Genomic DNA, 56,249 nt, shown 5'->3' on the forward strand with positions numbered 1-56,249 from the left:
GCCCCTGATCTGCGTTTCCGCAGATCAGGGGCTGTTTTCTATCCTGTGGCTGGTGCAGGGTTCGAACCTGCGTAGCTTGCGCGACAGATTTACAGTCTGCTCCCTTTGGCCGCTCGGGCAACCAGCCAGGACGTTCGTCGTCCGGGGTGTTCGCCCCGTTCGACTTGGTAAACCATACCCGATGCCGGGGGGTGCTTCGCCACTCGGTGGATCACCCGACGATCAAGGAACACCGGGCAGTCGTCGCGGGCGAGGGCGGGGTGGCGCTGGATAGGCTGGGGCGGCGGGCGCCCGGTGGGGCGGGCCGTGTCAGTGAAGCCAGAGCATCAAGGAGACCAACACCCATGGCCGACTCCAGTTTCGACATCGTCTCGAAGGTCGAGTGGCAGGAGGTCGACAACGCGATCAACCAGACCTCCCGTGAGATCGCGACGCGCTTCGACTTCAAGGGCGTGGGCGGCGAGATCAGCCGCTCCGGCGAAAAGATCGAGATGAAGGCCAACGGCGAGGAGCGCGTGCGCGCCATCCTCGACGTGCTGCAGACGAAGTTCGTCAAGCGCGGCCTGTCGCTGAAGGCTCTGGACGCCGCCGAGCCGCAGCTCTCCGGCAAGGAGTACAAGATCTTCGCCAACGTCAAGGAGGGCATCACCACGGAGGACGCGAAGAAGGTCGCGAAGATCATCCGTGACGAGGGCCCGAAGGGCGTCAAGGCTCAGGTCCAGGGCGACGAGCTGCGCGTCAGCTCGAAGAGCCGCGACGACCTCCAGGCCGTGCAGGCCCTGCTCAAGGGCAAGGACCTGGACTTCGCGATCCAGTACGTGAACTACCGCTGATCGCGGACCACGCCTGACCACGGACCACGCCCGGTCGTGGTCCGCCGTCGGCCTCCGGCCGGCGGGACGAACGGTACGGCCCCGCTCCCGGGTTCGGGAGCGGGGCCGTTCGCGTCGCCGGGGTCAGCCGGCGGCGGGGTGGCTGCGGGCCGCCGCGGTCAGTGCCTGGGCCCGGGCCCGGAGGGCGTCGAGCTGCTGCTGCACGGTGGCTGCGGAGGGCGGGGTGGCGGTGTCGGGGAGCCTGGACGGCGCCGGGGCGGGCAGCGACGGGAGCGACGGGAGGGCCGGGAGCTGCGGGAGGGCCGGGAGCTGCCCGATCAGGCCCTGCAGGGCGGCCTGGAGAGCAGCGATGAGCTGCTGGAGGGCTCCGAGGTCGGGAACGGCGGAGGTCACCGTCGAGAGCAGGTCGGTGACCAGCTTGACGATGTCGTCCACCGCCCCGAGCGCCGCGCTCGGGTCCGGTGTCGCGGGGAGGGCCGGGAGGCTCGACGTGTCGGGGAGCGCGGACTTGGCGGGGAGGGCCGACGTGGCCGGGGCCGCCGGTTCGGAGGCCGGGAGGGTGCTCGGCAGGGCCGGGACCGTCACGGGGGCGACGGACAGCGCGGACAGGCCGAACAGGCCCGGCACGGCGGACAGACCGGGCACGGCGGGCACGGCCGCGCCGGGAACGGTGGTACGGGTGGCCGCGGCTCCGTTGCCGGCGGCGGCGGCGGTGGCGGACGACGTGGCGACAGTGGTCAGCGCGAACGCTGCGGTCAGCACGACGGCCATCCGGGTGGCACGCATGGGTACTGCTTCCTCTCGCTGTGGATCAGGCGAGATCGCCTGATCACACGGTCGGGCAGTCCTCGGGACGCGGCCACCGCGCCTACGCCGAACGGTGCGTGACGGCTCAGTCGATCCCGGCCCACTCTCCGGTACTGCGGTACGCCCCCAGGCCGACCGAGTCGAACTCGTCCACCCGGCCCTCCTCGGTGCGCACGCCGAGCCGCCGAAGGGCTTGGGAGATCGGTGTGTCGGCCGGTGCGGGCTCGAACTCGCCGATGGCGAGCGGGCCGAGGACGATCCGGCCGTTCTCCCAGACCACGGCGCGCTGGGTGCCGCTGCCGCCGTAGTACTCGGCCTCGACGCAGGCGATCGGGCCGGCCTTCGACCAGGCGGCCAGCCGGAGTTCGAAGCCGTCGGAGTGCCAGCCGAATCCGGATCCGCCGACGGGCTTCAGCACGCTGCCGTCGCCCTGGAGCGCGGCGAGGACCCCGGAGGTGACCGGTATCAGCGCCATCCCCTGCGCCAACGCCACCACCCGGGCCGCCGGAACCTCCGCCGCTGCCACCCTGAGCAGCTCCAATGTTCCTATCAGCGCCTGGAGTTCGTAGGACATGCCGGTCATGGTGTCCCACCGCACCGACAGTCGGCCCGGAATTTATGATTCCGTGCCCGGTCGGAGACCGTAGAGCAGACTGAGCACCGTCAAGCACCGGGCCGCGGCGCCGAACGCGCCGACGCCCGCGGCCGGTCACCCGCTCGGGCGCGTGCCGCATGCGGCGGCCCCAGCATCCGGATGGACTGGCCGGGTACGGCCCGCCACGGGGCCCTTCCCCCGGCTCCCGCGCCATCGGCCGACGCCGACCGCCACCGGCTGACGACCGACGACCGACGACGGCCGCAGTCTGCCGCGGCCCCGGCGTGGGCGGCCGCTTCCACCCGCAGTCGAGCGCAGTCGACCGGGGCCGTACCGGAGGAGGATCGGATGAGTTCCACGGACGCGACGTCCTGGGTGCTGCTCGCGCTCGCGGCGACCGCTTCGGTGGCCGCTTCGGTGGCCGGTCTGCGCTCCGCCCCCGCCGCGGCGGTCCACGGCCTGGCCCGCGCCCTCCTCCGCCCCGGCCGGCCGGTCGGGTTCGACGACCGCGGGGATCGCGGGCGGCGGCCCGCCGGTGCCCGGCCCGCTCGCGCACCTCTTCCGCCCGCCGCGCAAGCCGGGTCGGCGCTCTCCGGACACGACCGGGGACACGGCAACGGACACCGACAGGACCACGGGCACGGCCCCGGTCGCCGGACCGGCGGTGCAGCGGGCGTACGGACCGCGCGGCCCCGCGGCGACCCGGTGCGGGACCGGACCCGACAGGCGACACCGCCCGCAGCCCGACCCCAGGGAGCCTCCGCATGAGCGACACCGCGCACACCGGCCCGAGCAGCGACGACAGCGACGAACTCGCGCGCCGGATCGCCGGGTTGATGCCCCGCGCGCGGGATGACCTGGCCGAGCTGGTGGCCATCCCGTCGGTCGCCGACCCCCGGCAGTACCCGCCGGAGAAGTGCCGCCAGGCCGCCGAGTGGGTCGCCGCCGCCTTCACCGAGGCCGGCCTGCGCGACGTCCACCTGGAGGAGACCCCGGACGGCAGTCACGCCGTGATCGGCCACAGCCCGCCGCCGCCCGGCGCCCCGACCGTGCTGCTCTACAGCCACTACGACGTCCAGCCCCCGCTGGACGAAGCCGCCTGGGACTCACCGCCGTTCGAGCTGACCGAGCGCGACGGCCGCTGGTACGGGCGCGGCGCCGCCGACTGCAAGGGCAACATCGTCATGCAGCTCACCGCGCTGCGCGCGCTCGACGGGGACGTGCCGGTCGGCCTCAAGCTGGTGGTCGAGGGCTCCGAGGAGCAGGGCACCGGCGGTCTGGAGCGGTACCTGCCGCCGCACGCCGGGGAGTTGCACGCGGACGCCCTGCTGATCTGCGACACCGGCAACGCGGCCGTCGGCGTCCCGACCGCCACGACCTCGCTGCGCGGGGTCACCGATGTGGTGGTCACCGTCCGGGCGCTCGCGGGCGACCTGCACTCCGGCATGTTCGGCGGCCCGGCCCCGGACGCCCTCGCCGCGCTGATCCGGATGCTCGACTCGCTGCGCGACGCCGACGGCGGCACCCGGATCGACGGGCTGGACCACGGCGGGACGTGGAGCGGCGTCGGCTACGACGAGAGCGCCTTCCGCACCGACGCCGGTGTCCTGGACGGCGTCCGGCTGACCGGCTCCGGCACGGTCGCCGACCGGCTCTGGGCCCGTCCCTCCGTCACCGTGCTCGGCATCGACTGCCCGCCCGTGATCGGCTCGGCCGCCGCCGTCCCGGCCACCGCCCGGGCCCGGGTGAGCCTGCGGGTGCCGCCCGGCACCGGGGCCCGCGCCGCCCAGGACGCGCTGGTCGCACACCTGGAGGCCGCCGCGCCCTGGGGCGTGCTGGTGGACGTCGAACGGGAGGGCGCCGGCTCGCCGTTCCGGGCCGCCACCGGCGGGCCCGCGTACGCCGCGCTCGACCGGGCGATGCGGGAGGTCTACGGCGCACCGGTCTCCTTCCTGGGCCAGGGCGGCTCGATCCCGCTCTGCGACGTCCTCGCCACCACCTACCCCGACGCGGAGATCATCCTGATGGGCGTCGAGGAGCCGCGTTGCCTGATCCACGCGCCGAACGAGAGCGTCGACCCGGACGAGATCGCGCACATGGCCCACGTCGGGGCGCTGTTCCTCCGGCACTTCGCCGACTCCGGGAGGCGCTGAGGGAATTCGAGGACGATGGAGTCCCAGCAGCGCCCGTCCGCCCCCGAGGAGGAACCGCCGTGCCCCGACCCTTCACCGTCGAGGACCACACCGCCCGGATGACCCGGGCCGCCGCCGAGGCGGCGGCCGCCGGGCTGGCCGGCCTGGTCGTCGCCCCCGGACCCGACCTCTCCTACCTGTGCGGCTACACGCCCACCGCGATCACCGAGCGGCTGACCGCCCTCGTCCTCACCGCCGGGCGCGAACCCGTCCTGGTCGTCCCGAGGTTGGAGCGCCCGGACGCCGAGAAGGCGGTCGGCGCCCGGGCCGTCCGGCTGCTCGACTGGTCCGACGGCGAGGACCCGTTCGCCACCGCCGGTCCGCTGCTCGATCCGGCCGGGCGCTACGGCGTCTCCGACGACGCCTGGGCGATGCACCTGCTCGGTTTCCAGGCGGCGCTGCCCGGCGCCTCGTTCACCTCGCTCACCGAGACCCTGCCGATGCTGCGCGCGGTCAAGGACGACGAGGAGCTGGACCGCCTGGCCGCGGCCGGCGGCGCCGCGGACGCCGCCTACCGCGGGATCCTGGAAGTCGACTTCGCCGGCCGCCGGGAGACCGACGTGGCCGCCGACCTCGGCGCGCTGCTCTTCCAGTACGGCCACAGCCAGGTGGACTTCACCGTGGTCGGTTCCGGCCCCAACGGCGCCGATCCGCACCACGAGGCCGGTGACCGGGTCATCCGAACGGGTGACACCGTGGTGCTGGACTTCGGCGGCCTCAAGGACGGCTACGGCTCCGACACCACACGGACGGTGCACGTCGGTACGGACGTCCCGGCCGAGGTGCGGAAGGTGCACGAGCTGGTCCGGCTCGCCCAGCAGACCGCCTTCGAGGCGGTCCGTCCCGGTGTCGGCTGCCAGGAGATCGACCGGATCGCCCGGCGGGTGATCACCGAGGGCGGCTACGGTGAGCACTTCATCCACCGCACCGGCCACGGCATCGGCACCACCACGCACGAACCGCCGTACCTGGTCGAGGGTGAGGAACGGCCGCTGGTGCCCGGGATGTGCTTCTCGATCGAGCCCGGGATCTACCTGCCCGGCCGGTTCGGGGTGCGGATCGAGGACATCGTCGCCGTCACCGCGGCCGGCGGCCGCCGTTTCAACAACACCCCGCACGAGCTGGGCATCGTGGCGTGAACGCGATGCCCAGGACGACGCCGACAACGGCGCCGACCGGATCTGACGTTCTTACGATCTGGTCATATTTCATCCAGAGTCCTCCAAGTTTCGATTGCTAGTTTCGGTGCGCATGACCAAGACCCTCCCCCCGGCCCCGCCCCGCGCGCGGGCCGGGCGACCGCGCCCGGTGCCTCGACCCCGCCCCCGCGTGACGGGCTGGTCGAGACTCCGCTTCCTGGCCTGGCCGCTCTACCTCACCGGCCTCCTCTGGTTCCTGAGCGACGAGGGCATCCCGGCCGCCAACGACGTGCTGTTCCTCTGGCTGATCGGCGCCCTGCTCACCGGCGCCGTGCACAGCGGGCACGGCCCCCGCGGCTTCGTCCTGGTCCTGCGCGACTGGGTGCCGGTGATGGCCGTGGTCTGGACGTACTCCCTGCTGCGCGGCTACGGCGCGCACACCCCGTGGGCCCCGCACTGGCTGCCGCAGCTGCGCTTCGACGAGGTGCTCGGCTTCGGCGAGACCTGGACGGTCCGGCTCCAGCACGCCCTCTACACCCCCGGCTCACCGCACTGGTACGACTACGCGGCGGTGGGCGTCTACCTGTCGCACTTCTTCGTCGTCTTCCTGCTGCTCGCGGTGCTCTGGCGACGCGCACACCACCGGTTCCGACAGCTGCTCGCCTGCTACCTGACGCTCACCTTCGCGGGCTTCGCCACCTACCTGCTCTACCCGGCCGACCCGCCGTGGCTGGTCGCCCAGCAGGGCAACCTGCCGCAGGTGTCCCGGGTGGTCTGGGAGGTGATCTCGGTGAGCGGGCTGCCGCAGGCCGACTCGCTGCTGGAGAACGGCAGCCAGTTCGCCAACGACGTCGCCGCGATGCCCTCGCTGCACTCCGCCTACCCGGCGATGCTGCTGTTCTTCCTCTGGCCCACCGCCCGTCCCTGGCTGCGGGCGGTCCTGGTCGCCTACCCGCTCGCGATGACGTTCACCCTGGTCTACGGCGCGGAGCACTTCATCATCGACGTCTTCGTCGGCTGGGCGTACGCGGCCGTGGTGGTGTTCGGCCTGCGGTGGCTGCGCAACCGCCGCACGGCACCGGCGGAGAGCACGGCAGACTTGGCCGGGTGAAGCCGCACCCGCCGACGAAACCCACCGCCGAACAGCTGCTGGCCGCCGAGGACACCACCATCCCGGACGTCTCCGGGCCGGGGCTGCGGGTGCTGTTCTGCGGCATCAACCCGGGCCTGTGGTCCGGCGCCACCGGGCACCACTTCGCCCGGCCCGGCAACCGCTTCTGGCCCGCGCTGCACCGCTCCGGCTTCACCGGGCGCCAGTACCGGCCGGACGAGCAGGAGCAGCTGCTCGCACTCGGCCTGGGCATCACCAACGTCGCCCCGCGCACCACGGCCAAGGCGGACGAGCTGAGCGCCGAGGAACTGCGCGAGGGCGGGGCCGCGCTGCGCGAGCGGGTGCTGCGGCTGCGCCCGCGGGTGCTGGCCGTCCTCGGCATCGGCGCCTACCGGACGGCCTTCGGGCACCGGCGGGCCGCCATCGGGCGCCAGCCGGAGGGCATCGGGGACACCGAGGTGTGGGTGCTGCCCAACCCCAGCGGCCTCAACGCGCACTACACGCTGGACGCGCTGGCCGGGGAGTTCCGCAAGCTCCGGGAGGCCGTCGAGGGCGAGCCGGCGACCGGGGGCTGAGCCGGCGTCGAGGGCGAGCCGGCGACCGGGGGCCGAGCCGACGTCGAGGACGGGCCCGCGACCGGGGGCTGAGCCGGCGTCGAGGGCGGGCCCGCGACCGGGGGCCGAGCCGGCGTCGAGGGCGAGCCGGCGACCGGGGGCCGAGCCGACGCCGCAGGCCGGGCAGGTGCCAGTCCCGCCGGCAACCGCACCTCGCGCAGCTCGCGGATCACCGCCCGGACGGCGGCCGTCCCGGCCAGCTCGGGCGTGGTGACGTACCCGACCGAGCGGCTCGGCGGGAACGGCCCGAGGTCCGCGACGGCGAGGCCGGACGGGGCGCCGAGCAGCGCCGTCCGGGGCATGATCGCCATGCCGAGGCCCTGGGCGACCAGCGAGAGGGCCACCGTGTCGTCCTCCACGTCCACGGTGGCGGGCGGGATCCAGTCCTGCCGCTGCCACCAGTCCCGGGTGTACGAGCCGCAGTTCTCGTCCCAGTCGACCAGCGGGAGCTCACGCGGCGCCGGGTGGCCCTGCGGGTGCGCGAGCGCGTACGACTCCTCGTACAGGCGTACCGCGACCAGGCCCGGGACGGGCGGCGGACCGCCGGCGTCCAGGGTGGCCAGCCCGAGGTCGGCACGGCCGTCGGCGACCTCACCGGCGCTGCCGCGACCGATCTCCCGGACGATCCGGACGTGCGTGGCGAGCCCCGGGTGCCGCTCGGCGAGCCGGGCCAGGACGGGCGGCAGCAGATGGGCGGCGGCGCTGCGGAAGGCGGCGATCCGCAGCGTGCCGGTCAGCGGGCCGTCGGCGCCCGCGCCGCGCACCTCGGGACCCATCGCGTCCAGCAGCCGCAGGATCCTACGGGCGTACGCCACGGCCCGGGCGCCGGCATCGGTGGGGCGTGCGCCGTGGCGCCCGCGGTCGAAGAGCACCGCACCGAGCTTCCGCTCGCAGGCGCGCACGGCGTGCGAGACGGCGGACTGGGTGGTCTCCAGGCGCGTGGCAGCCGCCGTGAAGCTCCGCTCCTCGTCGACGGCGACCAGGATCCGCAGCTCGTGCGGGGCGAGATCGGTCATGCGCCCGAATCTAGTCCCGGACGTGTCGATCCATCGATCCGGCTCATGGAAGCCGCCGTTCCATCGACCACGGCCCCTGCCCGGCCGCTCCCCCGCTTTCTACGGTGATCACGTCCCGCCCGTCCTCACCCGTCCGGAGCACCCGATGTCCCGCCCCACCGCGCACGCCGTCCACCTGGTCTCCCGCCCCGACGGCGCGCCGACCGCCGCGAACTTCGCCTTCGTCGAGGAGACCGTCCCGGCGCTCGCGGCGGGCGAGGCCCTCGTCGAGAACCTCTACCAGTCCGTCGACCCGTACATGCGCGAGGAGATGGACGAGGGCGGCTGGGCGCTGCACGCGCCGCTGGAGGGCCGCACCCTCGGCCGGGTGGTGGAGTCCCGGGCCGACGCCCTGCCCGTCGGGGCGCTCATCCACCACCGCCAGGCCTGGCGGACCCACTCGGTGGTCACCGCCGAACGGGCGAGCCTGCTGCCCGACTTCGCCGGGGTCCCGCTCAGCGCCCACCTGTCGGTGCTCGGCGGCACCGGCCTGTCCGCCTGGGTCGGCCTGACCCGGATCGCCCGCCTCCAGCCCGGCGAGACCCTGTTCGTCTCGGCGGCCGCCGGCGGCGTGGGCACCGCCGCCGGACAGCTCGCCCGACTGCTCGGTGCCGGACGGATCGTCGGCAGCACCGGCTCCGCCGCCAAGGCCGCCCACCTCACCGAACACCTCGGCTTCGACGCCGCCTTCGACTACCACGACGCCCCGATCGCGGAGCGCCTGCGCGAGGCCGCCCCCGAGGGGCTGCACGTGTACCTCGACAACGTCGGCGGCGACCACCTGGCGGCCGCCATCGGCGCACTGCGCGACCACGGCCGGATCGCCTGGTGCGGCGCCGTCGCCCAGTACGACCACCCGCAGGCCCCGCCGGCGGCGCCGCGCAACCTCTACGACGTGGTCGGCAAGAGCCTGCGGCTGGAGGGCTTCCTGGTCCGCAACCACCTCGACGCCCGGCCCGAGCTGTACGACTTCCTCGTCCCGCACCTGCGGTCGGGCGCCGTCGTCCCGGACGAGACGGTGGTGGACGGCTTCGAGCACGTGGTGGATGCCTTCCTCGGCATGCTGCGCGGCGCCAACACCGGGAAGATGCTGGTCCGGATCGCCGACTGACCCGTTCGCCGTCCGACGCGTTCGCCGTCCGACGCGTACGACGAGCGGCCCGTCCGACGGCCGACCCGTCGACGACCGGACGCGTTCGAAGGCGGGCGGGCGTCCGACGACCGGACCGCGCCCGGTCGCCGGAGGTCACCCCGGCAGCACGGCCAGGTCGAGGGCGGCGAGCCGGGCCGGGTCGGCGACCACCTCGTAGCCGGCCACCCGGCCGTCCGCCACCGCCACCCGCAGCACCAGCCACAGCCGCCCGCCCGGCGCGATCAGGATGCCGGGCACCCCGTCCACCAGGGCCACCACACCGTGCCGGGCCCGGCGGCCGAGAACGGTGGTCTCCCGGGCGACCGTCGCCGCGCCCCGGGCCACCGGGGAACGCCCGGGCGGCAGCGCCGCCGGATCGGCCCGGCGCACCACGTCCGGGGCCAGGACGGCCAGCAGCCCGGCCAGGTCCCCGTCGCGGGCCGCGGCCAGGAAGGCCTCCACCACCCGCCGGTGCCCGGCCAGCGGCTCCGGGGGCAGCGCGGCCGTGCCGCGGACCCGCTGCCGGGCGCGGCTGGCCAGCTTCTTGGCGGCGACCGGGGTCCGTCCGACGATCGGCGCGATCCGGTCGAAGGGCACCGCGAAGCCGTCGTGCAGCACGAAGGCGACCCGCTCGGCCGGGCCCAGCCGGTCCAGCACCACGAGCAGCGCCCGGCCCACCGACTCGACCAGCAAGGCCTCCCGTTCCGGATCCGCGCCGCCGCCCGCCGCGTCCGGCAGTGCCTCACCGGTCGGCTCCTCGCGGCGCGCGGCGCGGGCCCGCAGCAGGTCCAGGCAGATCCGGGAGACCACGGTGGTCAGCCAGCCGGGCAGGTTGTCGATCTCCGCCGGGTCGGTCCGGACCAGCCGCAACCAGGCCTCCTGCACGGCGTCCTCGGCCTCACCGGTCGATCCGAGCATCCGCCGGGCGATCGCCAGCAGCCGCCCGCGCTCGGCCTCGAACCGCGCCGCCGTCCCCTCGGGCGTCGCCCCGCCGGCGCCCGTCCCCTCCGCGGTCGGCCCCTCCGCGCCCGGCCCCTTCGCGGCTGCGCTCTCGGGGGTCGCTCCCGTCGTCCCGTCCCGGTCCATCGGTCACCTTTCCTCGGCCCGGCCCGTCACCGCTATGACGATCCGTCCGCCCCCGAGGTGACAAGGAGACCGCCATGACCTCCGCCACGCTGCTCCACCTGGACTCCGGCATCAGCCCGACCGGCTCGGTCAGCCGCGCCCTGACCGACCGCTTCGCCACCGCCTGGCGCGCCCGGCACGGCGACACCGCCCGGCTCCGGTACCGCGACCTCGCCGCCGACCCGGTGCCCGCGGTGGGCGCCGCCTACGAGACCCTCGGCCGCCGGACCGAGCGCAAGGGCCCGCTCCCGCCGGAGGACGTCGCCGCGCTGGCCGAGAACCCGGACGAGGCGCGCGAGTGGGCGCTCAGCCGCCCGCTGATCGAGGAGCTGCGGGCCGCCGACACCCTGCTGCTCGGCAGCCCGATGTACAACCTCACCGTCTCGTCCGGCCTCAAGGCGTGGATCGACCGGGTCTCCTTCCCCGGCGCCTACGTCGATCCGGGCACCGGCGAGCGGCTGCTGCGCGACACCCGCGTGGTGGTCGTCGCCGTCCGCGGCGGCGGCTACGGGCCCGGCACCCCGCGCGAGCACGTCGACTTCCAGGTCCCGTACCTGCGGGCGTACTTCGGCAACCTCGGGGTCACCGCGCAGCACCTGCACGTCGTCACCGCCGAACTCACCCGGGCCGCGGACGTCCCCGCGCTGAACGGCCTGGAGCCGCTCGCCGTCGAGTCCCTGGCGGCAGCCGAGGCCGCCGTCGACGAACTGGCCGCGGCGCTCTGAGCCGCACCGGCCCGCACCGGCCCGCACCGGCCCTACAGCGGGGTGACCGCCTTCAGCACCAGCAGCAGGGCCACGGCGGCGTTGAGCGCGCACAGCGCCGACGCCGCCGTGCCGACGGCGGCGACCATCGCCGCCAGGCCCGCCGGGGTCTTGGCCGGCGGCCAGTTGCGGGAGGTCGGCACCGGGCCGAGCAGCGCGGCGACCCTGCGCGGCACCGGGCCGGCCGCCGCCGCAGCCGCGGCCGGGGAGGCCGGGGAGGCGAAGGCCGCGAAGCCGGGCGCCGGGGCCGCGTGCGAGACCAGCGCCGCCCGGGCCACCGCCCGCGCGGTGATCCGGCGGTCCCCCACGGCCTGCGCCGAGTCCTCGTCCGCCCACCGCTCCGCGCTGTACGCGACCGCCGACTGCAGCGGCCGCAGGAAGGGGTTGACGCAGGCGGCGAGCTGGGTGGTCAGCAGGTACCGGTGGTGACGGTGGCGCAGGTGCGCCCGCTCGTGCGCGAGCAGCGCCTCCCGTTCGTCCGCCGCCAGACCGTCCAGCATCCCGGTGGAGACCACCACCCGCCCGGGCGAGCCCGGCAGCGCGTAGGCGTACGGGCTGCGGTCCGGCAGCACCGCGAGGTCACCGACCGTCCCCGGTCCTTCGGGCAGCCCGGACAGCGCCCGCCGGGCCCGGGCGCGCACCCGCAGGTGCCGGACGACCGTCCGGGCGCAGGCGAGGCCCACCAGCGCCAGCAGCCACATCGCGGCCGTCCCGACGCTCTCGTGGTAGGGCAGCGCGGCCCGCACCTCCGGGTCGGACCAGCTGTCCGGCAGCGGGTTGCCGGGGATCTGCGCGGTGCCCACCACGCCGATCAGCCCGAGGCAGAGCACGCTGCACACCGCCATCACCGCGCTGATCGCGGTCATCAGCCGGGCCGCGCCGCGCGGGTGCAGGTGCTGCTCGGTCAGGCGCGCGATCGGAACCGCGGTGAGCGGCAGGACGAGCGGGAGGAAGACGAAGAAGCCCACGGGTCAGCTCTCGCGGTCGGTCGCCGTCGGATCGGCGGAGGCCGCGTCGAGCAGCGCCCGCAGCAGGTCCTCGTCGTGCGGCAGCAGCGCGCTGACGAAGCTGGCCAGGACGGCGTCCCGGTCCGCCTCCCCGTCGAGCATCCGCCGCATCCGCAGCGCCGCCAGCCCGGCGGCGTCGGAGGAGGCCTGCCACAGGTAGGACCGGCCGGAGCGGGAGCGCGAGACGGCGTTCTTGGCGTGCAGCCGGGACAGGATGGTCATCACGGTGGTGTACGCCAGGTCGCCCTCCAGGCGCTCCTGGACCCACCCCGCGGTGGCCGGGCCGGGCGCCTGCTGGAGCACCGCCAGCACCTGCGCCTCCAGTTCGCCCTGGCCGCGTCGTCGGGCCGGCGCGTCCCCGGCCGCCGGGGCGTGCCTCTCGTCTGCCATGACGGCCCACTCCCTCCGGATGCCGCGCCCGGACCGACGGGCGCGGCTTCATCCTAACGAGCGCAGGACTGCTCCGAAGCGGTCGGCGCGGGGGTTCGGGGGCGTACGGTCGGCCGCGTCCGGGCCTCCCGTCCGCCCTCCCGTCCACCGTCCCGTCCGCCCTCCGGATCAGGCCCGGGCCCGCTGGGTCACGGCGATGCAGACCAGCACCACCGCCGCCGTGACCGGTGCGGCGGCCGGCAGGTCCTCGCCGAGCAGCAGCACCGACCAGACCAGCGTCAGCAGCGGCTGACCGAGCTGCAGCTGACTGGCCCTCGGTACGCCGATCGCGGCCATCCCCCGGTACCAGAGCACGAACGCGCCGAACTGCGACACCGCCGCGACGTACGCCAGCCCGACCAGCGCCTTCGCGCCGAACCGCACCGGCTCGGTGGCCAGCCCGAACGCCGAGGTCAGCAGCATCACGGGCAGCGCGGCCAGCACCGCCCAGGCGATCACCTGGGCGCCCGGGAGGTCCCGGGAGAGCCGCCCGCCCTCCGCGTACCCGGCCGCGCAGACCACCAGGCCGACGAACAGGTAGAGGTCGGCGAGGGTCGGCCGGCCGTGGCTCTGCAGCAGGGTGAACACCAGGACGGCCGCCGCCCCCGCCAGCGCCGCCGCCCAGAACGCCCGGGACGGCCGCCGGCCGGTCCGCAGGGCCGAGACCACCGCCGTGGCCAGCGGCAGCACCCCGATCACCACCGCCGAGTGGGCGGTCGAGGAGGTGCGCAGGGCGAGCGTGGTCAGCAACGGGAAGCCGAGGACGCAGCCGCCGGAGACGACCAGCAGGGCGGGCCAGTGCCGCCGCTTCGGCAGCGGGGCCGCGGCGGCCAGCAGGTAGAGCGCCGCCAGCGCCCCGGCCAGGACACCGCGCAGGCCGGTCACGGACCACGGGCCGAAGCCGGTCAGGGACCACGCGGTGGCCGGGAAGCTGAGCGAGAAGGAGGCCACCCCGAGGGCGGCGAGGGCGGTGCCGGAGGCCGCGGCCTGCTTCGGTGCTATCGCCCGAGGAAGAGTAGCGCTATCTTGTACCGTCATGAATGAGCGTAGCAGTGTGGCCGAACTCGCCGATATCCTCCGGCGAGAGGTCGAGCGCTACCCGGAGGGACGGAAGCTGCCCGCCAGTCGGGCACTGACGGAACGCCACCAGGTCAGCCCGGTGACGGTCTCCCGGGCCATCGCGGTGCTCGTCGCCGAAGGACTGGTGGTCTCCCGGCCCGGCGCCGGGGTCTTCCGGGCGGCGGCCTTCGCCGCGGCCCCGACCGCCCCCGCCGCACCGCCCGGGCGCACCGGCGACCTCTCCTGGCAGGAGATCGCGCTCAGCGCCGAGTCCGGCCCGCGCGACCTGCTCGCCGCCCCGGTGTTCGCCACCCTCCGGGTGCCGCCGCCCGACGTCATCGACCTCAACAGCGGCTACCCGCACGCCTCACTGCTGCCCGAACGCCTGCTCGCCACCGCCCTCGCCCGGGCCGGCCGGCGCCCCGGCGCCTGGGACCGCCCGCCCGTCGACGGCCTCACCGAACTGCGCGGCTGGTTCGCCCGCGACATCGGCGGCCACGGCGGACCGATCGGCGCCGGGGACGTCCTGATCACCGCCGGCGGCCAGAGCGGGCTCACCGTCGCCATGCGCTCGCTGGCCGCACCCGGCTCGGCGGTCCTGGTGGAGTCACCGACGTACCCGGGCATCCTGGCGGTCGTCCGGGCCGCCGGGCTGCGGCCCGTACCCGTCCCGATCGACGCCGACGGCGTCCGCACCGACCTGCTGGCGGACGCCTTCGCCGCCACCCGGGCCCGGGTCTTCGTCTGCCAGCCGCTGTTCCAGAACCCCACCGGCGCGGTGCTCTCCCCCCGGCGGCGGGAGGAGGTCCTGCGGATCGCCCGCGCGGCCGGGGCGTTCGTGATCGAGGACGACTTCGCCCGGCTGCTGGCCCACACGGACGCCCCGGCACTGCCGCGCCCGCTCGCCGCCGACGACCGGGACGGCGTCGTGGTGCACCTACGCTCGCTGACCAAGGCCGCCTCGCCCAACCTGCGGATCGGCGCCCTCACCGCCCGGGGCCCGGCCCTGGCCCGGCTGCGGGCCACCCAGGTGGTGGACAGCTTCTTCGTGCCCCGCCCGCTCCAGGAGGCGACGCTGGAACTGGTCGCCGACCCCGCCTGGGCCCGCCACCTGCGCACCCTCGGCGCCGAGCTGCGCGACCGCCGCACCGCCGCCGTCGCCGCCCTGCACCGCGAGCTGCCCGGACTCCTCACCATCCACCGCCCGGGCGGCTACCACCTGTGGCTGCGCCTGCCGGACGGCACCGACGACAGCGCCCTCGTCACGGCCGCCCTGCGCACCGGCGTCCAGATCACCCCCGGCCGGCCGTACCACGCCGCCGAACCCCCGGCCCCCCACCTGCGCCTCAGCTACGCCGCCGCCGAGAGCCCCGCCCAGGTGGCCGAGGGCATCCACCGGCTGCGCCTGGCCTACGAGGAGACGACGAGCTGACAGCCGGGGCGACGGACCACGGACGGCTGACGGCTGACGGCTGACGGCTGACGGCTGACGGCCCGAGCGGCGCGCCCCGGGCAGCGGACCGTCTACCGCCCGTGACCCGCCATCCGCTCCAGGCGGGCGATGCGCTCCGCCATCGGGGGGTGGGTGGAGAACAGCCTGGCGCCGGCCTCGCCCGGGCGGAACGGGCTGGCGATCATCATGTGGCTCGCCGTCTGGAGCTGCGGCTCGGGCGGGAGGGGGAGCCGACGGGTGCCGGCGTCGAGCTTGCGCAGGGCGCCGGCGAGGGCGAGCGGGTCACCGGTGATCCGGGCGCCGTCGGCGTCGGCCTGGTACTCGCGGGAACGGCTGACCGCCATCTGGATCAGTCCGGCCGCGAGCGGCCCGAGGATCATGATGGCGAGCATCCCGAACAGCCCCGGCCCGTCGTCGTCGTCGGAGCGGCCGAAGGGGATCAGCCAGGCGAAGTTCACCAGGAACATCACGACCGAGGCGAGTGCCCCGGCGACCGAGGAGATCAGGATGTCCCGGTTGTAGACGTGGCTCAGCTCGTGGCCGAGCACGCCCCGCAGCTCCCGTTCGTCCAGGATCTGCAGGATGCCCTCCGTGCAGCAGACCGCCGCGTTGCGCGGGTTGCGGCCGGTGGCGAAAGCGTTGGGCGCCGGGGTCGGGGAGATGTAGAGGCGGGGCATCGGCTGACGGGCGGCCGTGGAGAGCTCGCGCACGATCCGGTACAGCTGCGGAGCCTCGAACTCGCTGACCGGCCGGGCCCGCATGGCCCGCAGCGCGAGCTTGTCGCTGTTCCAGTACGCGTAGGCGTTGGTCCCGAGGGCGATCAGCAGGGCGATGATGAAGCCGGTGCGGCCGAAGAAGCTTCCGATCACCAGGATCAGCGCCGAGAGGCCGCCGAGCAGGACGGCGGTCCTCAGTCCGTTGTGCCGGCGGTGCACGTCAGGCCCTCCAGTGGTGCGGTGGGGAAGCCCTTTCTGCCTCGTCCCTCTTGCCCCGTCAACGGGCGGGGCCGGGGACCTTGTTCCCTTGTGACCGACGCGACACCGACGCGACACCGACGCGGCACAGCGGCCGCACCGCAGCACAGCCCCGCCCCACGGCCCCGCCCCACGGCCCCGGCGCACCGCACCGCACCGCCGGTGCCGGCACCGCACCACGCCGCGGGCACCGGCCGGCCCACCCGGGTGCGGGCTCAGAACAGCGAACCGCCCGCGACCTGCAGCACGAGCTGCGGTGCCACCGACAGGACCACCGCCGCCGAGGCGGTGAGCCCCAGGGTCGCGGACAGGCTGACCGGCAGCCGGCGCTCGGTCTCGACGGCGACGCCCGCCGGCGCCTCGGCCGCCGGGGCGAACAGCCGCGCCGTCCACAGCAGGTAGTAGTACAGGGCGACGACCACGTTGACGGCCATCACCACGGCCAGCCAGCCCAGCCCGGCGTCGACGGCCGAGCGGAACACCACGACCTTGCCGAACAGGCCGATCACGCCCGGCGGCAGCCCGGCCAGGCAGAGCAGGAAGAAGGCGAGCGCGAGCGCCGTCCAGCGACGGCGGGCGAAGAGGCCGCGGAAGTCGTCCACGCTGGTCCCGGCCCGGCGGCCGACCGCCGCGACCACCCCGAAGGCACCGAGGTTCACCACGCCGTAGATCAGCGCGTACGCGGCGGTGGCGCCGAGCTGGTCGGCCCCGGTCGGCGCGTAGCCGGCCGCGGCGAGCGGCACCAGCAGGTACCCGGCCTGGCCGACCGAGGACCAGGCGAGCAGCCGGACCGCGCTGTACCGGGTGTCGAAGCGCTGGCGCAGCGCGCCGACGTTGCCGACGGTCATGGTGACGGCGGCCAGCACCGCGAGCACCAGGCCCCAGGTGTGCGCGTAGGGCCGGAAGGCGACGGTGGTGGCGAGGGCGAGCCCGGAGAGGCCGGCCGCCTTTCCGACCACCGAGAGGTAACCGGCCACCGGCAGCGGGGCGCCGGTGTAGGTGTCGGGGACCCAGAAGTGGAACGGGACGGCGGCGACCTTGAACGCGAAGCCGACCAGGGTCAGCACCGCGCCCGCCTCGGCCAGCGGCTTGAGCTGTCCGGGGGCGTGCTCCAGGCCCTGGGCGACGGCGCCGAGGTGCAGGCTGCCGCTCGCCGCGTAGACGAAGCCGATGCCGAGCAGCATCACGGCGGTCGCGGTCACGGAGGAGACGAAGAACTTGAGCGCGGCCTCCGCGCCCCGGCCGTCCCGGCGCAGCGCGACCAGGGCGAAGGCGGGCAGCGAGGCGACCTCCAGGGCGATCACCATGGTGGCGAGGTCGCGGGAGGCGGGCAGCAGGGCGGCGCCGGTGGCGCTGGAGAGCAGCAGGAACCAGTACTCGCCCCGGGGGAGCTTCTCGTCGTCCACCGTGTGGATCGACAGCAGCGCCGCGATCAGCGCGCCGCCGAGGGCGAGCAGCTGGAACACCAGCGCGAAGTGGTCGGCGACGTAGGAGCAGCCGGCCGCGGCGGCGCCGATCGGCGGAGTGTCAGTGCCTCCTGTTACGTTCTGCACGCAGAAGGTCGCTCGGGGTGACCCACCGGTGAGGGGAAGGAGCGCGATGAGGGCGAGGGCGAGTCCGGCCGCGGTGAGGCGGCCGAGCCACTTCTTGTGCCGCTCGGGCAGGAACAGGTCCGTGACCAGCACGGCGAGGGCGGCCACGGCGGCGATCAGCGGGGGCGCGATCGCCACCCAGTCCACGGACTGGATCAGGCTGCCCGGGTTGGCTACGGCGAGGGAGGTCACAGTGTGCTGCCCCGTGGAGTGAGGTCCGAGTGCGGCGGTCTGGGCTGCGAGCACGGTCAGCCACCCCCGAGGAGGTGCTTGACGGCGGGGTTCGAGAGGCCGAGCAGCAGCGCGGGCCAGAGGCCGGCGAGCAGGGTGAGCGCGGCCAGCGGCGTCCAGCTGACGGCCTCGTACGGGCGCACGTCGGCCACCTCGGCGACCGGCGCGGGCTGCTCGGGGTCGCCCATGCAGACGCGCTTGACCATGATCAGCAGATAGGCGGCGGTGAGGAGGGTGCCGAGACCGGCCAGGACCATGTAGGTGACGAAGGCGGGGCGCGACAGGCCCTCGGCCGGGTCGAACGCGCCGAACATGGCGAGCACCTCACCCCAGAAGCCGGCCAGGCCGGGCAGGCCGAGGCTGGCCACGGCGGCGAAGGCGAGCAGTGCGCCGAGCCGTGGCGCTCTGCCGTACAGCGCGCCGCCGGTGGCGCCGGCGAGGGTGTCGAGGTCGGCCGTGCCGTAGCGGTCCTTGAGCGCGCCGACGACGAAGAACAGCAGGCCGGTGATCAGGCCGTGGGCGATGTTGGCGAACAGCGCGCCGTTGACGCCCACCGGGGTGAGGGAGGCGATGCCGAGCAGTACGAAGCCCATGTGGCCGACGGAGGAGTAGGCGATCAGGCGCTTGAGGTCGCCCTTGGCGCCGGGGCGGGCCAGCGCCAGACAGGCCAGTGAGCCGTAGACGATGCCGACGGCCGCGAACGCGCCCAGGTAGGGGGCGAGCGTCGTGGTGCCGTCCGGCACGATCGGGAGGAGGACGCGGACCAGACCGTACGTGCCCATCTTCAGCAGCACGCCGGCGAGCAGCACCGAGCCCACCGTCGGGGCGGCGGTGTGCGCGTCGGGGAGCCAGCTGTGCAGCGGCCAGGCGGGGGCCTTGACCGCGAGGCCGAGCAGGATCGCGAGCCCGGCGATCACCTGGGTGGTGTGGCTCATCCCGCTGCCGTGCGCGGCGGCCAGCGCCTGCATGTCGAAGGTGCCGGTCCTGGTACCGATCAGCAGGAAGCCGAGCAGCATCACCGCCGAGCCGAGCAGCGTGTAGAGGATGAACCGGTTGGCGGCCGGGGCCTTCGCGCCGCTCCCCCAGCGGGCGATCAGGAAGTACATCGGGATCAGCACGATCTCGAAGGCCAGGAAGAAGAGCAGGAGGTCCAGCACCGCGAAGGTGGCGAGCATGCCGACTTCGAGGAGGAGGAACAGCCCGACGAAGGCCTGCGCGGACGGACGGGGCTCGTCAGGGGCTCCGCCCCGGGCGTCCCCGTTCGGCAGCCGCTTCTCCGAGTACAGCGCGCAGAGGAAGGTGAGGAGGGCGGTCAGCACGATCAGCGGCAGCGAGACGCCGTCCACGCCGAGGTGGAGACGCACGTGCAGGGCCGGGATCCAGGACACGTCGGTGGTGGCCTGCATCCGGGCGGGCTCGTCCTGGTCGAAGCCGGCCGCGAGGGCGATGGCGAGCAGGAGCGCCACGCCGGTGACGACGGTGTTCAGCCGCAGCGCCCGGCGGTCGGCGACGGCTCGCTCCGGGCCGAACACCGGCGCCAGGGTGAGCGCGGCGCCGAGCAGCGGCAGCACCAGGAGGGCGATGAGGACTGCGTTCATCGGGGGCTCCTACGTGCGGCGGTCGAGGGGACGGGGGTGAAGGACAGCACCGGCTACACCGCCACCAGGACGGTCAGCAGGACGACGGCGGCCAGCAGGGCGCTGAGGTAGGTCTGCGCGTTGCCGGTCTGCGCGAGCCGGACGGCCCGGCCGAGCAGGTTGGCGCCCACGCCGCTGCCGCGCACGTAGGTCTCGATGACCTCGCGGTCGAGGAAGCGGACCAGTCGGGCGGCGGCGACCACCGGTCGGACGAACAGCACGTGGTACAGCCGGTCGACGCCGAAGCCGTGCCTGGCCGGTCCGAACAGCGGGCCGAGCAGGGTGCGCCCGGGGTCGGCGACGATCACCTCGACGGCCGGGGCTCCGGCCTGCTCCGGCACCCGGCCGGCTGCGGCCGGGGCGGGCCGGCCGGCGCCCAGCCGGGCGGTCGCCGAGCGCCAGGCGCCGTACGCGGCGAGCATGCCGACCACAGCGAGCGTGGTGCCGGTGACGGCGGTGACCCCGGAGGGCCGCAGCGAGCCGCCGTCCAGCAGCGCGGGCAGCCAGTCCGTGCGCAGGCTGGTGACGCCGAAGGCCATGGTCGGGACGGCCAGCACCCAGAGCGGCCAGCGCATCGCGGGCGGCTCGGCGGTGGCCGGGTCGGCCTCGTCCAGCTCGGGCGAGTACGGCGCGCCCGCCTCGTGGTCGGCCACGACGGTGGCCCCGTCCACGGCGGGCAGCACCTGCGGTGCGGCAGCGGCGGCACCGGCCGGGCTGTGGAAGGCGACCAGGAAGAGCCGGGTCGCGTACGCGGCGGTGAGCAGTGCGGTGAGCGCGGCGGAGATCAGCACGACCCACCCGGCCGCCTCCGGCACCGCCGAGGCCGGGCCGAGCCCGTTGGTGAGCGCCTCGCCGTTGGCGGCGTGCTCGGCGGCGGTCAGCACCGCCTCCTTGCTGAAGAAGCCGGAGAACGGCGGCAGCCCGATCAGGGCGACCAGCGCGATGCCCATCGTCCAGTAGGCGTCCGGGACGCGCTTGCGCAGCCCGGGCATCCGGGACATCGCGGAGATCGAGTTGGTGTGGGCAGCGTGGATCACCACACCGGCGGCCAGGAACAGCAGCGCCTTGAACGCGCCGTGGCTGACCAGGTGGAAGACGGAGGCCTCGCGGTCGCCGCTGGCCAGCGCGCCGGCCATGTAGCCGAGCTGGCCGACGGTGGAGTAGGCGAGCACCCGCTTGAGGTCGTCCTGCGCGAGCGCGCACAGCGCCGAGCCGATCATCGTCACGGCGGCCATCACCGCGAGCACGATCAGCGCCGCGCCGGACAGCAGGAAGACCGGCAGCAGCCGGGAGACCAGATAGATGCCGGCCGCGACCATGGTGGCGGCGTGGATCAGCGCGGAGACCGGCGTCGGGCCGGCCATCGCGTCCGGGAGCCAGGTGTGCAGCGGGAACTGCGCGCTCTTGCCGGCGACCCCGCCGAGCAGCAGCAGTGCGATCAGCGTCGGGTGGCCGAGCCGGCCCTCGGTCGCGGCGGCCAGCACGTCGGTGATCCGGAAGCTGCCGGCGTCCGCGCCCAGCAGGAAGATCCCGAACAGGAAGGGCACGTCGCCGAGCTTGGTGACCAGGAAGGCCTTGAGCGAGGCCGAGCGGGCGTCCTCGGTCTCCCAGTGGTGACCGATCAGGAAGTACGAGCAGACGCCCATGACCTCCCAGCCGACCAGCAGCACGATCAGGTCGCCCGAGTAGACCACCAGCAGCATGGCCGCGGTGAACAGCGAGACCAGTGCGGCGTACGAGGGGTAGCGCGGGTCCTGCTTGAGGTACGCGGTCGAGTAGACCTGGACGCAGGTGGCGACCAGGCCGACCAGCACCGAGATCAGCGAGCTGTAGCCGTCCAGGTAGAAGCCGAGGGAGATGTCCGGGCCGCCGGTCGGGGTGAGCCGGGTGGCCACGTCGAGGGTCTGGCCGGTGCCGAGCTGGAGGGCGACCACCAGCGCGAGCACGGCCGAGACGGCGACCGGGACGATCGCCAGCGGCCGGGCCAGCCCGGGCGCCTTCTTGCCGGTGGCCAGGGTCGCGGCCGCGCCGAGCGCGGGCAGCGCGGGGACGAGTGCGGGCAGGGCGAGGTTCATGCGGCGGCCTGGCCCTTCAGCTCCTCGGCTCCGTTCGGCGCCTCCTCGACGGCGAGCGACTCGGCCGGATCGCCGAGCGCGGTGGCCCGGTCGATGTCCGCGGTGCCCCGGGCCCGGAACAGCAGCAGGACGATGGCGAGCCCCAGGCCGATCTCGGCGGCGGCGACGGTGATGGTGAACAGGGTGAGCGCCTGCCCGGCGTGCAGCGAGTCGCGCAGCCAGGCGTCGAAGGCGACCAGGTTGAGGTTGACGGCGTTGAGCATCAGCTCGACCGACATCAGCACCAGGACGGCGTTGCGCCGGGCGAGCACGCCGTACACGCCGACGCTGAACAGCAGCGCGGCGAGGACGACGGGGTAGGCAAGGTGCATCAGCTCTCCTCCGGCGCGGACGGCGCGGACGGCGCGGGCGCAGCGGCTCCCGGAGCGGCGGCCCCGGGAACGGCGGCCTCCGGCGCGGTACGGGGCGCGGTCGCGGCGACCGTCCCGTTCGACCCGACCGGCCGCCCGGCGCGCAGCCTGCCCGCCCGGGGCGCCGGCACCCGCCGCTTGTCCCCGCGCGACAGCACGATCGCGCCGACCAGCGCCGCCAGCAGCAGCACGGACAGCGCCTCGAAGGGCAGCACCCAGTGCCGGAACAGACTGGCCCCGGTGACGGCGGCCGAGCCACCGCCCGTACCGAGGTCGATCCAGGAGGTCCGGAAGGCGTCGACCACCAGGGTGACCAGCGTCCCGGCCGAGGCCAGCGCCACGACCAGGGCGACCCAGCGGTTCTTGGAGTCGGCGTCCGGCGAGCGCCCGATCGGCGCCTTGGTGAGCATCAGCCCGAACAGCACCAGGACGACCACCGAGCCGAGGTAGATCAGCACCTGCACCCAGGCGATGAACTCGGCCGTGAGCAGCAGGAACTCCACCGCCAGCCCGCCGAGCGCGACGACCAGCCAGAGCGCGGCGTGCACCAGCTGCTTGGTGGTGACGGCGACCACGGCCGAGCCGAGCACGGCGATGCCGACCAGCAGGAAGACGATCTCCTGGCCGGTCGGGGACAGGAAGGAACGGGCGGCCGGCTCCAACGAGCCGGTCGCCGCGAGAAGCGTGGCGGCGGTGCTCATGCGTCGTCACCCTTCCCTTCCGATTCCGGTGCCTGCGGTTCCTCGGCCGCCGCGGCGGCGGCCGCGGCCAGCTTGTCCGCGGCCTTGCGCGCGGTGGTGATCTCCTTGGGTTCCTCGGCCGCCGGGTCCAGCGCCGGCGGCGCCGGGACGGTCCACATCCACTCGCGGAGCTTCTCCCGCTCGTGGGTCAGCTCGTGGATGTCCGTCTCGGCGTACTCGAACTCCGGCGACCAGAACAGCGCGTCGAAGGGGCAGACCTCGATGCAGATCCCGCAGTACATGCAGAGCGAGAAGTCGATGGCGAACCGGTCCAGCACGTTGCGGGTGCGGGCCCGGGCGTTCGGCTCGGCCGCCGGCAGCGTCTCCTTGTGGGAGTCGATGTAGATGCACCAGTCGGGGCACTCGCGCGCGCAGAGCATGCACACCGTGCAGTTCTCCTCCAGCAGCGCGATGACGCCGCGCGAACGCGGCGGCAGCACCGGCTGCACGTCGGGGTACTGCGCGGTGACGCTCTTCTTCGTCATCGTCCGCAGCGTCACGGCCAGGCCCTTCGCCAGGCCGACACCGGGAAAGCTCATGAGATCGCCACCTTGATGATGCCGGTGAGGGCCAGCTGGACCAGGGCGAGCGGGATCAGCCCGATCCACGCGAAGCGCATCAGCTGGTCCTCGCGCAGACGCGGGTAGGTGACCCGCAGCCAGATGACCACGAAGGCCAGCGCGAAGGTCTTGAGGAGCATCCAGAGCCAGCCGAGCTGGTCCGACATCGGCCCGTGCCAGCCGCCCAGGAAGAGCACCGCGGTCAGCGCGGAGATCACCAGGATGCCCACGTACTCGGACAGCAGGAACAGCGCGAACCGCAGACCGGTGTACTCGGTGTACGCGCCGAAGATGATCTCCGAGTCGGCGATCGGCATGTCGAACGGCGGGCGCTGCAGCTCGGCCAGGCCGGCCGTGAAGAACACGAACGCGCCGATGATCTGCCACGGCAGCCAGTACCACTGCCAGGAGTCCACGATCCCGGGCAGCGACAGCGTGCCGGCGGCCATCGCCACCGAGGCCGCCGCCAGCACCATCGGCAGTTCGTACGACATCAGCTGCGCGGCCGTGCGCAGACCGCCGAGCAGCGAGAACTTGTTCGCCGAGGCCCAGCCGGCCATCAGCTTGCCGATCACACCGACGCCCATCACGGCCAGCACGAAGAACAGCCCGGCGTCGATCGCCTGACCGACGAAGCCGTTCGGGCCGACCGGGATCGCCAGCAGCACGAAGAGGTACGGCAGCAGCGAGACGGCGGGGGCCAGCTGGAAGATCCGGCGGTCCGCCCCGGCGGGGACGATGTCCTCCTTCTGCGCGAACTTCACGCCGTCCGCGACGAGCTGCGCCCAGCCGTGGAAGCCGCCGGCGTACATCGGGCCGAGCCGGCCCTGCATGTGCGCCATGACCTTGTGCTCGGTCTGGCCGATGACCAGCGGGAACACCAGGAAGACGACGAGGGTGGCGACGCAGCGCAGCACCGTGTCGAGCAGGTTCACGCGCCGTCTCCGTCCCGGTCGGCCGGGGCGGCCGCCGTCTCGTCCTTCTGCTCCGGTTCGGCCGGCTGCTCCGCGGGCCGGTCACCCGACGGGGCCGCGGGCTCGCGGCCCGGCGTCTCCTCGTCGTGGGCCGGCACCGGGTTGTGCCAGGGCGCGTCGGAGGACGAGGGCCGCGCCGGAGCCGGACGCTCCGGCTTCGGCTCGTCGGCGGTCTGGCTGACCGACCCGTCGGAGACCGACCTGGTCCTCCGCGGCCGGTCCGCCCGCACCGCCGGCGCACCCTCGGCGGGAGCACCCGCACCCGCAGCAGAGGCACCGGCACCGGAGGCACCGGCAGCGGAGGCAGCGGCAGCGGAGGCACCGGCAGCGGAGGCAGCGGAGGCAGCGGCAGCGGGCGCCTCGGCGGGAGCCGCCTGGCTCGCCGAGCCCTCCGCCACGGAACGCGTCCGCCGCGGCCGGTCCGCCCGCACCGCGGGCGCGCCCTCGGCGGGGGCACCGGCAGCAGCGGCACCGGCAGCGGGGGCCCCGGCGGCTGCACCGGCGGCCGCGGCCGCCCGGGGCGTGCGCGCCGCCGCGCCCGCCGCCCGTGCACCGCGCGCGGGCCGCTCGGCGACCGGCGGCAGGGTGCCCTTGAGCGGCCCCCACTCGTTCGGGTCCGGCACACCGGCCGGCTGCATCTTGCGCCGGGCCGGCCCGCCCCCGTGGTCGGACTCGCCCGGCTCCTTGGCGCCCGGCCAGTCCTTGGCGACCCGGGCCGCGAGCACGAACTCCTTGCGCAGCGGGTGCCCCTCGAAGCCGTCCGGCAGCAGCAGGGTGGCCAGGTAGGGGTGCCCGGGGAAGTCGATGCCGAACATCTCGTGCGTCTCGCGCTCGTGCCAGGCGGCACCGGCGTAGACGGGGACGGCGGTCGGCAGCGCCGCCTTGTCGCGGGGCACCCTGGTGCGCAGCGCGAGGTGCCGGACGCCCGGCGCCTCGACGGCGGCCAGGTGCGCGACCACGGCGAAGCCCTCGCCGAGCTCGTCGACGGCGCTCAGCCAGTCGAAGAAGCCCAGGCCCAGGACGTCCCTGGCGTTGGTGAGCGCCTCGATCCAGTTCTCGGCCGGGACGTCGACGGTGATCAGCCCGTACGCCTCGGCGCCGGTCGCCCACTCCCCGACCGACGCCGCGTACTGCTCCGCCGTGGTCACGAGACCCCTCCCTCACTCGAAGACCCCGCCGCGGACCCGGCCGCGGACCCGGCCGCGGGCCCGGCTGCGGAATCCGCCGACGGCCCCGCCACCAGCGGACGGCGCAGCGCCGCCGCGGGCGCGGCGTAGCGGCCGGGCAGGGACTCCTCGGCGATCTTCTCCTGCAGCTTGAGGATGCCCTGGAGCAGCGCCTCGGGCCGGGGCGGGCAGCCGGGCACGTAGACGTCGACCGGGATGATCTGGTCCACGCCCTTGGTGACCGAGTACGAGTCCCAGTAGGGCCCGCCGGAGTTGGAGCAGGCGCCGAAGGAGATGACGTACTTCGGCTCGGGCATCTGCTCGTAGAGCCGCTTGACGGCCGGCGCCATCTTGTCGGTGACCGTCCCCGAGACGATCATCAGGTCCGCCTGACGGGGGCCGGGCGCGAACGGGATGACGCCCATCCGGATGAAGTCGTGCTTGGCCATGGACGCGGCGATGAACTCGATCGCGCAGCAGGCCAGGCCGAAGTTGAAGCACCAGAGGCTGTAGCGGCGGCCCCAGTTGAGCACCACCTTGACCGGGTCCGGCGCGAGCCGGGCCAGCGGTCCGAGGCCGCGGCGCTCGACGGCGCCGGGGCGTGCGGGGTCCGGCAGCCCGAGCGGGACGGGACCGCCCTGGGCGCCGTGCGAGTGCGAGTGCGTCACGTCCATTCCAGAACGCCCTTCTTCCAGGCGTAGAGCAGCCCGACCGCGAGGAAGCCGATGAAGAGGAACATCTCGATCAGCGTTCCGGTGCCGTACCCGGCGGCGGCGAAGACGGTCGCCCACGGGAACAGGTAGATTGCGTCGACCGCGAAGATCACGTACAGGAAGGCGTACACGTAGTAGCGGATCTGGGTGTGCGCCCAGTCCTCGCCCACCGGGTCCACGCCGCACTCGTACGCGAGGAGCTTCTCGGGTGAGTGGACCACCGGCCGCAGCAGGCGGTTGGCGGTGAACGCCACGGTCACGAAGAGCACCCCGACGACGGCCAGCAGGCCCATCGCGGCGTACGCGTCGAAGTAGCCGCTGCCGACCGCCGGGTCGGCCACGACGGCAGCCGCCTGCTGCCCCTCCATGCCCTTCGCCTCCACCTCGGCCGTGAACCAGCCCCTCAAGGCAGTTCTACGACGTTTCCTCGCGCGGTCATAACCACGGTCACAACCACGGCCACAACCATGGCCAATGCGTGAGTCTAAGGGGACGGCTCCGCTCCGCCCGAACCCTGCCCGCTCCGCAAGACGTCCCGTGGACACCCCGGTGAACACCCGGCGCCCGGGACGGGGGGTGGGGATAACCCCCGACCGGGAAGATGTATCACCCCCATGGCATCCACCGCCCCCGGTTCGGGAAGCTTGCTCCCGTCACACGAACCGAGAGGGACGGTAGATCCGGATGAAGCCGCTGCACCGCCGCGCCGTGGGCGCCGTCAAGGAGCAGGACGCTCGGATGGAGCGCCCGCCGCTGTACGGCGCGCGGATGTGGCACCGGGCCGGGCACCTGCTGCTCAACCTGCCGCTCGGCATCGCCGGGTTCGTCCTCGCCGTCACCACGCTCTCGGTCGGCCTGGGGCTGTCCGTCACCGTGGTCGGCCTGCCGCTGCTGGCGGTGGGGCTGGCCGCCCAGCGTTCCCTGGGCGCGCTGGGCCGCCGCCGGGCGCGGGCGGCGTACGGCTCCGGGATCGACGAGCCGGGGCCGGTGCGCCCGCGCCGCCCGGGTGTGGTCGGCTACACCATCGCGCACCTGACCGACCTGCTGAACTGGCGCACCGCCCTCTACAACGTGCTGATGCTGCCGTGGGGCATCCTCAGCTTCACCCTGACCCTGGTCTCGGTCGTGGTGCTGTGGCCGGTGCTGCCCTGGGTGATCCGCGGCATGGCCGCGACCGACCGGATCCTGATCGAGTCGCTGCTCTTCCCCGGGGCGCTGTCCGAGCGGGTGCGCGAGCTGGAGGACGACCGCGGCACGGTGGTCGACACCGCCGCCGCCGACCTGCGCCGGATCGAGCGCGACCTGCACGACGGCGCCCAGGCCAGGCTGGTCGCGCTGGCGATGGACCTCGGCATGGCCAAGGAGCGGCTGCGCGAGGTGGAGACCGAGCAGGACGTGGCGGCCGCCGCGAAGATGGTCGACAACGCCCACGGCGAGGTGAAGCTGGCCCTGCAGGAGCTGCGCGACCTGGCCCGCGGCATCCACCCGGCCGTGCTCACCGACCGCGGCCTGGACGCCGCGCTGTCTGCGGTCGCGGCCCGCTGCACCGTCCCCGGCGGGGTCAAGGTGAACGTCGACCTGACCGGCCGGGACGGCGAGCCCGAGCGTCCGGACTCGGCGGTCGAGGGCATCGCCTACTTCACCGTCAGCGAGTTGCTGACCAATGTCTCCAAGCACGCCGGCGCCCGTACCGCCTCGGTCGACGTCTGGCGCTCCGACCACCAGCTGATGGTGCTGGTCCAGGACGACGGCAAGGGCGGCGCGGCCCCCTACCCGGGCAGCGGCCTGGCCGGGCTGGCCGAGCGGGTCCGCGCGGTGGACGGGGTCTTCCTGGTGGACAGCCCGGACGGCGGCCCGACCACCGTCACCATCGAGCTGCCCTGGCACACCCGCACCGCCCGCCGCTGACCTCGCACCCTGCCGCCGATCTGCCCGGCCCGCCGCCGACCCGCGGACACGGCAAGGCGCCGGGCCCCCGTCGAGGCAGTGACGGGGGCCCGGCGCCGGTCCGGTACGGAGGCGGCCCGCGGAACCCTTGCGCGGCGTGCGGCCCGGCGCGCCGTACCGGGGCTACGGGGACTGCAGCGTGCCGAGGGTGACGTCGGCGGTCTGGGTGTTGCCGTCCCGGGTGTAGGTGACGGTGGTCTTGGTGCCCGGGGTGAGCGAGGCCAGCGCGGTGGTCAGCGCGTTCAGCGAGTCGACCGGGGTGTCGCCGATCTTGGTGATGACGTCGCCGGGCTGCAGTCCCGCCGAGGCGGCCGCGCCGCCCGGGCTGACCGCCACGATCACCGCGCCGGCCGGCTGGAACTGCTGGTTGAAGGTGGTCCGGGCGGTGATGCCGAGCGCGGCCCGGCCGGAGTTGGTGACCTTGCCCTGCTTGATCAGCTGGTCGGCGATGTTGGTGATGGTGGACGCCGGGATGGCGAAGCCGATGCCGGGGGCGGCCGCGCCGTTGGTCTCGGGTTCGGTGGCGGCGAGCGTGTTGATGCCGATCACCTGGCTGTCCAGGTTGACCAGTGCGCCGCCGCTGTTGCCCGGGTTGATCGCGGCCGAGGTCTGCACCATGTTGCCGATGGTGGCGCCCGGCGAGCCGCCGCCCTGGGGTTCGGCGACGGTCCGCCCGGTGGCCGAGACGATGCCCTGGGTGACGCTGCCGGCGAGCCCGAGCGGGCTGCCCATGGCGAGGGTGATCTGGCCGAGTTCGACCTTGCTCGAATCGCCGAAGACCGCGGGCTTGACGGCGCTCGGCGGGCTGTTCAGCCGGATCACCGCGAGGTCGGAGTCGGGGTAGCTGCCGACCAGGCCGGCGTCCAGCGCCTTGGTGCTGTTGGCGAGGGTGACGGTGAAGGTGGTCGCGGAGCCGACCACGTGCGCGTTGGTGACGATGTCGCCCTTGTCGTCGTAGACGATCCCGGAGCCGAGGCTGTCGCCGGTGACGATCTGCACCACCGAGGGCAGCACGTCGGCGATCACCTTCTGGTACGCGTCCTGCAGCTGGTTCCCGCTCTGCGCGGGGGCCGGGGAGGCCTGCTTGGAGGCGGAGGAGGCGCCGGCCGCGGGCGAGGACGGGGCGGAGGAGGACGAGCCGCTGCTGCACCCGGTCAGGGCCAGCGCGGCGGCCACCGCGACCGCGCCCGTCGCCGGCAGCCGGGTGTGCGCGGCCTTGGGGCCGGTGGGCCGCGGCCCGGCGGGGAGGGGTCGGGTGTGTTCCTTCTTGCGGCTCACCTGGCTGCCTCCGATTCGTCACCACGCCGGGAGCGCGGGTGTGGGAGCACGGAAATCTTTGTCAGCATTTCACCGGTTTGTCCGGTTCGCTGGCCGGACTCGCCCGGAAGGCCCACCCGAACCGGGCGCCTAGGATTCGCCGCATGACTTGGTTGATCACCGGCGGTGCCGGATACATCGGCGGGCACGTCGTCCGCCAGCTGCTCGATGCCGGTGAGCGCGTCGTCGTCCTGGACGACCTGAGCACCGGCGACGCGTCCCGCCTCCCGGCCGGTGTTCCCCTGGTCCAGGGCTCCACCCTGGACCGCGCCGTCCTGGACGCCGCGATCCGCGAGCACGGCGTCCGGGGCGTTCTGCACTTCGCCGCCAAGAAGCAGGTCGGCGAGTCGGTCGAGCAGCCGTTCCTGTACTACCGCGAGAACATGATCGGCCTGCAGACCGTCCTGGAGGCCGCCGCCGGGGGCGGGGTCGAGCGCTTCCTGTTCTCCTCCTCCGCCGCGGTCTACGGCATGCCCGACGTCGACCTGGTCACCGAGTCCACCCCCTGCGCCCCGATGAGCCCGTACGGCGAGACAAAGCTCGCCGGCGAGTGGCTGGTCGCCGCGGCCGGGAAGGCCCACGGCATGTCCACCGTGGCCCTGCGCTACTTCAACGTGGCCGGCGCCGCCTCCCCCGAGCTCTCCGACGCCGGGGTGTTCAACCTGATCCCGATGGTCTTCGAGCGGCTCACCGCCGGCGAGGCCCCGCGGGTCTTCGGCGCCGACTACCCGACGCCGGACGGCACCTGCGTGCGCGACTTCATCCACGTCGCCGACATCGCCTCGGCCCACGTGGCGGCCGCGAAGCGGCTGGCCGCGGACCCGGCCGGGGCCACCGCGCTGGTGCTCAACATCGGCCGCGGCGAGGGCGTCAGCGTCCAGGAGATGCTGGCGGTGATCGGCAAGGTCACCGGCTACGACACCACCCCCGAGGTGACCCCGCGCCGCCCCGGCGACCCCGCCCGGGTGGTGGCTTCCGCCGACCTGATCCACCGCGAGCTGGGCTGGAGCGCGCGCCACGGCGTGGAGGAGATGGTCGCCTCCGCGTGGGACGGCTGGTGCAGCCGCCACCCGGAGGCCCGCAGGGCCTGACGGGCCCGGGGCCGAGCTGCCCCGAACAGGCGTGCCGGTGGCGGCGGGGCAGGCGCTCCGCCGCCACCAGCACGTGTGCGCCGCCTCAGCGGGCGGGCACCGCCGTGCCGTAGAAGGCGTCCAGCGCGTACACGCAGCGGTCCTTGGAGCCGACGAAGACCCGCCCGCCGACGGCCACCGGCGAACCGGTGAGCTCGCCCTTGGTGCCGAGCTCCCAGCGCAGCTGACCGCTCGCCAGGTCCAGGGTGTGCAGCGAGTGGTCCCGGCTGCCCAGGTGCACCAGGCCGTCGGCCACCGCCGGGGAGCCGACGATCTCGCCGCGCGCGGTGTAGCGCCAGCGCTCCCGCCCGGTCGCCGCCTCGAAGGCGTACAGCACCTCGCCGCTGCCGACCAGCACCATGCCGTCGCTGACCACCACGGGCTCGCCGCCCTGACGGCTGCCGGTGACCCCGCGCCAGCGGTCCAGGCCGGTGGCCGCGTCCAGCGCGTAGACCGTGCCCAGGTAGTCGGCGACGTAGACGGCGTCGGCGTCCAGCGCGGGCGGGGTGAACAGCACCACCGGCGCCTCGAAGCGCCAGCGCTCGGCCCCGCTCGCCGCGTCCAGCGCGTACACCCGGGTGCCGGCGGTGACGTACAGCACGCCCCCGCGCTCGACCGGGTGCGAGGGCACGTCCTCGCCGACCGGGAAGGACCAGCGCAGGCCGGCGCCGCGCGGGTCGATGCAGCGCAGCCGCCCGGCGCCGTAGTAGTAGGCGGCGCCGCCCACCAGGACCGGGCCGGACTGCGGGTTCTCGTAGTCCTGCTGGGCGTCGTCGGCGCGCCACAGCTCGGCGCCGTTGGCCGCCGAGCGCAGCTGAACGCCGCCGCCCCTGATGCCGCAGCAGAGCACGCCGTCGGCGGCCGAGAGCGAGTAGACCCAGCCGTCCAGCGAGGTGCGCCAGCGCTCGGTGCCGTCCGCGGCGTCCACGGTGTACAGGTGCGGGCCGTCCGCGGCGTGCACCCGGCCGGCGTCCACCGCGAGCGCCCAGGCGACGTCCCGGGTCTTGTAGCGGCGCTCGCCGGAGCCGATGTCCAGCGCGTGCACCTCGAAGCTGGAGACGAAGAGCGTGCCGTCGGCGACCACCGGGGTGCCCCAGACGTCGTTGGACATCCGGAACCGCCAGGGGCGCCAGCGGGCGGCCGGAGCCGGCGGGGGCGGCGGGGTGGGGACCGCCCGGCGGACCCAGTCGGTCGCGGCCGGGGCGGTGTTCGGGCCGGGCTGCTCGTGCTCGGCCCGCGGCCCCGGGCCTATCCGCACCGAGGCGCCGGAGAGCTGCACCTCGACGGCGCCGGCCGGCGCGCGGTGCCGGTTCGGGGAGGCGATCTTCGCGGTCGGGATCTCGGCGTCGGAGGCCTGGCCCGGCCGCGGCGAGGCGTGCACCGGCCCGGCCGGCGGCTGGGCGTGCCGGCCCGGGTTGGTGCGCGGGTCGGCCGGCCCGTGGGGCTGCGGCGGGACCTGGGGGTGCGGCGGCGGGGGCGGCTGCGGCGGCTCCGCCGGGCCCTGGGGCGCGCGGGCCGGCGGGGCCGGGCGTCGGCCGCGCTTGCGCTCGATCAGCTCCAGCGCGTTGGCCGGCAGCCAGTCCCCGGCCTCTCCGGAGGCGTCGTCCCGGGAGAAGAGGTGCGGGGCCAGCTCGGCCTGGATCTGTGCCGGGGTGGGCCGGTGCTCGGCGGCCTGCTGCATGCAGGCGCGCACCAGGTCCATCAGCTCGGGCGGCATGCCGGTCAGGTCCGGCTCCTCGCGCAGCAGCTGGAACACCGTCTCGACCGGGTTGGAGCCGCGGTACGGCGGGTGCCCGGTGGCGCAGAAGACCATCAGCGAGCCGAGCGAGAAGACGTCGCTGGCACCCCGGACGGTCCGGCTGTCCCGGGCCTGCTCGGGGGACATGTAGGCGGGGGTGCCGACGGCGACGTTGGTCATGGTGAGCCGGGTGCTGGAGACCCCGGCCGCGATGCCGAAGTCGATCACCTTCGGGCCGTCCTCGACCACCAGGACGTTGGAGGGCTTGAGGTCGCGGTGGATCAGCCCGGCCGCGTGGATGGACTGCAGGGCCTCCGCGATCCCGGCGACCAGCCATCGGGTGGCCTCCACCGGCAGCGGGCCGCACTCCTCGACCAGGTCCTCCAGCGAGGGCGCCGGGATGTACGCGGTGGCCAGCCAGGGCACCCGCGCGTCCGCGTCGGCGTCCACCACGGCCGCCGTGTAGAAGCCGCCGACCGTCTTGGCGGCCGCGATCTCCCGCGCGAAGCGGACCCGGAACAGCTCGTCCTCGGCCAGCTCCCCCCGGACGGTCTTGATGGCCACCCGTCGCCCGGACGCGGACCGCGCCAGGTAGACCAGCCCCATCCCACCCGCGCCGAGCCGCCCCAGCACCTCGAAGGGCCCGATCCGCCTCGGATCGTGCGCCGTCAGCTGGTCCACTCCGCTGCCACCTCCCCGTTTCCGCACCCGCCGCGTGGTGCCGGACCCGATTCTCCAACGCCGCCCGGCGCATCTCCAACCTCCCCCGCCCGGAGAGCACCGTCGAGCGCCCCCGGGCCGACGGGAACGGAACGGCCGGATTCTGACGCCCGCTCCGGCTGCGGCTTGCGCTCGGCGCCCCGGACCGTCCACTTCGGAACGATTCAGGACCCACCCCGAGTCGTCACGCTCCGTCACCCGACCACCCCTCAGCGGACTCGCCGTCACGCTGTGAGATCAAAGGCACACGGGGGGGCTTCAACAGGGGCTTCGGAGCCCGGTGAATATCCGTCCGAAGTGGTTCATGCCGCTATAGCGCCCCCCGTGCGGAGTAATAGTCGCATCACCGAATCGCGCCAAGATCGTGCCACGGTAAGCTGACGGCATGACAGGACAAGTTCGCACCGTCGACGGTCGCGTCGCCGGGCGACGCGGACAGGAGACGCGGCAGAAGCTGCTCGACTGCCTCCGCGAGATGCTCAGCACGTCGCCCTATCGGGACGTCAAGGTCATCGACGTCGCCCGTATGGCGGGTACCTCCCCCGCGACCTTCTACCAGTACTTCCCGGATGTCGAGGGCGCAGTCCTCGAAATCGCCGAGGAAATGGCCAAGGACGCCGACACCCTCAAAGAGCTGGTGGCCGGAAAGTCCTGGGCAGGGAAGTCCGGACCGACCACTTCGGAAGAACTGGTCGACGGATTCCTCGCCTTCTGGCGCAAGAACGACGCCATTCTCCGAGTGGTCACGCTCGGTGCCGCCGAAGGGGACAAGCGGTTCTTCAAGATCCGCATGACGGTCCTCAACGCGGTCGCCAAGCCGCTCGCGGAAGCCGTCAAGGAACTCCAGGCGAAGGGTCAGGCCGACAAGTCGCTCGACCCGAACGCCGTGGCCGGGGCCCTGGTCTCGCTGCTCGCTTCGGCGGCCGAGCACCAGAAGGCCTTCACTTCCTGGGGCGTCAAGGTCAAGGACCTCAAGCCCAACCTCGCTCCCCTGGTGTACCTGGGCGTCACCGGCAAGAAGCCGCCCAAGTAGACCGATCCCCACACCCACCATCCGCTCCGCGCGCAGCCCCGGCCTCCTGTCCGGGGAACGACGGACGGCGGCCGTGTCCTCGGGGGAGGTCCGCCGACGTACCGCACCGCGCGCCAGACATGCCGGTGGGCGGGCACCCGTACGAGGGTGCCCGCCCACCGGCATTCGTCGTTCGCGGAGCCTTCCGGCCGTGGCCGGGGCCCCGTCTTCGGGACCCGGGCCTGCGGAGGCTTGAGAGGGGTCTCAGGGGCAGCGCACGACCTGTCCGGCGTACGCCAGGCCGCCGCCGAAGCCGAAGAGCAGGACCGGGTCGCCGGGCGAGAGCTCGCCGCGCTCGACCAGCTTGGAGAAGGCCAGCGGGATGGAGGCCGCCGAGGTGTTCCCGGAGTCGACCACGTCCCGGGCCACCACCGCGTCGGCGAGGCCCAGCTTGCCGGCGATGGCGTCGATGATCCGCAGGTTGGCCTGGTGCGGGACGAAGCCCTTCAGCTCGGCCGGGTCGATCCCGGCGCGCTCGCAGGCCTGCCGGGCGAGCGGGGCGAGCTGGGTGGTGGCCCAGCGGAACACCGACTGGCCCTGCTGGCTGATCACCGGGTCCCAGCCGGTGATCACCACGGCGTCGCCCTTCTCCGGCTCGGTGCCCCAGACCACCGGCCCGATACCGGGCACGGCGCCCTCCTCCTGGGCCTCGACCACCGCGGCGCCCGCGCCGTCGCCGAAGATCACGCAGGTGGAGCGGTCGGTCCAGTCGAGCGTGTCGCTCATCCGCTCGGCGCCGATCACCAGCGCACGGCGGGCCGCGCCGGCCCGGATCGCGTGGTCCGCGGTGGCCAGGGCGTACGAGAAGCCGGAGCAGACCGTGTTGATGTCGTACGCGGCGGGCGAGCGCACCCCGAGCCGGGCGGCCACGGCGGCCGCGGTGTGGGGGCTGCGCTCGATCGCGGTACAGGTGGCGACCACCACGAGGTCGATCTCCGCCGCCGTCCGACCGCTGTTGGCGAGCGCCTTCTGCGCGGCCTCGGCGGCGAGGTCGACCAGGCTCTCGCCTTCGGCGATGTGCCGGGTGCGGATGCCCACCCGGCTGCGGATCCACTCGTCGTCGGTGTCGACCAGCGCCTTCAGGTCGTCGTTGGTGAGGACCTTGGGGGGCTGGTAGTGCCCGAGTGCCACAATGCGCGAACCGCTCATGCTGCCATGGAACCGGGTTACCCGCTGGTCAGCGGGGCACGACCGGCGACAGGATCCGCGCTCATGATCTGTAGGGGATCGACAAGGACCGTTGGGGGGACCGGGTCCGGTCCCCGCGTCCGGGCGCGGACGGCGGGGGGTCAGGTGGCCAGGGTGGCGGTGTCGCCCATCACGATGACCGGGTGGGCGGCCGGATCCAGGGTACGGATCAGCTGGGCCATCTTGTCCTCGGGGATCGACACGCAGCCGTGGGTGGGGCCGTCGTGGTCCACGTGGAGCCAGATGCCGCCGCCCTTCTTGGCGCCCATCGGGCGGCGCGCGTCGAGCGGGGAGTTTCCGGCGACGCGGTTGTAGTTGATCGCGACCACGTAGTCGAAGGATCCGGCCAGCTGGTCGCCGAAGAAGCCCGTGCCGGAGACCACGAAGCTCGGGTCCTTGTCGTACGGGAGCTTGCTGCCCGGGTCGGCCAGGCGGCCGCCCGCGTCGCTGAGGCCGAAGACGCCGATCGGGCTGCGCAGGTCGCCCTCGTTGTGGTCGGTGGTCCAGCCGTTCTTGCCGTTGTGGCCCTGCCAGGTCTCGCCGGCCAGCCAGCGCCCCTCGGGGGTGCGGGTCCACAGGACGACGGTGTTCTTGTCGGTGTTCTTGTCCGCGCCGGAGGCGACCACGACCTGGTTGGTCTCGGCGGGGATCTTCGCGGTGAAGCTGGCACCGAGGCCGGGTATCGCGGCCACCGAGGCGTCCGGGCGGGCCTCGCCGCGGGCGGCGGCCTGGGGCGCTGCCTGCCGGTCGGAGGCGGCCTGGACGGCCGCGGGGGCCGGGGCGGGCTGGTCGGGCTTGCTGACGCCGTCGGGGCCGGGGCCGTCGGCCGCGGCGAGGCCGGGCTTGGCGCCCTCCTGGCCGACGGTGTACCAGCCGGCGGCGGCCGCCACCAGCAGGGCGGTGCCGGCCATCACGGCCTTGCCGTGACGTTTCTTCTGCTTCGCCTTGCGCCGTCGGCCCCGGGCCGCCGCCCGACCGCCCGCGACGGGCGTGGCGGCGGGCACCACGGGCGCCAGGGGCGCGAGGGGCACGGCGGCCGACTCCTGGACGGCCGGCTCCTGCACCGGCTCGTACGGCCCGAACGGCTGCGCGTACGCCTCGGAGTACCCGTCAGCGGTCTGCTCGTAGGACGAGTCGTACGGCTGCTCGTGGACGTGCTCGCCGGACTGCTCGTACCCGGGCTCGTAGGACTGCTCGTAAGGCTGCTCGTAGGACGTCTCATACGACTGCTCGTAGGACGTCCCGTACGGCTGGTACACGCCCTGGCCGTAGTCCTGCCCGGCGGGCTCCGGGTACACCTGCCCGACCGGCTGCGGGTACGGCTCGTACGTGCCGTACGGCGCCTCCTGCGACTGCTGCGGCACCCCGTACACCGGCTCCTGCATCGGCTCGTACGGCGGGTACTCGGTGGCGCGATGAGAACCGGACATGTCGTCGATCCTGCCAAACGGCATACCGGTTGGTAAACCCGGGTCGCGTGCGGAGGCCGTGAAGGCACCGCCGCCCGGGCCGGAGTGCGGCCCGGGCGGCGGGGAAGTGCGCAGGTCGGAGGGTGCGTCAGAGACGCATCGCCTGCGGCGACTCACGGCGCATCGGGTCCGGGCCCTCGTACTCGCGGATGATCTCGTAGCGGGTGTTGCGCTCGACCGGGCGGAAGCCGGCGTCGCGGATCAGGCCCAGCAGGTCGTCACGGCCGAGCTTGTTCGGGGTGCCGAAGTTGTCCGCGTCGTGGGTGATCTTGTACTCGACCACCGAGCCGTCCATGTCGTCCGCGCCGTGGCTGAGCGCCAGCTGCGCGGTGGTGACGCCGTGCATCACCCAGAAGACCTTGACGTGCGGGACGTTGTCGAAGAGCAGCCGGGAGACGGCGAAGGTCTTCAGCGCCTCGGCGCCGGTGGCCATCTCGGTGCGGGCCATCAGCCTGTTGCGCACGACGCCGTCCTTGGAGTCGTGGAAGTCGTGCTGGTAGCGCAGCGGGATGAAGACCTGGAAGCCGCCGGTCTCGTCCTGCAGCTCGCGCAGCCGCAGCACGTGGTCGACCCGGTGGCGGGGCTCCTCGATGTGGCCGTACAGCATGGTGGCCGGCGTCTTGAGGCCCTTGGAGTGCGCGAGGCGGTGGATCCGCGACCAGTCCTCCCAGTGGGTGTCGTGGTCGACGATGTGCTGCCGGACCTCCCAGTCGAAGATCTCCGCGCCGCCGCCGGTCAGCGACTCCAGGCCGGCGTCGATCAGCTCGTCCAGGATCTCGTCGGCGGACAGGCCGCTGATCTTCTCGAACCAGTGGATCTCGGTGGCGGTGAAGGCCTTCAGCGAGACGTTCGGCAGGGCCGCCTTCAGCTCCCGCAGCGAGCGCGGGTAGTAGCGCCACGGCAGGGTCGGGTGGAGGCCGTTGACGATGTGCAGCTCGGTGAGGGAGTCGACCTCCATCGCCTTGGCGAGGCGGACGGCCTCCTCGATGCGCATCGTGTAGGCGTCCTTCTCGCCCGGCTTGCGCTGGAACGAACAGTACGCGCAGGACGCGCTGCACACGTTGGTCATGTTGAGGTGGCGGTTGACGTTGAAGTGGACGACGTCGCCGTTCTTCCGCGTCCGCACGTGGTGGGCCAGCCCACCCAGCCAGGCCAGGTCGTCGCTCTCGTAGAGCGCGATCCCGTCCTCGCGGGTCAGCCGCTCACCCGCGTAGACCTTCGCCTCCAGCTCGCGCTTGAGCCCTGCGTCCATGCGGTGCCCCGCCTCCTCCGACTTCGATTCCTTGCCGGAACGAGGTTACGCCTATGCCGAGAGCAGCTCCGCGAGCAGTGCGGGTTCGATGTTCCCGCCGCTGACCACGGCCGCCACCAACTGGCCGCCGGTCTCGGCGGCGCGGTGGAAGTACGCGGCCGGGGCGACCGCCCCGGAGGGCTCGGCGACCAGCCGGCCGCGCCGGGCCAGCAGGGCGACGGTGGCGCGGATCTCGTCCTCGGTGACGGTGACGATGTCGTCCACGTAGGCGGTGATGTGCTCGTACGGCAGCACGCCGACGGACGGCGTGCGCAGGCCGTCCGCGATGGTGCGGTAGGTGTCGGCGACCGGCCAGGAGAGCCGTCGGCCGGCCCGCAGGCTGGCCTGGGCGTCCGCCGCCAGCTCGGGCTCCACCCCGATCACCCGGATGCCCGGGCGGGTGAGCTTGAGCGCGGCCGCCGTGCCGCCGATCAGGCCGCCGCCGCTGACCGGCACCAGGACGGTGTCCAGCCCGGCCGGGGCGTCCTCGGCGATCTCCAGGCCGACGGTGCCCTGGCCCGCGATGATGAACGGGTCGTCGTACGGGGGGACCCAGACGTAGCCGTGCTTCTCGGCGAGCTCGCCGGGCAGGGTGTCCCGGTCCTCGGGCGACACCAGGACCACCTCGGCGCCGAAGGCCCGGGTGGCGTCCACCTTCACCGCCGGCGAGGTGTCCGGCATCACGATCACGGCCTTGATGCCGAGCAGCCCGGCCGCGTACGCCACCGCCTGCGCGTGGTTGCCGCTGGACTGGGCGACCACGCCGCGGGCCCGCTCGTCCGCGGTGAGCGCGGCCAGCCGGTTGTAGGCGCCGCGGGTCTTGAACGCACCGGTCGGCTGGAGGTTCTCGGGCTTCAGCCAGAGCTGCCGCTCCCCCTCGGCCGCCCAGGGGGCGGGAACCAGCGGGGTGCGCACGGCGACCCCCGCGATCCGCTGCCGAGCCGCGCGCAGCTCCTCCAGTCCGACCAGTGCCATGCGTCACTCTCCTACAGGAGGAAGTTCACTCACCCGGTTCTCCCACTTCGTGGAGAGTACGACCGTGGTGCGGGTCCGGGCCACGCCTTTTGTGCCCGAGATCCGCTTCACCACCGACTCCAGGCCCGCCACGTCGGCCACCCGGACCTTGAGCATGTAGGAGTCGTCACCGGCGATGAACCAGCAGTCCTCGACCTCGTTGAGGTCCTTCAGCCGGAACGCCACGTCCTCGTGGTCCGCGGCGTCCGTGAGCTGCAGGCCGATCAGGGCCGTGACGCCGAAGCCGAGCGATGCCGGGTTGACCGTCGCCCGGTAGCCGGTGATGACCCCGGCCTGCTCCAAGCGGTTGATGCGGTCCGTGACGCTCGGGCCGGAGAGTCCGACCAGCCGGCCCAGCTCGGCGTAGGACGCACGGCCGTTCTCCCGGAGCGCCTGGATGAGCTGTCTGTCCACCGTGTCCATATACCGTCCGCGTCCTTCCGAACCTCTCCAGACCCACAGATCATTATCCGGATTCAAAGGCGCTGTGCGCCGACCGACCCGGATATCGCAGAGAACATACTCTCCCGCCCTCGGTCTCCTTACTCCCCCTCAGCCGGAGCGCCGTCCCCGCCGCCGGTCCGGCGGGCCGCCGCCCCCAACTCCCCTTCCCAGCGCAGGTACAGGGAATGCGGTACGCCGACGGCGTCGAGCACCCGTCCGGCGACGAAATCCACGAGTTCGCGCACGGTGGAGCCGCCAGCGTAGAAACCGGGCGAAGCGGGCAGGACGACCGCGCCCTGCGCGTCGAGTTCCACCAAGTGCTTCAACGTCACCCCGTTGAGTGGCGTCTCGCGGACGCACACGACGAGCGGCCGGCGCTCCTTGAGGGTGACGCTGGCGACCCGCTGCAGCAGGTCCTTGCTCAGCCCCAGGGCGATCCCGGCCACCGCACCGGTGGTCGCGGGCACCACCAGCATGCCCTTGGCGGGGTACGAGCCGCTGGACGGGCCGGCCGCGAAGTCCCCGGCGGGCCAGTAGCGGACGTCGCCCAGGCCGTCCTCGGGGCCCTCGACGCCCAGCCAGGCGGCCAGGTCGGCGCGCCAGTGGGCGTCCCGGAAGGAGATGCCGGTCTCGTCCAGGATGGTCAGCCGGGCGGCCCGGCTGACGATCAGGTCCACCGCCTCCCCCGCGGCCAGCAGTCCCCGGATCACCGAGGCCGCGTACGGCGTCCCCGACGCGCCCGAGACCCCTACCACCCACGGTTGACGCTTCGCATTTCCCATGGGGCATTTCTATCCGGCTTCCCCCGGTCCGGCCGCATCCGCGGTCGCCCCTGGAAGGATGGGGGCCATGGCAGCGACCCTCGTCGACCTCACCCATCAGGTGACCACCGCGATGCCGGTCTACCCCGGCGACCCGGCCGTCGTGCTGACGCCCGCGCTCACCACCGCCACCGCCGGGGTGAACGTGCTGGCCCTGCACCTCGGCTCGCAGTCCGGGACGCACGTGGACGCGCCGTACCACGTGGACGTCACCTGGCCGACCCTGGACGGGCTGCCGCTGGAGCGGTTCACCGGCCCGGCCGTGCTCGCCGACCTGCGCGGGCTGGAGCCCCGGGCGGCCGTCACCCCCGAGTTGCTCGCCCCCGCGCTGGAACGGGCCGCGGACTCCGGCGAGGGCACCGTCCTGCTGCTGGCCACCGGCTGGGCCCGGCACTGGGGCACCGACGCCTACCTCGCCCACCCGAGCCTGACGCCGGCCGCCGCGGAGGCCATCGTGGCCGCCGGGGTGCGCACGGTCGGGGTGGACGCGCTCAGCGTGGACCCGACGCCCGACCCGGGGCCGGGTGACCCCGCGGTGGCCGCGCTGCTGGCCGACCTCACCGACGAGCACGACCCGGACGCCGCCGACGAACCGTCGCTCGCCGCGCACCGGGTGCTGCTGGGGGCGCCCGGCGGCGGAGTGATCGCCGAGAACCTGACCGACCTGCGGGCGCTGCTGGAGGCGCAGGAGGCCGGCCGCCCGGTGACCGTCTCGCTGTTCCCGCTGCGGCTGGTCGCGGCCGACGGCGCCCCGGTACGGGCGGTGGCCCGGCTGGGCTGAACCGCGCCGATCGCCGCCGCCCGTACGCCACTTGGTCTAGACCATCCCCCGGTGGCGGCAGTACGCTGTCCGCCCATGGCTGAGATCATCGGAGTGATCGAGCGACTCTGGCGCTACCCCGTGAAATCCACCGGCGGCGAGCGGCTCGACTCCGTCGAGGTGGACCGGCGCGGCCTGGCCGGCGACCGCCTCTACGCCGTCCGCGACGCGACCGGGAAGCTCGGCTCCGGCAAGAACACCCGCCGCTTCCGCCGGATGGACGGCCTGCTGCGCCTCTCCTCCCGCCTCGGTCACCGGATCGACGGCCCCGAGCTCTTCGACCCGCTCGGCCGCCCGGTCGACCGGCCGACCGCCTTCCTGCGGGCCTACCTCCAGCGCGCGGACGTCGAACTCGCCCGCGAGGACGCCGTCCCGCACTTCGACCGGCTGCCGGTCAGCCTGCTCACCACCGCCACCCTGGACTGGGTCCGCGAGGCCGTCCCCTTCGCGGTCGTCGACGAGCGCCGCTTCCGGCCCAACATCGTGCTGCGCACCCCGCCCGGCACCCCGCCGTTCGTCGAGGACGCCTGGTTCGGCCGCCGGGCCCGCGCCGAGGCCCCGGGCAGCGCCCGGCTCGCCTTCGTCACCTCCAGCGAGCGCTGCGCGATGACCGGCGCCCCGCAGCCGGGGCTGCCGCACGCGCCCGAGATCCTCAAGGCCGTCGTGCACGCCCACGACGGCCGCCTCGACGCCCTCGCCGAGGTCGCCGCCCCGGGCCGGCTCCGGGTCGGCGACCGCCTGGTCCTGGACTGACGCCGACTCACTTCGCCGTGCAGGGAGGTCCGATCGGGCAGAACGGGTGTCCGGCCGGGTCGGCGCGGCGCAACGCCCGATTCTCACTCTTTCGGGTGACCGTCACGGCGGCGGACGTCGGGCTGTAGCAGGCTGAAACACCGGAACTGACGATTCGTCAGTCGAACGCCGATCCCACGGAGGCCGCGATGTCCGCAATCCCGAACAACCTCAAGTACACCGAGGATCACGAGTGGGTGGACCTCTCGACGAAGGGCAAGGCCCGCATCGGCATCACCGACTACGCGCAGAAGCAGCTCGGTGACATCGTCTTCGTCGAACTCCCCAAGAAAGGGCAGAAGTTCACGAAGGGCGACGCGTTCGGCACGGTCGAGTCGGTCAAGTCGGTGAGCGACCTGTTCGCACCGATCCCCGGGACGGTCGCCACGTTCAACGAGGAGCTGGAGAGCGATCCCGAGCTGATCAACAGCGACCCGTACGGTGACGGCTGGATCATGGAACTCACCCTGGACGGGTCCGCGGCGCCGACCGAGCTGCTCACGGCCGCCCAGTACAAGGCCCACCTCTCCGAGTAGCGGGCGAGCGGACCGGACGCCCCGCGAACCGGCCGTTCGGGCGGGCGGGCCGAGGGGAACGACCCATGGCATGACGATCCCTCACCGCACGACCGGCACCGGCGACCACCACGTCCTGGTCCTGCACGACTGGTTCGGCACCAGCGCGGGCTGGGGCCCGTTCCTCGACTACCTCGACGGCGGCGCCTTCGGCTACGCCTTCCTCGACTACCGCGGCTACGGCGAGCGCAAGGACGTGACCGGCGACTACACCCTCGCCGAGATCGCCTCCGACGCGCTCGCCCTGGCCGACCAGCTCGGCTGGGACCGCTTCTCGGTGGTCGGCCACTCGATGGGCGGCAAGGCGGCGCAGCAGGTGCTCGCCGAGGCGCCGCTGCGGGTGCGCAAGCTGGTCGGCCTGGCCCCGGTGCCCGCCGGGGCCTACCCGCTGGACGAGGCCGGCGAGGCGCTGTTCCACGGCGCCGCCGGGGACCGGGAGAAGCGCCTCGCGATCCTCGACCTGGTCACCGGGCAGCGGGCCGGCCGGGTCTGGCTGGACCGGATGGTCGACCAGTCCCTGCACCTGTCCACGCCCGAGGCCTTCGGCGGCTACGTCCGCGACTGGACCACCGCCGACCTGGAGCGCCGGATCAGCGGCAACCCGGTGCCGGTCAAGGTGATCGTCGGCGCGCACGACCTCGCCCTGACCGCCGACGTCATGCGCGCGACCTGGCTCACCCACTACCCCAACGCGGAGCTGGAGGAGCTCGGCGGCAGCGGCCACTACCCGATGTACGAGACCCCGGTGGCCCTGGCGGCGTCCCTGGAGGGCTTCCTGCACGACTGACACCCGCCGGCGGCGCGCGGGAGGTCGGCCGGGCCGGCTTCCCGCGTCCGGCCCGGGGAAGCCGCCCCGAACAAGTCTGCTATACTGCCCGCAGGTTCGTGATCTCCGAACCGGCTTCCCGAGGCGCTGCACGGTGGCTCCGCCACCCCGCCTCTCCCGCTCGCTCCCCGGCTCGACGGGTGCACCGCGGCGGACCGCAGGACACAGCACAGCAGCCCGACGACGCGATTCCCGGCCTCCGGGACCCACGATCGTCGACCCCGACACCCTCCAGGCCACCGGCCGGGAGGGTGTTCGTCGTTTTCCGCCCCCGTCACCGGCGCGCCACCGGGCACGCCGGCCTTCGCCATGGAGCCGCTATGACGTCTTCCCCACCGGAGCACCCGGCCGAGCCGGCCGAGCTCCACCGTGAGCAGAACCAGCTCGACCTGCTCTACCGTCAGATGGACGTCCTGCGCGAGGAGACCGGCCGGGAACTGCGCGACGTACTGCACGAGTCCACCGGCACCGCACAGGCGCGGGTGGAGCGCGGGGCCACGGCGGCGCGGCTCGGCCGGCGGCTGGCCGCCCTGGAGGCCGCCGAGCACGGCCTGTGCTTCGGCCGGCTCGACCGGGCGGCCGGTGACCGGCTCTACATCGGCCGGATCGGCGTCCCGGGCATCGGTCCGGACGACGACCCGCTGCTCATCGACTGGCGCGCCCCCGCCGCCCGGCCGTTCTACACCGCCACCGCCGCCGCCCCCCAGGGGGTCCGGCTGCGCCGCCACCTGCTGACCCGCAACCGCCGGGTCCTGCGGGTGGACGACGAGGCGTTCGACGACCTCGCCACCGTTCCCGACGACACCCTGCAACTCTCCGGCGAGGCCGCGCTGCTGGCCGCCCTGCGGCAGAGCAAGACCGGCCGGATGAAGGACGCCGTCGCGACCCTCCAGGCCGAGCAGGACCGCATCATCCGCGCGCCGCACGCGGGCGTCCTGGTCGTCCAGGGCAGCCCGGGCACCGGGAAGACCGTCGTCGCCCTGCACCGCGCCGCCTACCTGCTCTACACCCACCAGCGCCTGGAGCGCACCGGAGTCCTGGTGGTCGGTCCGAACCCGGTCTTCCTCGACTACGTCGGCCAGGTCCTGCCCGGCCTCGGCGAGACCAGCGTGCTGCTGTCCTCCGTCGGCGGGCTGTACCCGGGGCTCTCGGCCGTCGGCGAGGAGCCGCCGGGCGCCGCCGAGGTCAAGGGGCGGCTGGCCATGGCCGACGTCCTGGCGGCGGCCGTACGGGCCCGTCAGGCGGCCGTCACCGAGCCGGTCGAGGTGGTGGTCGGCGGCGAGTTCATCCGGCTGACCCCCGAGTTCCTGGCCGAGGCCGCAGCCGGTGCGATCGGGGACGGCGTCCAGCACAACCTCGCCAGGCCCGCGTTCCGCGAGGCCCTGTTCGACGAACTGGCCGACCGGCTGGCCCGGGTGATCGGCGAGATCGAGGCCGGTTTCGAGGACGTCCTGGCCGGTCAGCTCGACGTCTCGGAACTCGACCGGTCCATCCAGGAGGACCTCGCGAGCGTCTTCGGCGAGGGCGTCGCCGCGTACGACCTCAAGGCGCAGGAGCCGGTCGAGTTCGCCGAGCGGAAGGCCCACTGGCTGGACGCGCTGCCCCGCGACCCGGTGGCCCGCAAGCTGCTGGACTCGCTCTGGCCGCTGCTCACCCCGGAGCAGCTGCTCACCGAGCTGTTCGCCGACCCCGGCCTCCTCGCCGAGGCGGCGCCCCAACTCGGCGACGCCGAACGGGCCCTGCTGCGGCGCGCTCCGGCGGCCCCCTGGACCCCCGCCGACGTCCCGCTCCTCGACGAGGCGGCCGAACTGCTCGGCCACGACGACCGGGCCGAGACCGCGCGGGAGGCCGCCCGGCGGGAGGAGCAGAACGACTACGCCCAGGGCGTCCTGGACATCGCGCGCGGCTCCCGCGACCGGGACGGCTCGGCGGAGGACTCCGAGCGGCTGCACGTCTCCGACCTGCTCAGCGCCGAACAGCTGGCCGCCTGGCACACGGAGGCCGATTCGCGCACCATCGCGGAACGGGCGGCGTCCGACCGCTCCTGGGTCTTCGGCCACGTCATCGTCGACGAGGCGCAGGACGTGTCGCCGATGACCTGGCGCCTGCTGGTGCGCCGCTGCCCCACCCGCTCGTTCACCATCGTCGGGGACGTGGCGCAGCGCAGCGAGGCCGCCGACTCGGTCTCCTGGCAGCAGGTCCTCGAACCGGTCTTCGGCACCCGCTGGCGGATGACCGAACTGACCGTCAACTACCGTACGCCCGTGGAGATCATGGCGGCCTCGCACCGGGTGCTGGCGGCGATCGCCCCGGACCTCACCCCGGCGCACGCGGTCCGCGACGGCGCCGAGCCGCCCCGGTACGAGCGCACCACCCCCGAGGAGTTCCCGGCCCGGCTGGCCGAGGTGGCGGCCGGGGCGGCCCGCGGCAGCGCGGGTGCGCGGGTCGCCGTGATCGTGCCCACGGGCGAGCTGGAACGGCTCGCCACGGCCGTCGCCGCGGCGGTCCCCGGCGCCTCCTGGGGCACGGACCCCGACCTGCAGAAGGACGTCGCCGTCCTGAGCGTCCGGCAGGCCAAGGGGCTGGAGTTCGACTCGGTCGTGGTGGCCGATCCCCAGGGGATGCTGGACGGCTCCCCGCGCGGACTCAGCGACCTCTACGTGGCACTGACCAGGGCCGGCCGGAGCCTGCACGTGCTGCACCCCGGCCCGCTGCCGGCCGTCCTGGACCTCCGCGACCGGCAGCCCTCCTGACCGGCCCGCCGGCGCCCGCACCCTCGCCCGCCCCTCCGTCCCCCTGCCTCTCCGTCCCCCTGCCCTCCGTACGCCCGCCCGGATAAGGAATCCACCAACGACATGTCGACCACGCTGACCGTCCCGCTCCGCCAAGTCGCGGGGTTCCGGAACTTCTGGCTCTCCCGCGCGGTGTCCGGCCTCGGGTCCGCCATCACCACCGTCGCGCTGCCCGTCCTGGTCTTCCAGGAGAGCGGCTCGCCCCTGCTGGTCTCGCTGGTCGCGGCCTCCGCGACCCTGCCCTACCTGGCCTTCGGCCTGATCGCGGGGGCGGTCTCGGACCGGGTGGACCGCCGCACCCTGATGATCGTCACCGACGTCCTCAACGCCCTCTGCATCGGCTCCGTCCCGCTGGCCTGGGCGATGGGCTGGCTGACGGCGGGCCACGTCGTCGCGGTGGCCTTCCTGTCGTCGAGCCTCGCCCTGTTCTTCGACGCGGGGGTGTACGGCTTCGTGCCCGACATCGTCGGGAAGGAGAGCCTGACCCAGGCCAACAGCGCGATCTACGGCGCGGAGACGGTCGTCCGCATCGCCGGCAACGCGGTGGCGGGCGGGCTCATCGCGCTGTTCCGCCCGGCCGGCACGCTCGCCCTGGACGCCCTGAGCTTCGCCGTCTCGGCGCTCTTCATCCGGGCCGTCACCAGTGTCGCGGCCCGGATCGCACCCGCGGGCACGCGGCCGGGCTTCAAGGAGTCGATCAGCGAGGGCCTGCGCTTCCTCGCCGGCCACCCCACGCTGCGGGCCATGACGGTGGTCGGCACCCTCCAGTCGTTCTCCGGCGGTGCCATCGTCGGCCAGCTGGTGGTCTTCGCCGACCGGGTGCTGGGCATCCACGGCTCGGACGGGCGCATCGGCCTGCTCTACATGGCGTGGAGCGCCGGCGGCATCGGCGGGTCCATGCTGCTGCCCCGGCTGCGGCGCCGCTTCGACGCCTTCCCGCTGCTGCTGTGGGTGCTGCCGGTCGGGGCGCTGCTCGGCCTCGTCGTCGTCCTCACCACCGACTGGCGGATCGCTCTGGTGGCGCTCGCGGTGTGGGGCACGGCCTACCTCGTCGTCCTGGTGAACACCATGACGTACTCCCAGGAGGTCACGCCGTCCGAGCTCCAGGGCCGGGTCAACACCACCCGCCGGATGCTGTCCTCGGGCCTGGGCGTCCCGCTCGGCGCGCTGGTGGCGAGCACCATCACCCTGTCCGTCGGCATCCGGGCCGGGATGGCCACCGCGGTCGTCTCGATCACCCTCGCCGCCGTGGTCGTGTGGGCGGTGCAGCTGCGCCGTCGGCTGAGCCCGGCGCAGTGAGCAGACGGAGGCCGCGCCGCCCAAGAGGGCGGCGCGGCCTCGTCATCGTGGCCGGAACCGGTTCACCGGCCGGGCTGCTCCTCGAACCGGCGGCGGATCCAGCCGAAGAAGGCGTCCGCGACCTTGCCGAGCTCCGGCTCGGGCATCATGGTGAAGCCGCCGTGCGCGGTGCTCCACTCGTTGAGCACCGGGCCGGATTCGGTCATCAGCCAGTCGATGCACATCCATTCGGCCCGCAGGTCCTGCGCCATCCGGCCGCAGAACTCGGCGACCTCGAAGTGGTCCTCGTTCACCTCGATGCTCCCGCCCTGGCTGACGCTGGCCAGGTAGCCGCCGGGCCGGGGACGGCGGGTCAGGGAGGAGACGACCTTGCCGTCGGCCACGAAGACCCGCATGTCGCCGAGGTGTTCGATCAGGGGCTGCACGATGTAGCCGGAACCGGCCTGGGCGGCGATGTCGATCGTCGCCGCGAGCTGCTGGTCGGAGTCGACCCGCAGGACACCGAAACCACCGGTCATCTCACGCGGCTTGACGACGTACGGTCCGTCGCCGAGCTCCCGCCGCACCTCCTCGATCGCCCGGCGGGCGTACCTGCCGGGGGGCACGGTGACGGTCGGCGCGGTCGGTATGCCCAGGCCGGCGGCGTGCTGGAGCTGGGCGAGCTTGTCGCGCTCCAGGTAGTCGGGGCCGTCGAACGAACGGTTGAGCAGCACCGATCCACTGGCCTCGATGGTGCGGTAGACGGCGCGCAGCGCCTGCAGGCCCTGCGGGTCGGTGGCCATGTCCTCCACGATGAAGCACTGCCGCTGCTCCAGCAGGTCCTCACCGCCGTGGCGCAGGACGGGTCGGCCCACGCAGGACGGCACCAGCTCCGTCGCCCTGATCACCCGGAAGTCGAAGCCGCGGGGCTGCGACAGCACCGAGTAGCGCCGGGTGATGCTCTCCTCGAACGCCTCCACCTCCGCCGGATCGGAGTCCTCGGACTGGTAGATCCATGAGATCACCGGGTTCATACGCGTGAGTCCTTCTCTCGCTGGTGAGTGGGCCACCGCTACCGGGACACCCGGTTGCCGGGCGTCAGACCGAAGCCGGCCGGGACCTGCGCCGGGTCGCTGTCCTGGCTCACGATCCGGTTGTCGCCGTCCACGAAGACCACCCGGGGCTTGAGGTCCCGGGCCTCGTCGTCGGTGACCGTTCCGTACGCGATGAGGATGACCAGGTCCCCGGGGCTGATCAGGCGGGCGGCGGCACCGTTGATGCCGATGACCCCGGAGTCGCGGGGGCCCTCGATGACGTACGTGGTGAGCCGGGCCCCGTTGTCGATGTCCACGATGTCGACCTGTTCGCCCGGGAGCAGGTCGGCGGCCTCCATGAGGTCGGCGCTCACGGTGACCGAGCCGACGTAGTGGAGGTCCGCCTGGGTCACGGTCGCGCGGTGGATCTTGGACTTCATCATGGAACGCAACATGATGCGGTCTCCTTGCATGGTGTCTTGGGGTGAACTGCCAGGGCCCGTCTTCAAGCCCCCGCCTGCGGGGCGACGGGGGTCTGAACACGGGTCCTAGACCGGTTCGGGCAGTCGGGACCAGACGAAGTAGTAGTCCTCGTAGCCGTCGCCGCACTCGAAGGCGCCGACGACCTCCAGGCCCGCCTTCTCGGCCATCCCGGTGAAGTCCTCCGGGGCGGAGAACCGGTGGTTCTCCTGGACGACGACGGACCCGCCGGGCCGCAGCCGCTCCGCCGCCGCGTCGTAGAACTCCCGGTGGATGGCCCAGTCGGTGTCCTTCCAGATCAGCGGGGAGTGGCTGTGCTGGTACTCCGAACCGGCCGCGACCGCGTTGACGTGCGGCGGGTTGCCGATCATCAGGTCCCAGCGAAGGTCGCCGGGCACGTCGTCGAAGCCGTCCGACAGGTGGAACCGCACCTTCCCGTCGAGGTCGTTCGCCTCGACGGTCCGCGCGACCGCCGCCCCGGCGTCGGGGTTCACGTCGCCCAGGTCGAGGCGGTCGCAGAGACCGGCCGCCAGCAGGGAGAAGCCGATGAATCCGGGGCCGGCACACCACTCGAAGACCGAGCCGACCCGGCCGAAGCGGGACCGGACGAACGGCTCGTAGGCCCGCCCGAAGGCGTTGCCGCCACCGTCGAGTTCGGCCGTGTAGGACACCGAGAGCGGTCCGTACCGGGCCTGCGCGTAGGTCGTCATGCCATCCTCCTGGGAAGGGTTCGGGTGCCGGTCACCGGAGGGCGAGCGCCACGTTCGACAGGGCGCCGTGACCGTGGATGCTGACCACGCCGTCCCGGTCCGGCGGCAGGTAGCGCACCATGCAGCCGGCGTCCCGCCGGTCGAACAGGAACGGGCTGAACACCGGGACCACGTCGGCCTCGTGGCCGCCGGATCCGTCCGGCCCGGCGAACTCCATGCGGTACGGCACCGGTTCCACCAGCTCCTGTGCGATGTGGTCCTCCGCCGCGACGGCCGCGGCGACCACGGCCCGCCAGGTCCGCGGCGGGCACGAGCGGCCCACCACGACCTGGGCGCCGCTCATCCCGATGGCGGGCTTCAGCACGAAGTCCTCCTGCCGGTCCAGCAGCAGCTCCGGCAGCGGCACGGTACGGCCGTGCCGCTCGACCGGACGGTCCCCGACCACCCGGGTCCACGGCAGGTAGCGGGCGACGACCTCCCGGTCCCGGTCCGTCATCCACGGCCGCCCCTCGGAGACCCAGCCGAGCACCTTCTTGTTGGCGATCAGGTAGGCCGTCTGGCTCGCGATCAGGTGGACGCCGGCGTCCAGCGCGGTCCGCACGGGCGCCAGGTCGATGCCGTGCTCGCGCCATTCGAGGATGGTGAAGTGGCGCAGGCCGAGCCGGAAGCGGGGTTCGCCGGGCAGGCCGAGCCCTTCCAGCAGGTCCTCGGGCTCGAACACCTCGGCCGCCAGGCCGCGCCGGCGCAGCGACTCCGCCTGGACCTCGAAGTAGCGGCCGTTCCCCCCGACGTCGCGCAGGGTGCCGACGATCGCCACCGCGGGCGGGACGCCGAGGTCCCGGACGGCGCGGACGAAGAGGTCGTCGCGCACCGCGAGCGGGTCGACGGCGTCGAAGGGCATCCGCCCGGGGCCGCCGAACGCCGCCACCCAGGCGGCGGTGTGCAGGGCGGTGTCCACCACCCCGCCGATGCCGGACCCGATGTTGAACTCCACGAACTTGGGGCCGTCCGCGCCCACCATGACGTCGGGCCGGGCGATGCAGGTGGCGTAGTCCTCCTCCACCGGGCCGGCCGTGAACAGGGGGTACATCCGCTCGTCGGCGCCGAGGGCGGCGATCCGCCCGGCCGCCGTGGGTGCGCGTTCCAGCAGGGTCCGCCGCAGCAGGCCCAGCAGCGCCGCGGTGGCGGTGAACAGTTCGTCGTAGGAGGACCGCGGCAGCAGGACCGGCCGCAGCGATGCCGTGGAGGCCACCACGTGGGCGTACTCGCCGTCCGCCAGCCGGGCCAACTCCGCTTGCACGGCGGCCGGTTCGGCCCGATTGCCGAGCGGCAGCGGCTCGCTGCCGTACCACCGGACGGTCACGAGCCGGCCCTTCCGGTGCGCCGGCCCGCCACCGGGGCGAGGAACCGGTCGAGGTCCACCTCGCGCACCCCCGCCACCCCGGGGGACTTGGCGGAGTAGTCGAGCCGTGGGGCGCGCTGCGCGTCGTGGAAGTAGACCGCCTCCAGGGAGCCGTCCGGGGCCTCGGCGAGCAGCGGGTTGGCGACCAGGTAGTCCCGCACCTCGGGGGTGTCGCTGCGGACCTGGAACCACAGCCGCTTGTGGCCGAAGTGGTTCGGCGGCAGGACCACGCTGGTGCCGAAGCGCCGCTTCCACTGGTAGGTGCCCTTGCTGAGGAAGGGCTCGGTGCCCTGGAAGTCGAGCCGGCGCACGCCGTGGCGGGCGCACCAGTCGATCAGGAGGTGGTAGATCGCCTTGAACGCGCCGCTGTCGTAGTGCTGCTGCGCGCCGTCGGCCACGCCCAGCAGGCGCAGGGTCATGGTGCGGGAGGCCCGGTCCCAGTGGCAGAGCGCCCCGCCGATCCGCTCGCCGCCCTCGGAGAGGACGAACATCCGGCCGTTCCGGAAGAGGCACTCGTAGGAGACGTCCCTGGTCTCGGTGCGCTCCCGGGCCCCGTGCCGCTGGAACATGGTGGGGCGGTAGTGGCCGTCGTAGAAGCGGTCGAACCAGGCCGGGTCGCGGTCGAGGCCCCAGGTCCAGTCGTGGCCCTTCAGGTCGCGCCGGAACTGCTGGCGCTCCCGCCTGGAGATGCGCTGCTGGGCGCTCTCCGGGTCCCCGTCGAAGTCGATCACGAAGTGGACCCGCATCGGCACGACCAGGGAGGCGGCCGCCGGCAGTTCGCGGGCGTGCGCGGCACTCGTGCCGACGATGACGATGTCCGCGTCCGGCAGCCGCTCCGGCGCGCGGAGGGCCGCGCCGGTCAGCCGGCCGGTCCGGCGCGCGGCCCCGAGCCGGTCGGCGTCCCGCCGCAGTTCGGTGAACTCCAGGGTGTACGCGAGGCCCTCGGCCAGGCCCGCGTAGCTCACCGACAGGCCGCCGACCTCGGAGCGGACGGCCGGGACGCCGGCACCGCCCCGGACGTCCCACGCGGCCCGCGCGGTCGCGAGGACGTGGTTGCCGCTGTTGCGCCAGTGGTAGCCGGCGTGCATGCGCAGCCGCTGGTGCAGCGGGGAGCGCGGGGGCGGGACGGCGGGAAGCACGTCGGATCTCACCTCGGCAGGTCGTCGGTTCGTGCGGGCGGTACGGGAGCGGCGGTCACGAGGAGGACGTGGCCTTCAGCACCACGTTCTTGAGGTCCTCGGCGTCCTCCACCGGGTGCAGGTCGCGGACGGTGAGGTGGCCGTAGTCCCGGGCCGTGTAGCTGCCGGACCCGTGGACCAGGATGTCGGTCTCGGTCACCAGCCCGCGGTCGACCGCGTTCAGGACGCCGGTCACCGCCATGGTCAGCGACCACTCGCGCAGCTCGGTGGGGTTCGCCGGCAGCTGCACCCCCGCCGCGCCGAGCATCGCGCGGACCTGCCCGTAGCGGCTCAGGCACTCGGCCAGCGAGACCACGATGCCGGCGCCGCCCTGGCTGTGGATGATCTCGTTCATCCGCGGGGAGGTCGGCGGGTTCCGGGTGTAGAAGGTCGGGTCGAGCGTCTCGCCCGGGTCGAAGGTCGTGGCCGGGTAGTGCGGGTCGGCGCCCTGGGCGTACAGCCCGGTCTCGGCGTCGAGGGCGTACGCGGGGAGGTTGGCGGTGTCGGTGGAGCCGTCGTTGTACAGGCTGAGCACCATGTCGGGCGCGCCCAGGTGCTGGACCAGGAGGTAGCGCGGCGGCAGGGTCCGCGCCCGGACGTCCTCGGGGAGCCGGCTGCGCCCGTACGCGTGGCCGAGCAGGCCGTACGCGCTGGACACCGCGTGGACGTGCAGCCGGGCCTCGTCGGGCGCCGAGGGGAACAGCTCGGCCTCGGCCAGCGCCCTGACCACGTCCGCAGCCAGGTAGTTCTCCAGCTGCAGGGTGTACCAGAGGTTGGTCTCGCACTCCTTCTCCACCTGGCCCCGGAACTGCTCGGCGAGTCCGAGGGCGATGGTCTTCACCGTGCCGGGCGCTTCGCCGCCGTAGACCGCGATCGGGTTGCGCGCCCGCAGGGCGGGGTCGGTGAACAGCTCCGAGGAGCGCAGCTTGGCCACCGAGCCCTCGGGGACCACCGTGACCACGTTGAGCCGGTCGGCGTCGACCAGGCCGGTCCGGATGGCCCGCAGCACGGCGTCGCGCATGGCGATGGCCTTGTTGGCGGAGGACGGCGTGACGATGGTGACCCGCCGGCCGGTGTCCTGGATGAAGCGGATCGCCCTGGCGACGATGACCAGCGACGCGAAGGTCTTGGTGGTCATGGTGGCCGGGTTGCGGGTGAGGTCGAGCAGTGCGAGGCGCCGGCCCCGGTACGACGGCATTCCGACGTGGCCGAGGGCGGAGACTGACAGGTACTCGCGCATGGCGGGGGTGAGTTCGGGCAGTTCGACGCCCGGGGTGAACCCGTCGGTGTCGTTGTCGTCCCGGTCGCCCAGGAGGTCCCGCAGTGTCGCTCGGATCTCGTCGTAGTACTGGACAAGAGCGTTGTCGAGAACCACTTTTCCGTACCTTTCGGATACTGTTCCCGGCCACGGACCGGCATGTTCGGCCGACGAGTTCTTCGTCCGTGACGGGGTGGACGTCCGCAGTCCGCGCGCGTGGTCGCCGCCTGCTTGGCTCGGCCGTCGTGGTCGACCGCCTCACGCGCCGGACCGTGCCCTGGGGGAGGCCGCGAGCGCCGGGCGCCGGTGGGCGCCGGGCCACGGCAGCGGACGCGCGTTCATGGTGTCGCAGACCGGACGGACCACCGAACGGCCGACGTGCGGCGGGGGGGCGGCCCACGGAATTCCACGTCGCCGCTGTTTCCCAACGCTCCGCGAGACGGTGGCACGGCCTGCTCCCGGAAGCCTCAGCAGGTCGTGCCACCCGTTTTACGCGTCTACTACGGCTTGACGCCGATGTGGAAGCCGTGCTCGTAGTCGAGTTCCCCGACGGTCCTGACGTCGACGAATCCGACCTTGCTCAGCCAGCCCTCGAAGTCCTCCGCGGGATAGGCCATTCCCGTACCGCTGGCGAGAATGTTGAAGTAGAGGCCGAGCCGCGCGCCGTAGATTCCGGTGGTCTCTTCATTCGTGACGTTGTAGTCGTAGATGAAGATCCGGCCGCCGCTGGGCAGCACGTCATAGGCCTTCTTGAGAAGGGTGACGATCTGCTCCGGGGAGAAGATGCCCAGCACGTGGCTGAAAAGCACCGAATCGGCACCCTCGGGGAAGGGGGTGTCGAAGAAGTCGCCGGTGACCAGGTCGATCCGGTCGATGAAGGCCTGTGCTTCCTTGCCGTGGGCGAGCTCCGAGACGCTCGGCTGGTCGAAGACCGTCGAGCGCATGTTCGGGTAGCGGGCGAGCAGGCGGGCCGTGGTGGTGCTGTCGCCGCCGCCGATGTCCAGCAGGTGGCTGACGGTGCCGAACTCCTCGCGCTCCACCAGGTCGTTGATCGACGCGAGGGTGAAGGCCGCCATCGCCTTGTGGAAGACCGCTTCCAGCTCGGGGTTGCGGGTCAGCCGCTTGTAGAGCGTGGGCTCGTCGCCGGGGTAGCTCTCCAGCGCGGTGTTGGTGCCGGCCTTCAGGGCCTTGGTCATCTGGCCGAAGGCGGGGTAGTAGATCTCCTTCCAGCCGATGAGGGTGTGCGCCCAGCTGTCGGGCTCGTCGGACGCCAGGAGGTCCTCGGCGACGGCGGAGTTGCGGTACTTCCCGTCGGTGCGCTCCATCAGACCGGCCGCGCAGATCCCCTGCAGCAGCACGCGGAGCTGGTGGGCCGGGACGCCGGAGAACTCGCGCAGCGCCTCGAAGTCGGAACCCGGGTTCTCCGACAGGTAGATGAACAGACGCAGCTCCGCCCCGGTCGCGGCGGCGTTGAAGAGCGCCGGCGCGTTCATGAGGAAGTCGAACTGCTGATAGTCAGGGCCACTCTTTTGCTGGCTTGGCATTGCCTCTGAGCCTCCGCACCGGAACTCTCGTGAAGATCCGGATGGTTGGGTGGATTCGCGCCATCTGATGACGTAGCAGCTACGCAAACCGGAGTATTGATCGATTGCGTGGACACCGTCAACCACCCGCCGATGTGACGCAGGTTACACCGACCCGCCTCACGGGTGACGTTGCGTCACAGAGTTCACTGTGCTTAGCATGACAAAAGTTTGTCGTGTAACTTGCCTTCCCTTTCGGTCAGTGCACACATATACGGGGAGCGTCAGTGCGGCTGAATAGCTTTGATGAATGGTCACCCCTGAGGGAAATAATCGTAGGCTCGGCCGAGAACTATGTTTCACACGAGCGTGAGCTTTCTTTTGAACTCTTTTTCCATGACAACATCGCCGGGGACAACCGCTCCGAGTGGTACTACCCGCGCCTGACGTCCCGCAGCGGCGACCCGACCGCCGGCGGCACCCGGATCCCGGTCAAGCAGCGCTACGTCGCCGAGCTGAACGAGGACCTGCAGGGCCTGGTCGACACCCTCACCTCCCTCGGAGTGACGGTGCACCGGCCGACCGACGTCGCCCCGGAGACCGCAGAGGTGCGGACCCCGGCCTGGTCGGCCTCGGTGGTCCCGCCGCTGAACCTGCGCGACAACACCCTGATAGCCGGGGACGAGATCATCGAAACCTCGCCGATGATCCGCTCCAGGTACTTCGAGACCCAGCTGCTGAAGCCGGTGTTCCAGGAGTACTTCCGGCGCGGCGCCCGCTGGTCGACCATGCCCCGGCCGCTGATGACCGACGCCTCCTTCGACCTGTCGTACGCGCGCTCCAGCAAGGCCGGCGGCCCGATGGAGCCGATCGAGGACCCGCAGTCGTCGCCCTACGACGTCGGCCACGAGATGCTCTTCGACGCCGCGCAGTGCCTGCGCCTCGGCCGGGACATCGTCGCCAACATCGCGACCGAGAACCACGCCCTCGGCGTCGACTGGCTGGAACGGCACCTGGAGGGCCGCTTCCGCATCCACCGCGTC

Annotated in this window: 50 protein-coding genes, 1 tRNA gene and 1 pseudogene (1 of these 52 running past the window's edge); 18 read left to right on the top strand and 34 right to left on the bottom strand. The window is 73.5% G+C overall.

Features of this window, described 5'->3' with window-relative positions:
* Positions 1 to 46: 46 nt before the first annotated feature.
* Positions 47 to 127: transfer RNA gene (locus ABT048_RS13555), tRNA-Tyr, on the bottom strand.
* A gap of 217 nt (positions 128 to 344) precedes the next feature.
* Here ABT048_RS13555 and ABT048_RS13560 point away from each other — a divergent pair.
* On the top strand, positions 345 to 833 hold the full coding sequence (locus tag ABT048_RS13560; protein ID WP_350521529.1) for a YajQ family cyclic di-GMP-binding protein: 489 nt from the start codon (positions 345 to 347) through the stop codon (positions 831 to 833).
* Positions 834 to 956: 123 nt separating this feature from the next.
* On the opposite strand, the gene ABT048_RS13565 is transcribed toward ABT048_RS13560, so the two are convergent.
* The gene (locus ABT048_RS13565) at positions 957 to 1,619 is read right to left on the bottom strand and encodes a hypothetical protein (RefSeq protein WP_350521530.1); all 663 of its coding nucleotides are present in this window, start codon (positions 1,617 to 1,619) and stop codon (positions 957 to 959) included.
* A 106-nt stretch (positions 1,620 to 1,725) separates the two neighbouring features.
* A complete protein-coding gene (locus ABT048_RS13570) occupies positions 1,726 to 2,214 on the bottom strand; it encodes a hypothetical protein (RefSeq protein ID WP_350521531.1) in 489 nt (162 codons plus the stop codon).
* Positions 2,215 to 2,999: 785 nt separating this feature from the next.
* On the opposite strand from ABT048_RS13570, the gene ABT048_RS13575 reads away from it, so the two are divergent.
* The 4 genes from ABT048_RS13575 (at position 3,000) to mug (ending at position 7,252) form a co-directional block, all read left to right on the top strand.
* The gene (locus ABT048_RS13575) at positions 3,000 to 4,388 is read left to right on the top strand and encodes a dipeptidase (protein ID WP_350521532.1); all 1,389 of its coding nucleotides are present in this window, start codon (positions 3,000 to 3,002) and stop codon (positions 4,386 to 4,388) included.
* 98 nt (positions 4,389 to 4,486) lie between these two features.
* On the top strand, positions 4,487 to 5,566 hold the full coding sequence (locus ABT048_RS13580) for an aminopeptidase P family protein (protein ID WP_350521724.1): 1,080 nt from the start codon (positions 4,487 to 4,489) through the stop codon (positions 5,564 to 5,566).
* Between the two features lie 190 nt (positions 5,567 to 5,756).
* Positions 5,757 to 6,677: a phosphatase PAP2 family protein gene (locus ABT048_RS13585; RefSeq protein ID WP_350521533.1), complete on the top strand. Its 921-nt coding sequence runs from the start codon at positions 5,757 to 5,759 to the stop codon at positions 6,675 to 6,677.
* Positions 6,674 to 7,252: a G/U mismatch-specific DNA glycosylase gene (mug, locus tag ABT048_RS13590; protein ID WP_470325770.1), complete on the top strand. Its 579-nt coding sequence runs from the start codon at positions 6,674 to 6,676 to the stop codon at positions 7,250 to 7,252. The genes ABT048_RS13585 and mug overlap by 4 nt, the downstream gene beginning before the upstream one ends.
* Positions 7,253 to 7,446: 194 nt before the next feature.
* On the opposite strand, the pseudogene ABT048_RS13595 reads toward mug, so the two are convergent.
* Positions 7,447 to 8,307, bottom strand: a pseudogene (locus ABT048_RS13595) (LysR family transcriptional regulator); the annotation flags it as partial.
* A gap of 145 nt (positions 8,308 to 8,452) precedes the next feature.
* On the opposite strand from ABT048_RS13595, the gene ABT048_RS13600 reads away from it, so the two are divergent.
* Entirely contained in the window at positions 8,453 to 9,457 is a 1,005-nt protein-coding gene (locus ABT048_RS13600) for an NADP-dependent oxidoreductase (RefSeq protein ID WP_350521534.1), read from the top strand.
* Between the two features lie 135 nt (positions 9,458 to 9,592).
* Here the strand turns inward: ABT048_RS13600 and ABT048_RS13605 are convergent, their stop codons facing one another.
* On the bottom strand, positions 9,593 to 10,564 hold the full coding sequence (locus ABT048_RS13605) for a sigma-70 family RNA polymerase sigma factor (RefSeq protein WP_350521535.1): 972 nt from the start codon (positions 10,562 to 10,564) through the stop codon (positions 9,593 to 9,595).
* 74 nt (positions 10,565 to 10,638) lie between these two features.
* Here ABT048_RS13605 and ABT048_RS13610 point away from each other — a divergent pair, with 74 nt between their 5' ends.
* A complete protein-coding gene (locus ABT048_RS13610; RefSeq protein WP_350521536.1) occupies positions 10,639 to 11,328 on the top strand; it encodes an FMN-dependent NADH-azoreductase in 690 nt (229 codons plus the stop codon).
* A 32-nt stretch (positions 11,329 to 11,360) separates the two neighbouring features.
* Here ABT048_RS13610 and ABT048_RS13615 read toward each other — a convergent pair whose 3' ends face one another.
* From ABT048_RS13615 to ABT048_RS13625, 3 genes are all read right to left on the bottom strand, one after another.
* On the bottom strand, positions 11,361 to 12,335 hold the full coding sequence (locus tag ABT048_RS13615) for a M48 family metalloprotease (protein WP_350521537.1): 975 nt from the start codon (positions 12,333 to 12,335) through the stop codon (positions 11,361 to 11,363).
* A 3-nt stretch (positions 12,336 to 12,338) separates the two neighbouring features.
* A complete protein-coding gene (locus tag ABT048_RS13620) occupies positions 12,339 to 12,764 on the bottom strand; it encodes a BlaI/MecI/CopY family transcriptional regulator (RefSeq protein ID WP_350521538.1) in 426 nt (141 codons plus the stop codon).
* A 168-nt stretch (positions 12,765 to 12,932) separates the two neighbouring features.
* Complete coding sequence (locus tag ABT048_RS13625; protein WP_350521539.1) at positions 12,933 to 13,841, bottom strand: DMT family transporter; 909 nt, start codon at positions 13,839 to 13,841, stop codon at positions 12,933 to 12,935.
* On the opposite strand from ABT048_RS13625, the gene ABT048_RS13630 reads away from it, so the two are divergent.
* Positions 13,840 to 15,294 (top strand): aminotransferase-like domain-containing protein, encoded by a 1,455-nt coding sequence (locus ABT048_RS13630; protein ID WP_350521540.1) that lies wholly within the window; start codon positions 13,840 to 13,842, stop codon positions 15,292 to 15,294. The genes ABT048_RS13625 and ABT048_RS13630 overlap by 2 nt on opposite strands.
* 92 nt (positions 15,295 to 15,386) lie before the next feature.
* On the opposite strand, the gene htpX is transcribed toward ABT048_RS13630, so the two are convergent.
* The 11 genes from htpX to ABT048_RS13685 all read right to left on the bottom strand — a co-directional run bounded on the left by htpX (position 15,387) and on the right by ABT048_RS13685 (position 26,755).
* The gene (gene htpX, locus ABT048_RS13635) at positions 15,387 to 16,250 is read right to left on the bottom strand and encodes a zinc metalloprotease HtpX (RefSeq protein ID WP_350521541.1); all 864 of its coding nucleotides are present in this window, start codon (positions 16,248 to 16,250) and stop codon (positions 15,387 to 15,389) included.
* A 254-nt stretch (positions 16,251 to 16,504) separates the two neighbouring features.
* Entirely contained in the window at positions 16,505 to 18,073 is a 1,569-nt protein-coding gene (locus ABT048_RS13640) for an NADH-quinone oxidoreductase subunit N (protein ID WP_350521542.1), read from the bottom strand.
* A 56-nt stretch (positions 18,074 to 18,129) separates the two neighbouring features.
* On the bottom strand, positions 18,130 to 19,710 hold the full coding sequence (locus tag ABT048_RS13645) for a complex I subunit 4 family protein (protein WP_350521543.1): 1,581 nt from the start codon (positions 19,708 to 19,710) through the stop codon (positions 18,130 to 18,132).
* Between the two features lie 53 nt (positions 19,711 to 19,763).
* Positions 19,764 to 21,824 carry an NADH-quinone oxidoreductase subunit 5 family protein gene (locus ABT048_RS13650; RefSeq protein ID WP_350521544.1) on the bottom strand — a complete coding sequence of 687 codons (2,061 nt, stop codon included), beginning with the start codon at positions 21,822 to 21,824 and terminating at the stop codon, positions 19,764 to 19,766.
* Positions 21,821 to 22,195 (bottom strand): NADH-quinone oxidoreductase subunit NuoK, encoded by a 375-nt coding sequence (gene nuoK, locus ABT048_RS13655; protein ID WP_350521545.1) that lies wholly within the window; start codon positions 22,193 to 22,195, stop codon positions 21,821 to 21,823. The genes ABT048_RS13650 and nuoK overlap by 4 nt, the downstream gene beginning before the upstream one ends.
* A complete protein-coding gene (locus ABT048_RS13660; protein WP_350521546.1) occupies positions 22,195 to 22,935 on the bottom strand; it encodes an NADH-quinone oxidoreductase subunit J family protein in 741 nt (246 codons plus the stop codon). The genes nuoK and ABT048_RS13660 overlap by 1 nt, the downstream gene beginning before the upstream one ends.
* Positions 22,932 to 23,513: a NuoI/complex I 23 kDa subunit family protein gene (locus tag ABT048_RS13665; protein WP_350521547.1), complete on the bottom strand. Its 582-nt coding sequence runs from the start codon at positions 23,511 to 23,513 to the stop codon at positions 22,932 to 22,934. The genes ABT048_RS13660 and ABT048_RS13665 overlap by 4 nt, the downstream gene beginning before the upstream one ends.
* Positions 23,510 to 24,469 carry an NADH-quinone oxidoreductase subunit NuoH gene (gene nuoH, locus ABT048_RS13670; protein WP_402804406.1) on the bottom strand — a complete coding sequence of 320 codons (960 nt, stop codon included), beginning with the start codon at positions 24,467 to 24,469 and terminating at the stop codon, positions 23,510 to 23,512. Before nuoH ends, ABT048_RS13665 begins: the two co-directional genes overlap by 4 nt.
* Entirely contained in the window at positions 24,466 to 25,656 is a 1,191-nt protein-coding gene (locus tag ABT048_RS13675) for an NADH-quinone oxidoreductase subunit C (protein ID WP_350521548.1), read from the bottom strand. The genes nuoH and ABT048_RS13675 overlap by 4 nt, the downstream gene beginning before the upstream one ends.
* The gene (locus ABT048_RS13680; protein ID WP_350521549.1) at positions 25,653 to 26,348 is read right to left on the bottom strand and encodes an NADH-quinone oxidoreductase subunit B; all 696 of its coding nucleotides are present in this window, start codon (positions 26,346 to 26,348) and stop codon (positions 25,653 to 25,655) included. Before ABT048_RS13680 ends, ABT048_RS13675 begins: the two co-directional genes overlap by 4 nt.
* Entirely contained in the window at positions 26,339 to 26,755 is a 417-nt protein-coding gene (locus tag ABT048_RS13685; protein WP_350521727.1) for an NADH-quinone oxidoreductase subunit A, read from the bottom strand. The genes ABT048_RS13680 and ABT048_RS13685 overlap by 10 nt, the downstream gene beginning before the upstream one ends.
* A gap of 316 nt (positions 26,756 to 27,071) precedes the next feature.
* On the opposite strand from ABT048_RS13685, the gene ABT048_RS13690 reads away from it, so the two are divergent.
* Positions 27,072 to 28,295 (top strand): sensor histidine kinase, encoded by a 1,224-nt coding sequence (locus tag ABT048_RS13690; protein ID WP_402804401.1) that lies wholly within the window; start codon positions 27,072 to 27,074, stop codon positions 28,293 to 28,295.
* Between the two features lie 162 nt (positions 28,296 to 28,457).
* Here the strand turns inward: ABT048_RS13690 and ABT048_RS13695 are convergent, their stop codons facing one another.
* Positions 28,458 to 29,534 carry a S1C family serine protease gene (locus ABT048_RS13695; protein ID WP_350521729.1) on the bottom strand — a complete coding sequence of 359 codons (1,077 nt, stop codon included), beginning with the start codon at positions 29,532 to 29,534 and terminating at the stop codon, positions 28,458 to 28,460.
* 221 nt (positions 29,535 to 29,755) lie between these two features.
* Between ABT048_RS13695 and galE the strand changes: the two genes are divergently transcribed.
* On the top strand, positions 29,756 to 30,742 hold the full coding sequence (gene galE, locus ABT048_RS13700; RefSeq protein WP_350521550.1) for a UDP-glucose 4-epimerase GalE: 987 nt from the start codon (positions 29,756 to 29,758) through the stop codon (positions 30,740 to 30,742).
* 85 nt (positions 30,743 to 30,827) lie between these two features.
* Here the strand turns inward: galE and ABT048_RS13705 are convergent, their stop codons facing one another.
* Complete coding sequence (locus ABT048_RS13705) at positions 30,828 to 33,200, bottom strand: outer membrane protein assembly factor BamB family protein (protein WP_350521551.1); 2,373 nt, start codon at positions 33,198 to 33,200, stop codon at positions 30,828 to 30,830.
* A 424-nt stretch (positions 33,201 to 33,624) separates the two neighbouring features.
* Between ABT048_RS13705 and ABT048_RS13710 the strand changes: the two genes are divergently transcribed.
* On the top strand, positions 33,625 to 34,272 hold the full coding sequence (locus ABT048_RS13710; protein ID WP_030055725.1) for a TetR family transcriptional regulator: 648 nt from the start codon (positions 33,625 to 33,627) through the stop codon (positions 34,270 to 34,272).
* 243 nt (positions 34,273 to 34,515) lie between these two features.
* On the opposite strand, the gene ABT048_RS13715 is transcribed toward ABT048_RS13710, so the two are convergent.
* The 6 genes from ABT048_RS13715 to ABT048_RS13740 all read right to left on the bottom strand — a co-directional run bounded on the left by ABT048_RS13715 (position 34,516) and on the right by ABT048_RS13740 (position 40,499).
* A complete protein-coding gene (locus tag ABT048_RS13715) occupies positions 34,516 to 35,460 on the bottom strand; it encodes a beta-ketoacyl-ACP synthase III (RefSeq protein ID WP_350521552.1) in 945 nt (314 codons plus the stop codon).
* Between the two features lie 140 nt (positions 35,461 to 35,600).
* Positions 35,601 to 36,929: a L,D-transpeptidase family protein gene (locus ABT048_RS13720; RefSeq protein WP_350521553.1), complete on the bottom strand. Its 1,329-nt coding sequence runs from the start codon at positions 36,927 to 36,929 to the stop codon at positions 35,601 to 35,603.
* A gap of 127 nt (positions 36,930 to 37,056) precedes the next feature.
* Complete coding sequence (gene mqnE, locus ABT048_RS13725; protein ID WP_350521554.1) at positions 37,057 to 38,220, bottom strand: aminofutalosine synthase MqnE; 1,164 nt, start codon at positions 38,218 to 38,220, stop codon at positions 37,057 to 37,059.
* 51 nt (positions 38,221 to 38,271) lie between these two features.
* Positions 38,272 to 39,234 carry a threonine ammonia-lyase gene (locus ABT048_RS13730; protein ID WP_350521555.1) on the bottom strand — a complete coding sequence of 321 codons (963 nt, stop codon included), beginning with the start codon at positions 39,232 to 39,234 and terminating at the stop codon, positions 38,272 to 38,274.
* Between the two features lie 3 nt (positions 39,235 to 39,237).
* Complete coding sequence (locus ABT048_RS13735; RefSeq protein WP_030055719.1) at positions 39,238 to 39,696, bottom strand: Lrp/AsnC family transcriptional regulator; 459 nt, start codon at positions 39,694 to 39,696, stop codon at positions 39,238 to 39,240.
* A 119-nt stretch (positions 39,697 to 39,815) separates the two neighbouring features.
* Positions 39,816 to 40,499, bottom strand: coding sequence for a UbiX family flavin prenyltransferase (locus tag ABT048_RS13740; RefSeq protein WP_350521556.1), 684 nt, complete (start codon positions 40,497 to 40,499; stop codon positions 39,816 to 39,818).
* A 67-nt stretch (positions 40,500 to 40,566) separates the two neighbouring features.
* On the opposite strand from ABT048_RS13740, the gene ABT048_RS13745 reads away from it, so the two are divergent.
* From ABT048_RS13745 to ABT048_RS13770, 6 genes are all read left to right on the top strand, one after another.
* Positions 40,567 to 41,319 carry a cyclase family protein gene (locus tag ABT048_RS13745; RefSeq protein WP_350521557.1) on the top strand — a complete coding sequence of 251 codons (753 nt, stop codon included), beginning with the start codon at positions 40,567 to 40,569 and terminating at the stop codon, positions 41,317 to 41,319.
* 75 nt (positions 41,320 to 41,394) lie between these two features.
* Complete coding sequence (locus ABT048_RS13750) at positions 41,395 to 42,111, top strand: MOSC domain-containing protein (protein ID WP_350521558.1); 717 nt, start codon at positions 41,395 to 41,397, stop codon at positions 42,109 to 42,111.
* A gap of 188 nt (positions 42,112 to 42,299) precedes the next feature.
* A complete protein-coding gene (gene gcvH, locus ABT048_RS13755) occupies positions 42,300 to 42,686 on the top strand; it encodes a glycine cleavage system protein GcvH (protein ID WP_350521559.1) in 387 nt (128 codons plus the stop codon).
* Positions 42,687 to 42,756: 70 nt separating this feature from the next.
* Entirely contained in the window at positions 42,757 to 43,512 is a 756-nt protein-coding gene (locus tag ABT048_RS13760; RefSeq protein ID WP_350521560.1) for an alpha/beta fold hydrolase, read from the top strand.
* Between the two features lie 359 nt (positions 43,513 to 43,871).
* Positions 43,872 to 46,304, top strand: a complete 2,433-nt coding sequence (locus ABT048_RS13765; RefSeq protein ID WP_350521561.1) for a HelD family protein — start codon at positions 43,872 to 43,874, stop codon at positions 46,302 to 46,304.
* A 102-nt stretch (positions 46,305 to 46,406) separates the two neighbouring features.
* Positions 46,407 to 47,642, top strand: coding sequence for an MFS transporter (locus ABT048_RS13770; protein ID WP_350521562.1), 1,236 nt, complete (start codon positions 46,407 to 46,409; stop codon positions 47,640 to 47,642).
* Positions 47,643 to 47,704: 62 nt separating this feature from the next.
* Here ABT048_RS13770 and ABT048_RS13775 read toward each other — a convergent pair whose 3' ends face one another.
* The 7 genes from ABT048_RS13775 to ABT048_RS13805 all read right to left on the bottom strand — a co-directional run bounded on the left by ABT048_RS13775 (position 47,705) and on the right by ABT048_RS13805 (position 55,227).
* Positions 47,705 to 48,655, bottom strand: coding sequence for an ATP-grasp domain-containing protein (locus ABT048_RS13775; RefSeq protein WP_350521563.1), 951 nt, complete (start codon positions 48,653 to 48,655; stop codon positions 47,705 to 47,707).
* A 38-nt stretch (positions 48,656 to 48,693) separates the two neighbouring features.
* Positions 48,694 to 49,110: an aspartate 1-decarboxylase gene (panD, locus tag ABT048_RS13780; RefSeq protein ID WP_350521564.1), complete on the bottom strand. Its 417-nt coding sequence runs from the start codon at positions 49,108 to 49,110 to the stop codon at positions 48,694 to 48,696.
* Between the two features lie 93 nt (positions 49,111 to 49,203).
* Positions 49,204 to 49,845 carry a methyltransferase gene (locus tag ABT048_RS13785; protein WP_350521565.1) on the bottom strand — a complete coding sequence of 214 codons (642 nt, stop codon included), beginning with the start codon at positions 49,843 to 49,845 and terminating at the stop codon, positions 49,204 to 49,206.
* A gap of 31 nt (positions 49,846 to 49,876) precedes the next feature.
* A complete protein-coding gene (locus ABT048_RS13790) occupies positions 49,877 to 51,208 on the bottom strand; it encodes a hypothetical protein (RefSeq protein WP_350521566.1) in 1,332 nt (443 codons plus the stop codon).
* Positions 51,205 to 52,386 (bottom strand): GNAT family protein, encoded by a 1,182-nt coding sequence (locus ABT048_RS13795; protein WP_350521567.1) that lies wholly within the window; start codon positions 52,384 to 52,386, stop codon positions 51,205 to 51,207. Before ABT048_RS13795 ends, ABT048_RS13790 begins: the two co-directional genes overlap by 4 nt.
* A 55-nt stretch (positions 52,387 to 52,441) precedes the next feature.
* On the bottom strand, positions 52,442 to 53,800 hold the full coding sequence (locus tag ABT048_RS13800; protein ID WP_350521568.1) for a DUF6002 family protein: 1,359 nt from the start codon (positions 53,798 to 53,800) through the stop codon (positions 52,442 to 52,444).
* A gap of 383 nt (positions 53,801 to 54,183) precedes the next feature.
* Positions 54,184 to 55,227 carry a methyltransferase gene (locus ABT048_RS13805; protein ID WP_350521569.1) on the bottom strand — a complete coding sequence of 348 codons (1,044 nt, stop codon included), beginning with the start codon at positions 55,225 to 55,227 and terminating at the stop codon, positions 54,184 to 54,186.
* A 266-nt stretch (positions 55,228 to 55,493) separates the two neighbouring features.
* Between ABT048_RS13805 and ABT048_RS13810 the strand changes: the two genes are divergently transcribed.
* Positions 55,494 to 56,249, top strand: partial view of a glycine amidinotransferase gene (locus tag ABT048_RS13810; RefSeq protein ID WP_350521570.1) — the 5' portion only. Its footprint extends 396 nt past the window's final position; 756 of the gene's 1,152 nt are visible here — the first part of the coding sequence; its start codon is at positions 55,494 to 55,496; the stop codon falls past the right edge of the window.

Origin of the sequence: Kitasatospora sp. NPDC096140, assembly GCF_040303045.1 — a bacterium.
Classification (GTDB): Bacteria; Actinomycetota; Actinomycetes; order Streptomycetales; family Streptomycetaceae; genus Kitasatospora.

Coding starts and splice junctions, on each gene's coding strand:
- ABT048_RS13575 (WP_350521532.1), top strand. CDS start 3,000: ATGAGCGACACCGCGCACACCGGCCCGAGCAGCGACGACAGCGACGAA.
- ABT048_RS13770 (WP_350521562.1), top strand. CDS start 46,407: ATGTCGACCACGCTGACCGTCCCGCTCCGCCAAGTCGCGGGGTTCCGG.
- panD (WP_350521564.1), bottom strand. CDS start 49,110: ATGTTGCGTTCCATGATGAAGTCCAAGATCCACCGCGCGACCGTGACC.
- ABT048_RS13805 (WP_350521569.1), bottom strand. CDS start 55,227: ATGCCAAGCCAGCAAAAGAGTGGCCCTGACTATCAGCAGTTCGACTTC.
- ABT048_RS13645 (WP_350521543.1), bottom strand. CDS start 19,710: ATGAACGCAGTCCTCATCGCCCTCCTGGTGCTGCCGCTGCTCGGCGCC.
- ABT048_RS13785 (WP_350521565.1), bottom strand. CDS start 49,845: ATGACGACCTACGCGCAGGCCCGGTACGGACCGCTCTCGGTGTCCTAC.
- galE (WP_350521550.1), top strand. CDS start 29,756: ATGACTTGGTTGATCACCGGCGGTGCCGGATACATCGGCGGGCACGTC.
- ABT048_RS13720 (WP_350521553.1), bottom strand. CDS start 36,929: ATGTCCGGTTCTCATCGCGCCACCGAGTACCCGCCGTACGAGCCGATG.
- ABT048_RS13745 (WP_350521557.1), top strand. CDS start 40,567: ATGGCAGCGACCCTCGTCGACCTCACCCATCAGGTGACCACCGCGATG.
- ABT048_RS13685 (WP_350521727.1), bottom strand. CDS start 26,755: ATGGAGGGGCAGCAGGCGGCTGCCGTCGTGGCCGACCCGGCGGTCGGC.
- ABT048_RS13690 (WP_402804401.1), top strand. CDS start 27,072: ATGAAGCCGCTGCACCGCCGCGCCGTGGGCGCCGTCAAGGAGCAGGAC.
- ABT048_RS13605 (WP_350521535.1), bottom strand. CDS start 10,564: ATGGACCGGGACGGGACGACGGGAGCGACCCCCGAGAGCGCAGCCGCG.
- ABT048_RS13600 (WP_350521534.1), top strand. CDS start 8,453: ATGTCCCGCCCCACCGCGCACGCCGTCCACCTGGTCTCCCGCCCCGAC.
- ABT048_RS13650 (WP_350521544.1), bottom strand. CDS start 21,824: ATGAACCTCGCCCTGCCCGCACTCGTCCCCGCGCTGCCCGCGCTCGGC.
- ABT048_RS13630 (WP_350521540.1), top strand. CDS start 13,840: ATGAATGAGCGTAGCAGTGTGGCCGAACTCGCCGATATCCTCCGGCGA.
- ABT048_RS13775 (WP_350521563.1), bottom strand. CDS start 48,655: ATGAACCCGGTGATCTCATGGATCTACCAGTCCGAGGACTCCGATCCG.
- ABT048_RS13620 (WP_350521538.1), bottom strand. CDS start 12,764: ATGGCAGACGAGAGGCACGCCCCGGCGGCCGGGGACGCGCCGGCCCGA.
- ABT048_RS13625 (WP_350521539.1), bottom strand. CDS start 13,841: ATGACGGTACAAGATAGCGCTACTCTTCCTCGGGCGATAGCACCGAAG.
- mqnE (WP_350521554.1), bottom strand. CDS start 38,220: ATGGACGCAGGGCTCAAGCGCGAGCTGGAGGCGAAGGTCTACGCGGGT.
- nuoK (WP_350521545.1), bottom strand. CDS start 22,195: ATGCACCTTGCCTACCCCGTCGTCCTCGCCGCGCTGCTGTTCAGCGTC.
- ABT048_RS13580 (WP_350521724.1), top strand. CDS start 4,487: ATGACCCGGGCCGCCGCCGAGGCGGCGGCCGCCGGGCTGGCCGGCCTG.
- ABT048_RS13665 (WP_350521547.1), bottom strand. CDS start 23,513: ATGAGCTTTCCCGGTGTCGGCCTGGCGAAGGGCCTGGCCGTGACGCTG.
- ABT048_RS13560 (WP_350521529.1), top strand. CDS start 345: ATGGCCGACTCCAGTTTCGACATCGTCTCGAAGGTCGAGTGGCAGGAG.
- ABT048_RS13765 (WP_350521561.1), top strand. CDS start 43,872: ATGACGTCTTCCCCACCGGAGCACCCGGCCGAGCCGGCCGAGCTCCAC.
- ABT048_RS13715 (WP_350521552.1), bottom strand. CDS start 35,460: ATGAGCGGTTCGCGCATTGTGGCACTCGGGCACTACCAGCCCCCCAAG.
- gcvH (WP_350521559.1), top strand. CDS start 42,300: ATGTCCGCAATCCCGAACAACCTCAAGTACACCGAGGATCACGAGTGG.
- ABT048_RS13660 (WP_350521546.1), bottom strand. CDS start 22,935: ATGAGCACCGCCGCCACGCTTCTCGCGGCGACCGGCTCGTTGGAGCCG.
- ABT048_RS13680 (WP_350521549.1), bottom strand. CDS start 26,348: ATGGACGTGACGCACTCGCACTCGCACGGCGCCCAGGGCGGTCCCGTC.
- ABT048_RS13710 (WP_030055725.1), top strand. CDS start 33,625: ATGACAGGACAAGTTCGCACCGTCGACGGTCGCGTCGCCGGGCGACGC.
- ABT048_RS13570 (WP_350521531.1), bottom strand. CDS start 2,214: ATGTCCTACGAACTCCAGGCGCTGATAGGAACATTGGAGCTGCTCAGG.
- ABT048_RS13740 (WP_350521556.1), bottom strand. CDS start 40,499: ATGGGAAATGCGAAGCGTCAACCGTGGGTGGTAGGGGTCTCGGGCGCG.
- ABT048_RS13610 (WP_350521536.1), top strand. CDS start 10,639: ATGACCTCCGCCACGCTGCTCCACCTGGACTCCGGCATCAGCCCGACC.
- ABT048_RS13730 (WP_350521555.1), bottom strand. CDS start 39,234: ATGGCACTGGTCGGACTGGAGGAGCTGCGCGCGGCTCGGCAGCGGATC.
- ABT048_RS13750 (WP_350521558.1), top strand. CDS start 41,395: ATGGCTGAGATCATCGGAGTGATCGAGCGACTCTGGCGCTACCCCGTG.
- ABT048_RS13735 (WP_030055719.1), bottom strand. CDS start 39,696: ATGGACACGGTGGACAGACAGCTCATCCAGGCGCTCCGGGAGAACGGC.
- ABT048_RS13760 (WP_350521560.1), top strand. CDS start 42,757: ATGACGATCCCTCACCGCACGACCGGCACCGGCGACCACCACGTCCTG.
- ABT048_RS13565 (WP_350521530.1), bottom strand. CDS start 1,619: ATGCGTGCCACCCGGATGGCCGTCGTGCTGACCGCAGCGTTCGCGCTG.